Below are 53,940 nucleotides of genomic sequence, written 5' to 3'. Positions count from 1 at the left end.
GGTTCCGCTTCACCATGCCGACGCCGCAGCGCCTGGCTGAGGTGTTCGGCGCCCATGGCATCGGCGACGGCACGGCGGTGGTGCTCTATGCCGCCGACAGCCCGCAATGGGCGACCCGGTTCTGGTGGATGCTGCGGGTTGCGGGCTTCGACAACGCCGCCGTTCTGGATGGCGGGCTGAAGAAATGGCGGGAAGAGGGTCGGCCGGTGGAGAGCGGCTCGGTGACCCTGCCGGCGGCCACCCTGACCCCGCACCCGCGCCCGGACCTGGTGGCGGGCCGCGACGAGGTGCTGGCGGCGGTCGGCGATCCCGGCGTGTGCATCGTCAACGCCCTGTCGCACGCGCAGCACAAGGGCGAGGGGGTGCATTACGGCCGGGCCGGGCGGATCGCCGGCTCGACGAACGTGCCGTCGTCGACGCTGCTCGACCCGCAGACCAACGCATTTCGACCGGCGTCCGAGATCGAGGCGGCCCTGCGTGCGGCGGGGGCGATGGAGGCGGGGCGGGTGGTGCCCTATTGCGGCGGCGGCATCGCGGCCTCGGTCACCGCCTACTGGCTGACCCGTCTGGGCCGGGCGAACGTGGCGCTGTACGACGCGTCCCTGTCCGAATGGGTGACCGACGAGAGCCTGCCGATGGAGGTGGGGTAGGGGGCCACAACCTTCTCCAAACCGTCATCCCGAACTTGTTTCGGGACCTCCCGGCGGATGATCGAGGTGAGGTCCCGAAACAAGTTCGGGATGACGGGTTTGGAGGGGTCGAAGGGCCGCGGCCCGCGCCTTAGCCCCGGTCCAGCCGCTTCTTCATGTGGTACAGCACGGTGCCGATCGGCCGGTCCTCCAGTGTTCCGTAGACCGCGTAGCCGATGCGTTCGTAGAACGGCCGCGCGTCCACGGTGCGCAGATAGGCGATCACCGCCCCGTGCCGGCGGGCGAAGTCCTCCAGCCGGGTCATCAGGTCGCGGGCGAGGCCGAGGCGGCGGTGGGTCTCCTCGATCCAGAGCTGCTCGACTTCCAGCCCGTTCCAGTACACGTTGCCCTGGACACCGCCGATCACCGTGCCGTCCGCCGTCCGGGCGAAGAGCGCCGCCGACACGTCCTCGGACTCGTCGGGCAGGCCCGGCAGCCGGGACTGCACATATCGCCACATCCCGGCCTTCACCGTGGCCAGGTCGGCCGCCGCAGGCGTGGTGGTCAGCTCGAACTGGAAATCGGGCATGGCGCGGGTGGGGTCGTTGACAGGGCGGATGGCAGCCTATATACACCCGCGCTCGCTGTTCGAGCATCATTCAGACGACGTGACGGAGGCTTCCCGTGAAGCGCACTTATCAACCGAGCGTTCTCGTCCGCAAGCGCCGCCACGGCTTTCGCTCCCGCATGGCTACGGTCGGCGGTCGCAACGTGATCCGCGCCCGTCGGGCAAAAGGCCGCAAGCGCCTGTCCGCGTAGACCCTTCTACGGTCTACGCCCGCAGGGCTGGAGAATGACGGCATGCGCGCGTCGGGCTCCGCCAAACTAGACGTATTGCCGGCCAGGAAGGATTTCCTGGCCGCTGCGCGTGCGCGCAAGGTGGTCGCACCCGGCCTCGTTCTGCAGATGCGGGCGCGGGAGGATGGCGATGCACCGGCGCGCGTCGGCTATACAGCCAGCAAGAAGGTCGGCAATGCCGTCAAGCGGAACCGGGCGCGCCGCCGGCTGCGGGCCGCGGTGAACGACGTCCTCGCCGCCCGCGCCCTGCAGGGTCACGATTACGTGCTCATCGCCCGCGCGGCGACCGTCGGACGGCCCTACGACGATCTCCTGGCCGATCTCGCAGGCGCCCTCGACCGCATCGAAAAGAAGGGGCGATGATGGCACCCGGTCCGATCCGCAGGCTCGCGCGGACCGCCGCCCTGGCCCCGGTCTATCTCTACCGATACGCGCTTTCGCCGTTTTTCGCCGGGTCCTGTCGCTATGCGCCGAGCTGCTCGGCCTACGCGGTGGAGGCGGTTCAGACACACGGGGTCTTGCGCGGCGGCGTCCTAGCCCTTAGACGCTTCGCAAGATGCCAACCCTGGGGAGGCGCCGGCTACGATCCGGTGCCGCCGCTCGCTGCGAGCGACCCCCGGACCATGACCGCCTATCCGGCGGACTCGACCCGCGCCCGCACCGCCCGCGCCAGTACCGACGGAAGCGTTCTATGAGCGACCAGAAGAATATGATCATCGCGATCGCCCTCTCCGTGGTGATCCTGATCGGTTTCCAGTTCCTCGCCGCGGAGTTCGGGTGGACCCCGACCGCTCCGTCGCAGCAGGCGGTCGAGCAGGGCGCGGACCCGACGCCGGGCTTCGACACCGATACCCCCAGGCCCTCGACCGACCAGACGACAGCGCCGACCCCCGGTTCCGCGCCGGCGATCGCGGCCAGCGGCGAGGCGGATCGCACGGCGGCCCTGGCGGCGACCCCGCGCATCGAGATCAACACCCCCACCATCGACGGCTCGATCTCGCTGGTGGGCGCCCGCATCGACGACGTCGTGCTGGACGACTATCTGGTCACGCTGGATCCGGCGAGCGGCCCGATCCACCTGCTGGAGCCGACCAATTACGTGCGGCCGTACTACGCCGAGTTCGGCTGGGTCGCGGCCCCCGGCGCCAATCTGGAGCTGCCGGGCCCGAAGACCCAGTGGGAGACCGACGCGACCGAACTGACCCCCGGGTCGCCGATCACGCTCACCTGGACCAGCCCCCAGGGCCTGACCTTCAAGCGCACCATCGGCGTCGACGACGGCTACATGTTCACCATCACCGACACGGTGACCAACGGCTCCGACGCGGCGCAGGAACTGTTCCCCTACGGCCTGATCAGCCGCGGCGGCCTGCCGAAGACCACGGGCTTCTACATCCTGCATGAAGGCCCGCTCGGCGTGTTCAACGAGACCCTCAAGGAGGTCGACTACAGCGAGCTTCAGGAGGACGGCGACCAGGACGCGAAGTCGCCGGGCGGCTGGATCGGCATCACCGACAAGTACTGGCTGGCGGCCCTGGTGCCGGATCAGAAGGCCGAGTGGAACTACAAGTTCCGCCACTCCATCCGCAACCAGAACGACCGCTTCCAGGTCGACTATCTCGGCGGCGCCACCGCCATCGCCGCGGGCGGCGAGGTCACCAACACCTCGCATTTCTTCGCCGGCGCCAAGCGTCTCGACCTGCTGGACAAGTACGAGGAGCAGATCGGCGCGCCGAGCTTCGACCTCGCCATCGATTTCGGCTGGTTCTACTTCCTGACCAAGCCGTTCTTCATCGTGCTGACCTGGCTGCACGGCATCCTGGGCAATTTCGGCCTGGCGATCCTGGCGCTGACCGTGGTCATCAAGCTGATCTTCTTCCCGCTGGCCAACAAGTCCTACAAGTCCATGGCCAAGATGAAGGAGCTGACGCCGAAGCTGCAGGAGATGCGCGAGAAATACGGCGACGACCGCCAGCGTCTCAACGAGGAGATGATGGCGATGTACAAGCGGGAGAAGGTCAATCCCGCCGCCGGCTGCCTGCCGATCCTGGTGCAGATCCCGGTGTTCTTCTCGCTCTACAAGGTGTTGTTCGTCAGCATCGAGATGCGGCACTCGCCGTTCTACGGCTGGATCCGTGACCTGTCGGCGCCCGACCCGACAACGGTCTTCAACCTGTTCGGCCTGATCCCCTGGGATCCGCCGGCCATGCTCATGATCGGCGCCTGGCCGATCCTGATGGGCCTGACCATGTACCTGCAGCAGCGCCTCAACCCGCAGCCGGCCGACCCGGTGCAGGCCAAGGTGTTCATGTTCCTGCCGCTGCTCTTCACCTTCCTGCTCTCCAGCTTCGCCGCCGGACTGGTGATCTACTGGACCTGGAACAACCTGCTGTCGATCCTGCAGCAGTGGGTGATCATGAAGCGCATGGGCGTGAAGAACACCCTGTCGTGAACGATCCGGCAAACCCCGACGCTCCGTCCCAGGCGGAGCTGGAAGCGGCCCGGATCCTGTTCGCCCAGGAATGCGGGTTCGTCGCCGCGTCTGCGACGATTCCGCAGCTGCCGCCGGAAACCCTGCCGGAAGTCGCCTTCGTCGGCCGCTCGAACGTGGGCAAGTCGAGCCTGGTCAACGCGCTGACCGGCCGCAAGACCCTGGCCCGGACGTCGAACACCCCGGGCCGGACCCAGGAGGTCATCTTCTTCGACCTGGGCGGCCGGCTGATGCTGGTCGATCTGCCGGGCTACGGCTATGCCAAGGTCTCCAAGGCCAAACAGGCGATCTGGACCGACACGCTCTTCGCCTATCTGCGCGGCCGGCCGACCCTGCAGCGGGTCAGCATGCTGATCGACGGCCGCCACGGGCTGAAGGAGCTCGATGTCGAGGCGATGGACATGCTGGACCGGGCGGCCCTGTCCTATCAGGTGGTGCTGACCAAGGCCGACAAGGTGAAGCCGGCCGAGCTGGCGGCGATGATCGACAAGACCTCCGCCGCTCTGAAACGCCATCCGGCCGCCCATCCGACCGTGGTGGCGACCAGCAGCGAGACGGGCGACGGCATCCCCGCCCTGCGCGCCGAACTGGCCCGCTTCGCCAATCCGAGCTGATCCCGCCTCTTCGTCATCCCGAACTCGTTTCGGGACCTCAAACTGCATTCCCGCCCGCAGGTCCCGAAACCAGTTCGGGATGACGACGGGGATGAAGGAGAGCCCCCCGATCCCCGCCCCGATCACGGGGGTACTTTGCCTGACGGGCGCAGCGCTCTATAACCGCAGGCCGGTTTTCTCGTGCCCGGTTGTCCAGTGGAGGGAAGGAGCGCCATGACCAGCAAGCCGATCGACCTTAAGCGGCGGGCCGAATGGCTGTCGAAGGCGGGCATTCTGACCGAGGCGCTTCCCTACATGCGCCGATACTCAGGCAAGACCGTCGTCATCAAGTACGGCGGCCATGCCATGGGCGACGACGACCTGGCGCTCAAGTTCGCGGCCGACATGGTGCTGCTGCAGCAGGTCGGCATGAACCCGGTCGTGGTGCATGGCGGCGGCCCGCAGATCGGCAAGATGCTGGAACGGCTCGCCATCAAGAGCGAATTCATCGACGGGCTCCGCGTGACCGATCAGGCGACGGTGGAAATCGTCGAGATGGTGCTGTCCGGCGCGATCAACAAAGGCATCGTCGCCGCCATCAACCAGGCCGGCGGCCGGGCCATCGGCCTGTCGGGCAAGGATGGCGGGCTGATTCGGGCGGAGAAGCTGCGGCGCACCAAGGTCGATCCCGACAGCAACATCGAGAAGGTGCTCGATCTCGGCTTCGTCGGCGAGCCGACCAAGGTCGACGGCTCGCTGCTGCGGTCGCTGGTCTCCCAGGACCTGATCCCGGTGGTGGCGCCGATCGGCCTCGGTCCCGAGGGCGAGACCTACAACATCAATGCCGACACCGCCGCCGGCGCTGTGGCGGCGGCCGTCGACGCCAGCCGCTTCATGCTGCTGACCGACGTGGAGGGCGTGCTGGACAAGGACCGCCGTCTCATCCCGGAACTGACCGTGTCCCAGGCGCGCGAGCTGATCGCCGACGGCACGATCTCCGGCGGCATGATCCCGAAGATCGAGACCTGCATTGAGGCGGTCGAGGGCGGCGCCGAGGGCGCCGTGATCATCGACGGCCGGGTGCAGCACGGCGTCCTGCTGGAGCTGTTCACCAGCCACGGCATGGGCACCTGGATCCGGCGCGGCTGATCCGATCTCCTCGGACGGCGGTCAGGCGTTCTGGCCGCCGTCGAACATCCCGAGCTGCCAGAGCATGTCCTCTTCGCTCAGCGGATAGCTGCCGCGCACGCCGCGCAGCATGTCGCGCTCGGCGATATAGGCGAGGCGGAGCTGGAGCTGCTCGGCGAAGGACATGCTGAGCCCGGCCTTCCAGGACAGGGCGATCACCGCCTTGGCACTCCCCGAATTCAGGATCGAGTGGACGATCGGCTCCTTGTAGCCGGTGCGCACCGCCAGGCTCGAGATCACCTTGGCGCGGCGGCCGGAGGCCACGGCCTGGACCAGATCGTCCTCCGACAATCCGGTGCCCTGCGGGCTGGTGCCGACGGTCTCCTCGAGCCGCTGGGCCATGACGGTCTGCAGGTGCTTGGAGGTCTCCGGATCGAGGTCGGAGCGGCGGGCGAGCTGCTCCACCAGGGCGCTGGCGACGAACTCCGACAGACGGCCGATCTGCCGGCCGGCGAGCTTCGGCCGCGCGACCAGCGGGGCGTGCCAGCTCGGCTTCTGCGGCGCCCCTTCGATCAGCCGGTCCAGGGTTTCCTCCCGGATCTGGGCGGACTCGTTGCCCAGCAGCACGGCGATGGCCGCATCGTCGCCGCTGGTGGCGATCGCGTCGGTGACTTTGGAGGAGACGCCCTGGCGCCGGGAGATGGCGCTGACCGACCCGGTGTGCGACGGCGCGCTGATGACGTCCACCAGGAACTCGTCGCTCAGCAGGCTGGAATGCTCGAGCACCGGGCCCGCGACCTCGATGGCCGCGTCGCGTGCCAGGACCTGGATCACGCCGGTGATCACCTCGGGCGGGGCGCTGTCCACGTCCTTGATGGATTCCGCCAGCCGGGCGCGCACCTTCACGGCGGCGTCGAGGGCCAGGGCCTCCAGCACGTTGATGGTGAGCTGCCGTTGGGGGCCGCGGCGTTCGTCAACCACGTCGGGCGCGAGAACCCCAATCTTCTCCGCCACGGCGCAGCGCACGCCCTCGTCGTCGTCCTGGGCCAGAAAGTCGTCGGCCTGACGCGGCGTGTTGATGTTCGCCGCCACCACCCGGCGGACCGCCCGGTCGGAATCCTCGGCCAGGAAAAACAGAAGCTCCGGCGGCACGTCGAGGCGGGCGGCCAAGGCGCAGCGTTCCGGCACGGAGCCGGTGCGCGCGATTTCCATCGACTGGGCGAGGGTCTGCTTGTCGGCGGTCTTGTCGTCGGAGCGGCGGCGCGGTGTCGGCTTGGTCACGGTTCCTCACCCAGGCGTTTCGATGGTGGTTTCGGCATCGGCGTCGGGAGCGATCCGGTACCAGCCCTTACCGCCATGCTTGATTTCGTACATGACCGCGTCCGCCCGTTCGATCAGATGCTCGCGGCTTTCGCCGGAGCCCGGCCGATAGACGGCCATGCCGATGGACAGGCCGACAGGATAGTCCGGCGATCCGGAATACTGCAGCAGTTCCTTGCCGGTCTCCAGGATCCACTCGGCGCGGGCCGGCGCCTCCGCGACCGACACCCCGTCCAGCCACAGCGCGAATTCGTCGCCGCCGAGCCGGGCGATCAGGTCCCCCGGCTGGGCCTGGCGCTTGAGGATGTCGGAGAGATGGACGAGCGCCTGGTCGCCCACCTGGTGACCCTTGGTGTCGTTGACCTTCTTGAAGTTGTCCAGGTCGACATAGGTCAGGGTTCCGGGCACGCCGCCGCCGGCGGACAGCCGGCGGGTGATCGCGTCGTCGAAGGCGCGTCGGTTCAGCAGGCCTGTCATCGCGTCGGTGGTCGACAGCCGCTCCAGATGCTGGTGGGCGGCGGCCTGGTGCAGGGCGATGCCGAGCTGGTCGGAGAGGTCGGCGATGAGCTGGGCGTCGTCGTCGCTCCAGTCGGCGGTCTCTCCCGCGCGCCACAGCAGCACGGCGCCGTTGATCTCGTGGTGGTGAGACAGGCGGTGAGCCAGAACCGCGCCGATATCGTAGGCCTCCACCGCCGGCTCGCGGCTGTTGGTGATGCGCTCGCGCATCTCCTCGAAAATCGCGTCCGGGACCGGCGTGCCGACCGCGGCGGCCAGGGACATGCCGGTGCCGGGCAGGATGCGGTAGACCGAGCAGCCGTCGGCGTTGCCGCCGCGGAACACCGCCTCGGCGGCGAGCGACAGCATCCGGTCGGGATCGGTCTCGTCGCGGATCGCGCGCATGATGTGGGCGGTCAGGCGCTGGCGGGCGCCGACCCGGGCGAGTTCCATGTCCCGCATCCGGTCGTCGGTCACGTCGCGGCAGACCCCGCGCGCACCGGCCCAGCTTCCGTCCGCGGCGAAGAGCGGGGCGGCGGCGGTCTCCAGCCGGGCCTCGCCGCCGTCGGGCCGGCGGAAGGTGATCTCCATCTCCTGGCGCGCCTCGCGTGTCCGGAACGGGCTGTCGACGGTCACGCCCGGCGGGGTGACCAGAAACGCATCCGCCCGCCGTCCGATCAGGTCCGCCGCCGACCAGCCGATGCCGCCATGGGGGGACACGAAGGCGAAGCGCCCCTCGGCGTCGGTCTCCCAGGCCAGGTCGGCGGAGATTTCCACCAGATCGCGGTAGCGCTGGCGCGAGTCGACCAGGGCGGAGCGCAGGTTGCGGTCGACGGAGACGTCGCGGCCGATCAGCAGCACCGCGCCGTCCTCGCCCACCGGCAGGGCCGAGAAGCTGGTGGCGCCGGGGGCGGTCCCCGGGACGTCGCGCAGTTCGATCACGGCGGAGATCCCGCGCCCGGCATGGCGGGCCTCGGCGATCAGCGAGGCGATGTCGCTCAATTCGGGGAGGCGCCGCGCGAGGTCGGCGCCGGCCATGTTCCGGGCCTGAACCTTGTCGTCCTGGCCGACCAGGATCGCGGGGCCGTCGGCGAGGGCGAACGGGCCGGTCGACACCATTCTGGCGACCAGCACCTCGTCCTGCGCAGCACCGGCAGTTTCGCCCGGAACGCTCATTCGCCCACCCTACCCGATCACCGCCTGATCCGCATTCGATTGAGTTATCGTCATGGCAGCGGGGACGCCGCAGGTCCAGTGCATTTGTGGCAAATCGACGCTGACCCGTCGACCCTCACCCGCAGGCTGGTGCTCGGCGAGACGGTGACGGGCACGGGCATGGTGGGTATTGTCCTGGCCAGCGTGGGGGTGGCGGTCTCCAGCGGGGTGCTCGGTGCCCTGCGGCGGCGCGCTCCCTGATCCCGACCCGATGCCCAGGACGCCGCATGCTCGCCAAGACCATCGACTGCTGGATCTTCGATCTCGACAACACCCTGTATCCGGCGCGCTCCAACCTGTTCGTCCAGGTCTCCGCCCGGATGACCGAGTTCATCAAGGACCGCTTCGATCTGGAGCACGAGCCGGCCCGCGAACTGCAGCGCGATCTGTTCCGCCGCCACGGCACCACCCTGCGCGGGCTGATGACCGAGCACGGGGTCGATCCGGCGCCTTTCCTAGACTACGTGCACGACATCGACGTCAGCATCATCGACCCGGCGCCGGAACTGGACGACCTGCTGACCCGCCTGCCGGGCCGCAAGGTGATCTACACCAACGGGTCGGTCGGCCATTTCGAGCGGGTGGCCAAGCGCCTGGGCGTCGACCGCCATTTCGACCACGTCTACGACATCGTCGCCTCCGACTATTCGCCGAAGCCGGACCCGGTGCCCTACGACAAGCTGATCAGGCTTCTCGACATCGACCCGACGCGTACTGCGATGGTCGAGGACATGGCCAAGAACCTGAAGCCGGCGGCAGATCTCGGCATGACCACGGTCTGGCTGAAGAGCGATTTCGACTGGGCGACCGACGGCGCCGACCAGCCCCATGTGCACCATGTGGCCGAGGATGTGATCAGCTTCCTGCGCGCCGTGGTCGACGGCGAATTGGAGTCGTGACGCGCACCGCGTTGACAGCCCTCCGGCCCCCCGCCATTGTGCCGCAGACCTGCGGATTTCCGACCTTTCGACATGAGCCGAGACCCCATGACCTCTGATCTTCAAACCGTCATCGACGCCGCCTGGGAAAACCGAGACAGCATCACCGTCTCCACCAAAGGCGAGGTGCGCGACGCCGTCGAGGCGGCGCTGGAAGGGCTGGACAACGGCTCGATCCGGACCGCCCAGCCCGAGGGCAATCACCAGTGGAAGGTCAACCAGTGGGCCAAGAAGGCGGTCCTGCTGTCCTTCCGGCTGAACGACATGGTGGTCGTCCCCGGCGGTCCCGAGGATCCGGAGCGCGGCCCGTCCGTGTGGTGGGACAAGGTCCCGTCCAAGTTCGCCGGCTGGAACGAGAACCGGTTCCGCGAGGCCGGCTTCCGCGCCGTGCCGAACTGCGTCGTGCGCCGCTCGGCCTATATCGCGCCGGGCGTCGTGCTGATGCCGAGCTTCGTGAACCTGGGCGCCTATGTGGACAAGGGCACCATGGTGGACACCTGGGCCACCGTCGGCTCCTGCGCCCAGATCGGCAAGAACGTGCACCTGTCCGGCGGTGTCGGCATCGGCGGCGTCCTTGAGCCGCTGCAGGCCGATCCGGTGATCATCGAGGATAACTGCTTCATCGGCGCGCGCAGCGAGGTCGTCGAAGGCGTGATCGTCGAGGAGGGTGCGGTGCTCTCCATGGGCGTGTTCATCTCCAAGTCGACCCGCATCATCAACCGGGAGACCGGCGAGATTCATATCGGCCGGGTGCCGGCGTTCTCGGTCGTGGTGCCGGGCTCCATGCCGGGCAAGCCGCTGCCGGACGGCACGCCGGGCCCGTCCCTGTCCTGTGCGGTGATCGTCAAGACGGTCGACGCCCAGACCCGGTCGAAGACCTCGATCAACGAGCTGCTGCGCGACTGATCGCGAGGAGATCGAGATGTCGGCGTCCCCCCAAGCCGGCTCGGCGTCCGCCGGCTCTGCGTCGTCGGCGCGCCTCGACCCGGTCGAGGTCGCCGCGGACCTGATCCGCTGCCCCAGCGTTACCCCGGAAGAGGGCGGTGCCCTCGACCTGCTGCAGTCCCTGCTGGAGCCGATGGGCTTCGCCTGCCATCGGCTGCGGTTCGAGGCGGAGGGGACCCCGGCGATCGACAATCTCTACGCGCGCCGCGGCACCGAGGCGCCGCACCTCTGCTTCGCCGGCCATACCGACGTGGTGCCGGTCGGCGATATGGGCGCCTGGACCAAGGGGCCGTTCGACGGGACAATTGCCGACGACCGGCTCTGGGGCCGGGGGGCGGCCGACATGAAGGGCGGCATCGCCGCCTTCGTCGCCGCGGTCGACCGTTACCTGTCCTCCAGCGCGGGCAAGGGCTCGATCAGCCTGCTGATCACCGGCGACGAGGAAGGCCCCGCCGTCAACGGCACCACCAAGGTGCTGGACTGGATGGAGGCCAACGGCGAGATCCCCGACATGTGCATCGTGGGCGAGCCGACCAATCCGAGCGCCATGGGCGACATGATGAAGATCGGCCGGCGCGGCTCCTTCACCGGCCACATCACGGTGCATGGGACCCAGGGGCACGTCGCCTATCCGCATCTGGCCGAGAACCCGGTCCACAACCTGATCCGACTGCTGGAGCCCTTCGCCCACGGCACCCTGGACGAGGGCACGGCGCATTTCCCGCCGACCACCCTGTCGGTGACCACCATCGATGTCGGCAACCCGGCGACCAACGTCATCCCGGCGGAGGCGCGCGCCACCTTCAACGTGCGCTTCAACGACGCCCATTCCGCGGAGTCGCTGGAGAAGATGTTCCGGGGCAGCTTCGACCAGAAGGGCGTGCGCTACGAGATGACGACGGAATGCTCGGGCGAGAGTTTCGTCACCGAACCCGGGGCGCTCTCGGATCTGATCTCGGACGCCACCTTCGCCGTGACCGGCCGCCGCCCGGAGCTCAGCACCACCGGCGGCACCTCTGACGCCCGCTTCATCAAGCGGCTCTGCCCGGTGGTGGAGTTCGGGCTGGTCGGCCAGACCATGCACAAGGTCGACGAGCATGTGGCCGTCGCCGATATCCGCACGCTCACCGATATCTACGCGGACGTGCTGAACCGCGCGCTGGGTCGTTAGGGTCATGGCCTTGCCGCCGATCCCCAGCCAGTCGGAGATCGCGGCCTCCGTCTATGGAACCTGGCGCCTGCTGCTGGGCGACAAGGGCGGTCTGAGCTATTTCGGGGCGGGTGAGGGCGCCTTCTGGCGGTCCTGCTGGGTCCTGGCGGCGGTGCTGCCGCTGAACCTGCTGATCTTCCTCATCCAGTCGGCGGCCGTCGACGCACCGCTGTCCTTCGGGCAGTTGGTCATGGTCGGGCTCACGGTGGTGATCGCCTGGTACGGCTACGCCCTGGCCGCCCATTACGTGCTGCCGTCGCTCGACCGGTCGGAGCGCTACTACGACTACATGATCCCGGAATTCTGGTCGTCCCTGCCCACCGTTGTGGTCCAGTTCGTCTGCATCGGCCTGGAGACCGCGGACATGCTGCCCGGGTCCCTCGGCAAGATCCTGACGGTCGGATCCTTCGGCGCGGCGCTGTGGCTGCGGGCTCAGATCCTGCGGCTGTCGCTGGACATCACCTATGGCGCGGCCGTGGGCCTGGTGATCGGCAGCCTGGTGTTCAACGCGGTGCTGGCGGCGATCCTGATCCCGGGGTGACGGCCTCGCTCACTCCAACCTCTCATTTACACTTTCACACTCCCCGGACTTGTTCCGGGGTGAGACCAGATCTCTCGCGCCCATCAGGAGGACGCCTCGCCCCGGAACAAGTCCGGGGAGTGTGAGAAGGGAACGGAGAAGGTTCTGTTCTGTTACCCCGGCAGCTTGCCGGTCAGCACGTAGCGCAGGATGTCGACCACCTGCTCCGGCGTCTCTGCCACCGCCAGGGCGGCGCCGTCGACCTCCTTCAGGGCGTGGGTGTGCTCCGGGGCGTGCAGCACCACCAGCGGCGTGCCGAGGGCCGCCGCGTAGCCGGCGTCGAAGGCCGCGTTCCACTGCTTGTACTTCTCGCCGAAGCGCACGACGACAACGTCGGCCTGCTCGATCAGGGTGCGGGTGCGGATCGCATTCAGCTTGGCGCCCTTGTGGTCCTTCCAGAATCCCTTCTCCTCCGCGCCGAGGATCGCCACGCCGCAATCGTCGCTGGCGTCGTGGTCGGTGACCGGGGCGGAAAACTCGACATCCAGGCCGGCGGCCCGCGCGCCCTTCTCGATGACGTCGCGCCAGTCGGTATGGATCTCGCCGGACAGATAGACGGACAGGGTCACAATGGCCTCCTCACGGTGATTGGGATCGCCCCAGGGCTTAGCACATCCGGCCCGGGAGGTCAGGGTCGCGGGCCGGCCATGGCCTGGACCCGGGGGTAGTAGAGGTACAAGGTCACCGCCCGCGCCCCCATGAAGGCGACATAGGCGCCCCACAGCCCGTCATTGCCGAACAGGTCGACCAGCGGCAGGCCGGCGGCGACGAAGGCGATCAGCGAGGCGATCATGGCGTTGCGCATCTCCGCCGTGCGGGTGGCGCCGATGAAGATGCCGTCGAGCTGAAAGGCCCAGATGGAGGCGAGCGGCAGCAGGATCGCCCAGATCAGATGGGCGTCGGCTTCCCGGCGCACGCTGTCGATCCCCGTCAGCAGCTCAATGATCAGCCCGCCGAACAGCGTATAGATCGCCGCCGCGACGACGGCCACCGCCAGGGCGCAGACCGTGCCGGCGCGGGCGGCGATGTCGAGCCGGAGCCGGTCGCGGGCGCCGATCGCCTTGCCGACGATGGCCTCGGTCGCCTGGGCGAAGCCGTCCATGGCATAGGCCGAGAGGGTCTGGAACACCATGAGCACGGCGTTGGCGGCCAGCGCCACCTCGCCGAGGGCGGCGGAGCGGTCCATGAAGAAGGCGGTGCCGGTCAGCACACAGACGGTGCGGATGAAGATGTCCCGGTTGACCGCCACCATGGCCTTGATCGGGGTCAGGCTGAAGATCCGGTCGCGCTCGAAGCGCCCGCCGATCTGGCGCAGCAGCCGTCGGGCCAGGACCAGGGCGACGACCAGACCGGCGGTCTGGCCGAGCACGGCCGCCCAGGCCACGCCTTCCACATCCAGGCCGGCGCCGAAGACCAGGACGACGGAGAGCAGGATGTTGATGCCGTTGATCACCACCTGCTGGATCAGGCCGTAGCGGGTGTTCTGCAGGCCGAGGAACCAGCCGAGCAGGGCGATGTTGGCCAGGGCCGGGACGGCGGCCAGGATCCGGATCTCGAAATAGTCCCGGGCATGGCTCTGGACCGCGGTGCTGCCTTCCAGCAGGGACAGGCCTGCCGTGCCGATGGGGCCCCTGAACAGGGTGAGCAGCCCGCCGAAGACGGCCGCCAGGATGAGCGCCCGGGCGAGCACCGCCCGGACCTCGTCCACCGCCTGGGCCCCGTGCGCCTGGGAGGCGAGGCCGGTCGTGCCCATGCGCAGGAAGCCGAAGGCCCAGTAGACATAGGTGAATATCAGCGTCCCCAGCGCCACGCCGCCGAGATAGGCCGGGTCGTCCAGATGGCCGATGACTCCGGTGGAGACGGCGCCGACCAGCGGCACGGTAAGGTTGGAAAGAATCAACGGCCAGGCGAGTGACCAGATCGAAACCAGATCGGTGCGTCGAAGGAAGGGGGACGAGGACAAAATCACCATCGGCCAGGCTGGGGCGGGCCCGCCAATCTAGGCCAGACACCCCCTCGGCTCACCCAAAATCGCCGGACGGAGGTGAACAACAAGTGTTTGAAAATGCCCCAAAAACGAGTGAAGGCCTGGAGACGGATCTCCAGGCCTTCCGTTACTCGCTATCCGAACCGGGCATCAGGTGGGGAGAGGGGGACGTGCCCCGATCCGAAAGCACTTCTAACTTAGGCGTTGTTTCTGTAATGTGCAATAGAAATTTTTGTTTCAGATCGAAAGGCAGAAGGCATGAAACGGAGAGTGTTCACACGTCGCCGTCATGCCGAGATCGTGGCCCGCAGACGGCTTCGGATCGCGACATGGCTGGGTGCACCCCTGGCCCTGGCGGCGCTGGGGTGGGAAATGCTCGCAGGCGGCGGAATGCCTATGCTCGGACCGCTTGCAGCCGGCGTCGTGGCGCTGGCCTATGCGGTCGCGCTGGTCCGGATCCACGACCTGACGGGGGAGTGGACGTTCTTCTAGGACGGGGATTTCGGCGACTTTAAGGTTTTAAAGTCTTAAGCTTGTGTCGGTTGCGGCGCGCCAATTGGTTGAGCGCCTCGACGGCGACGGAGAAACCGATGGCCGCGTAGAGGTAGCCGCGCGGGATGTGGAAATGGAGTCCGTCGGCCACCAGCGCCACGCCGATCAGCATCAGGAACGACAGCGCCAGCATCTTCGAGGTCGGATGCTTGTGGATGAAGTCCGCGATGAACCCGGATGCGGCCATCATCACGCCGATCGACACCACCACCGCGGCGATCATCACCTCGATATGCTCGACCATGCCGATGGCGGTCAGGATGGAATCGACGCTGAACACCATGTCGAGCGCCATGATCTGGACGATCACGCTGGTGAAGCCCGCCGAGACGGTGGCCTTGGGGCCCTGATCCTCCTCGTCGCCCTCGACGGTCTTGTGGATCTCCAGCGTGGCCTTCGCGAGCAGGAAGGCGCCGCCGACCATCAGGATCAGATCGCGCCAGGACAGGTCCATGTCCTGGAACGTGAAGGCCACCGCCGTCAGCCCGATCACCCAGGTGATGGCGAAGAGCAGAGCGATGCGCATCACCAGGGCGCCGGCCAGTCCGATCGTGCGGCCCATGGCCCGCTGCTGCTCCGGCAGCCGGTTGGCGATGATCGAGACGAACACGACGTTGTCGATGCCGAGCACGATCTCCATCAGGGTCAGGGTGAGGAAGCTGGCCCAGACGGTGGGATCGGCAAGAAGGTCCATTATCACGCTCAACCTGTTGGAGTACGCCAGGGGAAGTCCTGGCCGTAGGAACGCTCGAAGGCCGAGAGGGTTTGAGAATGGGCGAGGGTCAGGTCGATATCGTCCTTGCCGTCCATCAGGCACTCCTTGACGAACGGGTCGATCTCGAAGCCGACGGTCTCCGGATCGTTGGCCAGCCGCACGGTCTGGCTGGCGAGATCGACGGTCAGCGGCGCCGACGGGTCGGCCTCGGCCATTTCCCAGATCTTCTCGATCGCTTCGATCGGCAGCTCGACCGGCAGCAGACCGTTCTTGGCGCAGTTGGAGCGGAAGATGTCGCCGAAGCTGGCGGCGATGATGCAGCGGAAGCCGGCATCGGCGAGGGCGTAGACCGCACCCTCCCGGCTCGAGCCGCCGCCGAAATTGCGGTCGGCGACCAGGATCTCCGCCCCCTGGTATTGCGGCTGGTTCAGCGGGAAATCCTCCCGCATGGAGCCGTCCTCGTTCCGGCGCAGGTCGTGGAACAGGTAGTTGTCGTAGCCGTCCGAGCGCGGCTTGCGCAGGAAGCGGCCGGGCTGGAGCTGGTCGGTGTCCACATTGGCGAGCCGCAGGGGCACGACGGTGGCGGCGAGCTTGCCGAACGGTTCCATGGTCTAGCCCTCCGCCAGCTTGCGCACGTCGGTGATGGTGCCGGTGACGGCGGCCGCGGCCGCCATGGCCGGGCTCATCAGGTGGGTGCGCGATCCGGGGCCCTGGCGGCCGCGGAAATTGCGGTTGGTGGTCGACGCGCAACGCTCGCCCGGCGGCACCATGTCGCCGTTGGTCGCCGCGCACATGGAGCAGCCGGATTCCAGCCACTCCGCGCCGGCGCCGGTGAAGATCCGGTCCAGGCCCTCCTGCTCGGCCTGGTGCTTCACCATGGTGGAGCCGGGCACGATCATGGTCGGCACCTTCGTGCTGCGGTCCTTCAGGATGGCGGCTGCCGCCCGCAAATCCTCGATGCGGGCGTTGGTGCAGGAGCCGATGAAGACCCGGTCCACCCGCAGCCCGTCCAGCGGCGCGCCGGGGGTCAGGCCCATGTAATCGACCGCCTTCTCGAAGGTGGCCCGGCGCCCCTCATTGGCCTCGCCCGCCGGATCCGGCACGGCGGCGGTGACCGGCAGGGCATGTTCCGGCGACGTACCCCAGGTCACGGTCGGCGCGATCTCGTCGGCATGCAGGGTGACTTCGCGGTCGAAGACGGCACCCTCGTCGGTCTTCAGGCTCCGCCAGAAGGCGACGGCCGCGTCCCAGTCCTTGCCCGTCGGCATGTAGCGCCGGCCCTTGAGCCAGGCGATCGTGGTCTCGTCCGGCGCGATCATGCCGGCGCGGCCGCCGGCCTCGATCGACATGTTGCAGACGGTCATGCGCGCTTCCATCGACAGGCCGCGGATCGCCGCGCCGGCATATTCGATGACATGGCCGGCGGCCCCGTCGGCGCCGATCTTGGCGATGACGGACAGGATCAGGTCTTTCGCGGTGACATGCTTGCCCAGGGTGCCGTCGACGGTGATGCGCATGGTGCGCGGCCGCTTCTGCCACAGGGTCTGGGTGGCGAGCACATGGCTCACCTCCGACGCCCCGATGCCGAAGGCCAGCGCCCCGAAGGCGCCATGGGTGGAGGTGTGGCTGTCGCCGCAGACCAGCACGATGCCGGGCTGGGTGAGGCCGAGCTCGGGGCCGACCACATGGACGATGCCCTGCTCGGGGTCGCCCAGGCCGAACTGGCGGATGCCGTTGGTCCGGCTGTGCTCGTCCAGCAGCCGGATCATGGTGGCGATCTCCGGCTCGTCCGGGCCGGCCTCGCGGTTGCGCGTCGGCACGTAATGGTCGGCGATGGAGAAGGTGAGGTCGGGGCGGCGCACCTTGCGGCCGCTCATCGCCAGCTTCTCGAAGGCGTGGAACGAGCCTTCATGGCACAGGTGGCGGTCGATCCACAGCAGCGCCTGCCCGTCGTCGCGGGCGGTGACGGTGTGGGAACGCCAGATTTTTTCGAAGAGAGTGAGCTGCTCGGTCATGGCCTGGAGATTAGCCGGAAGCGGGGGGAGGGCAAGGGGGTGATGGAGGTATCGATGTGGTGAGGGGCTCGGACCCGTACCAACCCAATGCCCGTCATCCCGAACTCGTTTCGGGACCTCACTTTGGTCATCTGCTGGCGAGGTCCCGAAGCGAGTTCGGGATGACGGATGGGAAGATGGGGGCGAGCGTCATCCCTTCACCACCATCGAAATCCCCGCCACCACCAGGTCCACCCGACCCGCGCGCTCGGCAACCCTTTGGTGCAGGCGGCCAGCGTGGTCGCGGAAGTCGCGGGCCATCTTGTGCTCCGGCACGATGCCGAAGCCGACCTCGTTGGAAACCAGGATCGACGGACCCGTCGGCGCCGAACACCAGGCCAGTAGGTCGGCCGTCGCCGCGTCCAGGTCCCGGTCGTGCACCATCAGATTGGTCAGCCAGGTGGTCAGGCACTCCACCAGCACAACGCGCCCCGGACGGGCCTCGCGGACCAGCGTCCCGGCGAGGTCCAGCGGCTCCTCCACCGTCAGCCAGCCATCCGCCGCCCGGTCTTCCCGGTGGCGGACGATGCGCTCGGCCATCTCCGCGTCCATCGCCTCGGCGGTGGCGAGATAGACGACCTCGAGCCCGCTCTCCCGGGCGAGCGCCTCGGCCCGGCGCGACTTGCCGGACCGGGCACCGCCCAGGATCAGGGTGAGGGACGTCACAGGGCCGCCGCGGTGCCAAGCAGGGCGGTGGATTCATGGGCGAACATGCCGCCATTGCCATGGGCGAGGCCGATGGTGGCGCCCTCGATCTGCCGTTCGCCGCATTCGCCGCGCAGCTGCCGCACCGCCTCGATGGTGGTGAAGATGCCGAGCATGCCCGGATGGGTGCAGGACAGCCCGCCGCCATAGGTGTTGAACGGCAGCGCGCCGCCCGGCCGCAGCCGCCCGTCGCCGACGAAGGCTCCGCCCTCGCCCTTGGGACAGAAGCCCAGATCCTCCAGCAGCATGACGGCGTTGATGGTGAAGGCGTCGTAGACCTGCACCACGTCCACATCGGCCGGGGAGAGGCCGGCCATCTTGAACGCCTCGCGCCCGCTCTGGACGGCCGAGGTGGTGGTGAGCGACGGCATCATCGAATACTGGCGGTGGGTATGCCCGCCGGCACAGCCGAGCAGGTGGACGGGCGCCTTCTTCAGATCCTTGGCGCGGTCGGCCCTTGTCATGACGATGGCGCCGCCGCCGTCGGTCACCAGGCAGCAGTCGCGCACGGTCAGCGGGTCGCAGACCATGCGGGAGCCGAGCACGTCGTCCACGCTCAGCGGATCGCGCATGAACGCTTCCTCGTTCATCCCGGCCCACATCCGCGCGGCGACGGCGACCTCGGCGAGTTGTTCGCGGGTGGTGCCGTAGTCGTGCATGTGCCGGGCCGCCGACATGGCGTAGCCGGCGATCGGCGCGCGCAGGCCATAGGGCTTCTCGTAGGGCAGGTTCTCCGCCCCGGACGGCGAATGCAGCTTGCCGGACGCGGTGCGCTGGTTCGAGCCGTAGACGATGAGCGCCACGTCGCACAGCCCGTTCTCCAGGGCCAGGGCGGCGTGCAGCATCTGGATCACCGCCGAGGAGCCGCCGACGATGGTGGCCTCGGAGAAGCGCGGCTGGATGCCGAGATATTCGCCGTAGGTCAGGGCCGGGAACACCGAATGCATGGAGACGGCGAACAGTCCGTCCACGTCCTTCAACGTCAGTCCGGCATCGGCCAGGGCGGCGCGGGCGGCGTCGGCGGCGATCTCCATGTGGCTGAAGCCGGGGGCCTCGCCCAGATGGGCGGTGGCGGCGCCGATGATGGCGGTCTTGCCGCGCAGGGACCAGGTCATGCCGAAGCTCCCTTTTCCGGATCGAACACCACGACTTTCTGGCCGTCCTGCTCGGCGAGACGGGCGGCGACCGGCATGCCGATGGAAACCGCGGTCGGGTCCACGCCCTCCACCCGGCTCATCATCCGTACGCCCTCGTCCAGGTCGACGAGGCAGACATTATAGTCGCCGCCGCTCTCCGGCCGGCGCCGGATGACGGTGGTGGAATGGACGGTCCCCTTGCCGCTGGGCGCGACCCAGGCGAGATCCTCGCCGCCGCAGGACGGGCACATGACGCGCGGCTGGAAGATATGCGTGTCGCAGGAACCGCAGCGCTGAATGCGCCAGTCCCCGGCCTCCAGATAGGCGAAATAGGTGGCGTCGGGTCCGCCCGGGGCGGGCTTGGCGTCGGGCATTCGGGGTCCTCCGGTGTGTTGGTTTTTTCTCTGATTGTTTCGTCTCCCCGGCCTTGTGCCGGGGCCCAGGGTGGGTGCCGCTGGAGCGTCGGGCGATGTGTCTCCAAAGCTCCAGCAAGCGTCCGTCTCGGTCCCGGCGCAAGGCCGGGAAGACGTATCAAGAAATTCGGGCCGTCACACCACGCGACCCTGCGCCCGCGCGCGGGGATCGCCGACGGCGACCGCCATGCCGTCGGCACCGACCGAGATCGTCTGGCAGACCGCCATCATCGGGTCGCGCACCGGCTGCACCGACAGCGACAGGCCTAGATCGCGGGCGACCGCGCGGGCGGTGTCGGCGATGTCCGGGTCGCACATCATCGAGTCCTCCTCGGCATGCACCCGTGCCTCGCGCACCGCCTTTTCCAGCGGAATGTCCCGGCCCAGATGGTGGAACAGGATCTGCATCAGCGCGGTGACGATGCGGGTCGCGCCCGACGCGCCGATCGCCATGGCGGCTCGGTTACCCTCGAACAGCAGCGTCGGCATCATCGACGACGCCGGCCGCTTGCCGCCGACCACCGAATTGGCGCTGCCCTCCCAGGCGTGGAACAGGCGCATCTGGTTGTTCAGCAGGATGCCGGTCCCCGGCACCACCACGGCGGAGTGGTTGTTGTTGGAGAAGGTGATGCAGGCGGCGTTGCCGATCGCATCCATGGCGCAGAGGCTGGTGGTCTCCGTGCTCTCGCCACCGGGCGCGATGGGCGACGGCACGAAGGCCGGATCTCCGAGGCCCCGGCGCCGCGCGTTGAACATCGCCAGCATGGCCTCGGCCAGCGCCTTGGTGCGGCCGTACTCGTCGTCGGGCACCCCGGCGGCATCGAGCGCGGCGAGGCCCTTGGCCACCATGAACCCGGTCGACGGCGGCCCCATGGTCGCGATCCTACGGCCTCGGTACATGCCGCCGGCGGCCGGTCGGCGCACGACATGGTAGCTGGCGAGGTCGTCGGCCGTGAGGAAGCCGCCATGGGCCTCCATCTCGGCGATGATCTTGGCGCCCAGCTCGCCCTCATAGAAGACGCGCGGCCCTTCGTCGGCGATCAGCTCGAGACTGTCGCCGTATTCCGACATGTCCATGCGGTCGCCGGACTCGAACAGGCTGCCGTCCTGCTTGAGCAGCATCGCCGCGGTGGCCGGCATGTAGGACAGCATGTCCTTGCTGCGGGACATGCGCAGGGCGGCCTTCGGCGCGACATTGAAGCCCTCATGGGCGATGCGGATCGCCGGCGCCATCACCGACTTCAGCGGCATGCGCCCGAAGGTGTCCAGCACCCGGCACAGGCCGGCGGCGGCGCCGGGGACCGCGACCGAGCGGTGGCCGATCTCGTTGGCCTTGTCCTTGACCAGCACGGTGTAGTCGCCCAGCGGATTGGCCGCCTGGAACAGCTCGTATTTGGCGGTGACCGGGGCGGTGCCCATGAAGTCGAAGGTGGTCGTCGTCTTGGTCCGCGCGTGGTGCACGGTCATGAACCCGCCGGCGCCGAGGCCGCTGTCCAGCGGCTCGACCACGCCCATGGCGAAGGCGGTGGCGATCACCGCGTCGATGGCGTTGCCGCCGCGCTCCAGGATCTCCACGCCGGCCTCGGCCGCGTCCGGGTTGCCGCAGGCCACGGCGCCCAGCTTCATGGGCCCGCGTTCGAAGCCGACCCAATCGGCGTTCGGGTCAAAACCGTCAGGCATGCGGAGATCCTCCAGAAATGGGCAGCGTCCGGCAGCGGGGAGTGGTGCGCGGAGCCGGCAAAGGCTAGAGCAAATCACGTTCGGATGGAAACATCCGAACGTGTGAATTTGCTCTATCTTTAGGTATTTAGAGTACGATTCACGGATCAGATCTGGCCGATCTGATCCGATCGTGCTCTAGACAAAGCGGCCCGTGATACACAAGCTCCCTTCCGCCGTGCCTGCCCGGGGCGCCCATCCGCCCCCTCCGTTCTGCAAACTCCACTCGAGGTTCATCGTGAGCGAAACGCCGACCGTTCTGCTGACCGGCAAGAACTCGATCCGTCGCGCCGACTTCCTGGCCGAGCACACCCAGTCCGACCTGCGCTTCATCTGCTGCGACAAGGACGAGGAGCCCGAGCGCCTGCAGGAACTGCTGCAGGACGCGGATATCATCGTGGGCGGCGGAGGCGGCCTGACATTCCCGGAGACCAACCGGCTGAAGCTCTACCAGATTCCGTTCACCGGCTATGACTGGATCACCCCGCCGGAACTGCCCAAGGGCGTGATCTTCTGCAACACCCATGAGCACGAGACCACCATCGCCGAGCACATCCTGGCCGGCATGCTGGAGTTCCAGACCGGGCTGATGCGCGACACCCATCCGATGATGGTGGAGAAATCCTATAACGGCCGCTCGATCTCCGCCGGCCCGATGCACCGCGAGATGCGCGGCTGCACGGTCGGGATCGTCGGCTACGGCCATATCGGCCGCGAGGTCGCCCGGCGCTGCAAGGCGTTCGACATGACAGTGCTGGCGGTCAGCCGCACGGTCCGCGACGAGGGCGAGCTGGTCGATCAGTACTGGACGGTGGACGACGGGCTCGACCGGCTCTGCGCGGAGAGCGATTTCATCATCGTCTGCGCGCCGCTGGACGACGTGACCCGCGGCATGATCGGCGCTGCCCAGTTCAAAGCGATGAAGCCGGACGCGGTGATCTGCAATGTCGGCCGCGGCGAGGTGATCGACGAGGCCGCCCTGTACGAGGCGCTGTCGTCCAAGCGGATCCGCGGCGGGATCATCGACGTCTGGTACGTCTACCCGTCGAAGGAGGACCCGAACCCCTGGCCGTCCAAGTTCCCGTTCCAGAAGCTGGATAACGTGATCCTGTCGCCGCACAACTCGGCCTGGACCGAGCCGATGACCACCCGGCGCTGGATGTTCGTGGCCAAGCAGCTCGACCGCTTCGTGAAGGGCGAGCCGCTGGAGAACATCTGCTTCGAGGGGGAGGGGTAGACCACTTCCGTTTCCCCAAACTGTCATCCCGAACTTGTTTCGGGACCTTATCTCGGACATTGGCCCCTGAGGTCCCGAAACAAGTTCGGGATGACGGGTGTGGGCGTATAGGGCTTACCCCCACACCGCCTTGCGGATCAGGTTGGCGCCCATCAGGGCCATGACGATGAACACCGCCTGGCGGAACCGCGCCTGAGGCAGGTGGCCGCGGATCCGGGTGCCGATCGCCATGGCCGCCAGGGCCGCCACCAGCGCCACCGCCGACAGCGGCAGGGTCTCCACCGTGATGCCGCCATTGGCCCAGATCGCCACGACCCAGACCAGGCCGGTCAGGAAGAACGACAGTCCCACCCCCTGCACATACTCGTCGCGGGTCAGTTCCAGGCTGGCGAGATAGACCGCGATCACGATCCCCTGGCTGCCGGTCATCCCGCCGATGATCCCCGAGAACAGCCCGACCGGCACCGACAGGGCGAACTCACGGCGGCGCGGGATGGTCGGAATGCCGCCCAGCATCTGCATGCCGGCATTGGCGATCAGCAGGCAGCCGAGCGCCACCTGCATCCATTTCGGGTCGACCGAGAACAGGATCTCCGTTCCGATCCACAGCCCGGCCGCCGCCGCGGCGTTCAGCAGCCCGAAGCGTTTCGCCAGAGTGCCGACCGCGCCGACCTGGACGATCTGCCAGAGATTGGAGATCAGCAGCGGGATGATCAGGATGCCGATGGCGGTCCGCAGGCTGACGACGTTGGCCAGGATCGCCATGACGATGGTCGGCAGGCCGAGGCCGACGATGCCCTTGACCCCACCTCCGACAGCAAAGGCGAAGGCGACGAGCAGCGCGAGCGACAGCTCGGGAAGCGGGAGATCGGGCATGATGTATCCGGCGCCGAGAAGTCAGGCGCCGGCCTTTTCCATAAGAAACCAGGTGAGGTCGTCGGCCGGGAAGGCCGGATCGCGGTGGTACTGGAAACCGTAGTCCACCAGGCGCAGGTCGGGGAAGCGGTCCATCATCTCGCCGGCGAAATCGCGCTTGAACAGCCGGTCCTGATGGCCGCGATACGGGATCGCCGTGGGGCTGGGGTTGTAGTACTCCGACAGCAGGATCAGCCGCGAGGAGGCGGCGTAGAGGTTGTCGTACACCGTCGGCAGGGCGTCCGGGTTGATGTGGATGAGCACGCCGGAGCAGAAGGCGAGCTCGCTCACCGCGACCGGGTGCTTCTCCAGGATCGAGCCGTGATGCACCGTCAGGTCGGGCAGGGTGCGCAGCACCTCCACCGCCTTGGCGTTGATCTCGATGGCGGACAGGGCGATCTGCGGCAGCAGGTGGCGCAGGGCGACCAGGTTGATGCCGACATTCGGGCCGAACTCCACCGCCGAGGCGACCCCGCCGGCCCGCTTCAGGACGTTGGAGAACAGATGGGTGCGCGAGGCCAGCAGCGCCGCCCCCTGGTTGCGGTCGACATAGTCGTCGCCGAACGCCCCGCTCCAGAACGCCTCCTGTTCGGTGCGCCAGCTCGTCGTCATGTCGATCCTCCCGCGATCCTGTCTTCGTAGCGTCGCTGCTTCTGGGCGACGCCGGCGTTCAGTGTGCGCCATTCCGGATGCGCGTCCAGCAGCGCGATCACGTCGCGCCAGCCGAAGGCCGGATTGTCCGGGGTCAGCGCCTCGAGGATCCGCACCAGCAGCTCGTAGTCGGACCGCTCGTCCAGGGTCCAGCGATTGGCGCCGAGATTCACCGGCGACGTATAGCTGGCGATGCGGAACCGCTCCGGCTGACGGTAGAGGAACGGCGTCACGTGCTCGCGGTCGTAGGTGTCGTCCGCCTCTTCGTTGGCGATGCGCAGGGCGGCCATGGACACGACCTCGACATCCAGGCCGATCGGCCAGGTGCGCGGGAAGCTGTTGGTGGCGTAGTCCACCGGCGGCTCGCTGTCTCGGAACACCCCGACCACCGCGTCGAGCAGCGCCGGGTCGGTGAGCGGGCAGTCGCCGGTCAGCCGCACGGCGATGTCGGCGCCCACGCTTTCGGCCGCCTGCACGAACCGGTCGAGCACGTCCGGCTCGGAGCCGCGGAACACCGCCACCCCCTCGACTTCGGCGAGGGCGACGACCGGGTCGTCCTCGGCGTTGGCGGTGGTGGCGATGCAGACGGTGTCCACGCTCGCCGCCCGCCGCACCCGGTCGATCTGGTGGGCCAGCATCGGGCGTCCGGCCGCGGGCATCAGGACCTTGCCCGGCAGGCGGGTGGAGGTCATGCGGGCCTGGATCACGGCGGCAATCGTCACGTAGGTCTCCCGGGGCGTCTCCAAAGGGCGACTGACGGTAGCATGTGGCCGTCGCCCCGGCGCCGGATAACGGCTAGTCTGGGTTCATGAGCGACCGACCCGCCATCACCCTGCGCCCCGCCACCGCCGACGATTCCGAGGATCTGCTGGCCTGGCGCAACGATCCGCTGACCCGCGCGAATTCCCGCAGCGGCGAGCCGGTGACCCATGAGGCGCACGCGGCCTGGATGTCGCGGGTAGCGGCGGATGCGAATCGGCATGTCTGGATCGCCCTGGAGGGCGAGGCGAAGGTGGGAAGCACGTCGGCACTGCTGCACGAGGACGGGTCGGTCGAGATCTCCCTCACCGTTGCGCCCGAAGAGCGCGGCCGGCGTCTGGCGTCTGTGCTGGTGACGGGGGCGGTCGCGGAGGTGAAGGCCCTGTGGCCGGACGCGCGGATCCGCTCGGAGATCAAGGAAGGCAACACGGCCAGCCGAAAGGCCTTCGAGGCCTGCGGGTTCGAGCAGGTGGAGGAGCGTGACGGGCTGCTGCACTACGACCTGAAATCCTGAGGGCGGACAAGCCCGGCGATCAGCGCGGCGACCCGATCCGCGCCCCGGCCGTCGCTGCGCTCCCGCGCGTTCTGCGCCAGGACCTGTCGCCGGGCCGGGTCCCGCGCCACGGCGGCGACGGTGCGGGCCAGGGCGGCCGTGTCCAGGCGGTCCAGCGGTCCGATGTCGATGGCCGCACCCTGCCGGGCGAGGGCCGCGGCGGGGCCGGTCTCGCTCTCGTTCTGGGCGCCGACGATCATCGGCACGCCCAGGCAGGCCATCTCCAGCACGGTCGACCCGGCCGCCGACACCGCCAGATCGACGGAGGCGAGCAGGTCCGCCATGTCGCGCACGTCATGGCGGATCTCGACCCGCGCCGGCAGGAGTGCGGCCTGCCGCTCCAGATCGTGCAGCGCGGGGTTGGCCGCCCCGACGACCAGGATCACCTCAGGCTCGCCGGCGAGCTCCGCTGCGGCCTCGGCGACCGCACCCAGGACCAGGGCGCTGTAGCCTTTGGGATCCGCACCGCCCATCAGGACGAGCACGCGCCTGACGGTCTCCGGTATCGCGCGGAGGCCGGTGCCGGCGTCGCGGAACTCGCGGCGCAGCAGCCCGTAGGTCGGCCCGAGGCACAGCCGGGCCTCGGTCTTGCCGGAATACAGGGCGGCGTCCGCGTGCAGGTTCTGGTTCACCACCACCGCGCCGGGATAGGCCGACCGATGACCCATGTCGTCGATGGTGGCGAGCGGCAGTCCCGCCGCGGCGATCGCGGCGAGGTCCCCGTCCGCAATCTCCAGCCCGTCGGCCACCACGGCGGCCGCATCGTCCACCAGCTCCTCTGCCGGCCATCGGTCGTGCAGCACCACCTCCGCCCCTGCATCGTGATAGCGTTCGGCGATCGCGGGGGGCACGGCGGTGCAGGCCAATCGGGCGGTGCCGCCGAAGCCGATCCAGCTCTGGGCGAGCGCCAGGCAGCGCATCACGTGGCCCATGCCGATCCGGCTGTCGGCATCGGCGCGGATCACCAGCCGCTCGCCCTTCAGGGAGGCGGAGGTCGGTGCTGCTTCATTTGCGGCGGTGGGAAGAGTATCGTCTGGCGGCCGAATCACTGGAACTGCCCGGTCGGAGGACCTGCTGGATGAAAGGCGAGTTTAGCATAGCCGGACGGCCGATCGGTCCCGACCACCCGCCCTATATCGTCGCGGAGATGTCGGGGAACCACAACGGGGACATCGACCGCGCTTTCCGCATCCTGGAGGCGGCCAAGGCTGCCGGGGCCGACGCGGTGAAGCTGCAGACCTATACCGCCGACACCATCACGCTCGACCATGACGGGCCCGAGTTCCTGATCCAGGGCGGGCTGTGGGACGGCCGCCGGCTGCACGAGCTGTACGAGGAGGCGCATACCCCCTGGGAGTGGCATGGGCCGATTTTCGACAAGGCGCGGGAACTGGGGATCACCGTGTTCTCCACCCCGTTCGATCCGACGGCCATCGACCTGCTGGAGAGCCTGGGCGCGCCGGCCTACAAGGTCGCCTCCCAGGAACTGGTGGACCTGCCCCTGATCCGCCGGGTCGCGGCGACCGGCAAGCCGATGATCATGTCGACCGGCATGGGCAGCCTGGAGGAGATCCGCGAGGCGGTCGAGGCCGCGCGCGGGGCGGGGGCGGAGCAGATCGTCGTCCTGCACTGCGTCAGCGCCTATCCCGCCCCGGCGGAGGAGAGCAACCTGCGCACCATCGCCGATCTGGCCGACAAGCTCGGCGTGGTCACCGGACTGTCGGACCACACCATGGATACCACCATCGCCACGCTCTCCGTCGCCATGGGCGCCTGCCTGATCGAGAAGCACGTCACCCTCTCCCGCGCCGAGGGCGGGGTGGACAGCGCCTTCTCTCTGGAGCCGGACGAGTTGGCCCGGCTGGTGCGCGACACCCGCATGGCCCATGCCGCCCTCGGCGCGCCCGCCTACCGCCCCACCAAATCGGAGGAGGCGGGGCTCAAGTTCCGGCGCTCGCTCTATGTGGTGGAAGACGTACCGGCGGGTGCGGCATTCACCGCTCAGAACATCCGCTCGATCCGCCCCAATCTCGGCCTCGCGCCGAAGCATTACGACACCGTGCTCGGCCGTCGGGCGACCCGCGACCTGAAGCGCGGGGAGCCGCTGGCCGCCGCGATGGTCGAAGGCGGCATCGACGCCTGACATGCCCACGCCGACAGAAATTCTGGAGCGCGCCACCGCCCTGCACCTGGCCGGACGGGTGCAGGAGGCGATCCCGCTCTACGCCCATCTGCTGCAGGCGAACCCGACCCATGCGGATCTGCTGTACCGGTTCGGCATGGCCCTGCACCAGAGCGGCCGGGCCGAGGCCGCCGAACAGGCGCTCCGGCGTGCGGTCGAGCACGGCCCGGGGGAGGCCTCGTACTGGCACGCGCTTGGCGTGGTGCTGCACGGGTTGCAGCGCCATGCCGACGCGGTCACCGCCTACGAGGCCGCGCTTGCCCGCAACCCGCTGCTCCCCGATACCCTGGCCTCGCTCGGAGGCATCCTCGCGACCGGGCCGCGCCGGGACGAAGGGGTCGCGATGCTGCGCCGGTCGGCGGTGCTGGTGCCGCAAAGCGACGAGAGCTGGACGCGCTGGGCCAACCATCTGCAGGCCGTCTCCGAGCTGAAGGCCTGCGCGACCGCCCGCCACCGGGCGCTGACGGCCGCACCGACCCGGCCCGACCGCTGGGTGTCCCACGCCCTTGGGCTGATGGACATCGAGCAGGGCGACGCTGCCATGCGTGCGTTCCGGGCGGCGGCTGTGATCGCCCCGGGCGGGCACGAGGCCTATAACCACCTGGCCTGGCTGCAGGTCGGCCGGCTGATGATCGCCGAGGCCCGCACTGGATTCATTCGAGCCCGCACATTACGGCCGGACCTGGCCTCGGCCTATGCCGGCCTGTCGGAGGCGGCCTTCACTGCCGGTGAGGCCGAAGATGCGGTCCGCTGGATGCGTCAGGCGCTGAAAGTCTCGCCGGGGGAGGCCCATTACCGCTTCCGTCTCGGCATCCAGCTCCTGTCGATCGGCGAGATGGCCGAGGGTTGGGAGGGCTACAGCTACATGCGGCGCAAGCCGAGCGCCGTGCGCCGCGATCCGTCGATCCCGCTGTGGGACGGCACGCCGAACAAGGACATCACCCTGCTGATCGCCGCCGATCAGGGGGTGGGGGACGAGCTGCTGCATGCCTGCGCCATCGCCGATGCGGCCCGCGATGTCGGCCGGATCGTCATCGAATGCGACCAGCGGATCGTCGCCCTGATGCGGCGCAGTTTCCCCGACGCCTATGTGCACGCCTATCACCGGGTCGGGGACCGCAACACGCCGGAGCATCTCTACGACTGGGTGCCCGACGACTGGCGCCCGGATGCCTTCGCCGACGGCGCGCTGCTGCTCTCGCGCTATCGCGGGACGATCGCGCAGGCGGATGCGGCGGCGGTCCCCTGGCTGAAGGCCGACCCGGCCCGGGTGGCGGAGATGCGGGGGAGGCTGGCCGCCCTCGGCGACGGCCCGAAGATCGGCATCGCCTGGCGTAGCCGCCGGCTGACCACCTTCCGCCTGCCGCATTATCCGGGCATCGGACCCTTCGAGGAGGTGCTGAGGGTCGACGGCGCCCGCTTCGTTTCCCTGCAGTACGGGCTGGGGTGGCGCGCGGAACTGGAGAGCAACGGGGCCGATGTCGCCGTCATCGACGGCCTCGACACCACCGACGATATCGACGGCGTCTTCGCTCTGGTGGAGGCGCTGGATCTGGTCATCTGCCCGTCCAGCACGGTCGGCTGGATCTCCGCCGCCTTGGGCAAGCCGGTCTGGCTGCTCTACAACGCGCCGGTCTTCCTGGAATACGGCACCGACCGCTTTCCCGGCTTCCCCACCGTCCGCTGCTTCCGCAAGACCCAGGTCCAGCCCTGGCGGCCGCTGATGGCGGAGGTCGGGCGGGAGCTGTGCGCCTATCTGGCTCAGGACTGAGTGGGGGAGGGCGGCGCCGTGGGCTTCTTACCGCGCAGGGTCTCTCGATAGGTGATGTAGAGGCCGCTGGAGACGATGATTCCGCCGCCGACGAAGGTCCAGATGTCCGGGAACGTGCCGAACACGAAGTAGCTCACGATGATCGCCATCACGAGCTGGCCGTAGTTGAAGGGGGCCAGGACCGACGCCTCGCCGTACTGGAAGGCGCGGATCACGAAGTAGTGGCCGAGCCCGCCGATGAAGCCGAGCAGGGCGAACAGCCCGGCATCGAGCCACGAAACCGGCGTCACCCAATAGAACGGCAGGGCGATGGAGGAGATCACCGCGCCGACCACGGCGATGTAGGTGATCGACGTCTCCGGCGAATCGGCGGCGGAGAACTTGCGGGTGTAGATCTGGTAGGTCGCGTAGCAGAGCGCCGTGCCGAGGACCAGGAACATGGCCCAGTGGGTCTCGCCGCCGCCCGGCCGGATGATGATCAGCGCGCCGGCGAAGCCGACCGCAACCGCCGTCCAGCGCCGGACGCCGACGATCTCGCCGAGGAACGGGGCGGCCAGCGCGGTGACGATCAGCGGCGAGGTGAAGTTGATGGCGCTCGCCACCGGCACCTCGATGAAGCGCAGGGCGGTGAAGAAGCACGCCGTGGCCAGGAACATCAGCAGCGACCGGATGAAGTGGATCCCCGGCTTGCTCGCCCGGAACAAAGACAGCCCCTGGCGCGGCATGAACATCAGGATCACGAAGACCAGATGCCCGGTATAGCGTGCCCAGACCACCTGCACTGTGTGGTACTCGCCGGACAGGAACTTGGCCGCGACGTTCATGAACGGCAGCAGGTTGATCGCCAGCAGCATGAACAGCACCGCCCGCATGGTGTCCTGGGACGGGTTCCGGACGGGGGCGGCGGCTGTGGTGGGAGGTACACTCGACATGCCGGCACCATAGTGCGGCGGCGCTCGCGGACACATCCCCTTATCCGGATCTTCCGCGATGCCCAGACGGCAGCTATCGTCCCCGCGGATTTCAAACGGGAGGCACATATGGGAGCCCAAGCTCTGCGGTTCGACACGCCGGACGGACCGGTCGAGGTCGACGTCACCAACTGCGTCGTCGCCGGCTGGACCGGCCGCGACCAGGCGGCGATCGACCACCACATCGAGGAACTGGCCGAGATCGGCGTGCCGGGGCCGAGCACGGTGCCGCTGTACTACCGCTGCGCGGTCGAGCAGCTCACCCAGTCGGACCGGGTGCAGGTGCTGGGCGGCGACAGCTCCGGCGAGGTCGAGCCGGTGCTGGTGGCGACCGACAAGGGGTTGTTCCTGACCGTCGGCTCCGACCATACGGACCGCAAGGTGGAGACCTATTCCATCGCCGTCTCCAAGCAGATGTGCCCGAAGGTTCTGGGCACCACGGCCTGGGCGGTCTCGCTGGACGACGATCTGGACGCCCTGGTGCTGGAAGCCAAGGCGACGATCAAGGGCAAGGAAGAGACCTACCAGACCGGCACCCTCGCCCTGATCCGGCCGCTGAAGGACCTGGTGGACGGCTATGGCGGCCTGAAGCCGGGCACGGTCATGCTCTGCGGCACCGTGCCGGTGACCGGCGGCATCCGCCCGGCCGACCGGCTGGCGATCTCCATCACCGACCCGGCGCGCGGCCGCAGCCTCGCCCATGCCTACGACATCGAAACCCTGCCCGTGGTGAGCTGACCCATGACCTTCGTGCCGAAAACCCCGATCGCCGAGATCCTCACCGCCCTCGAGACCGGCCAGACCACCGCCGCCGCCCTGCTGGACACCGCCCTTGAGCGGGCGAAGGATCCATCCGGAGAGGGGGCCCGCGTCTTCACCGCCCTGATGGAGGACAGCGCCCGCGCCGAGGCCACGGCCAGCGACGGTCTGCGCAAGGCCGGCGTGCCGGCCCGTCCGCTGGAAGGCCTGCCGATCTCGGTCAAGGACCTGTTCGACGTGAAGGGCGCCGTCACCACCGCCGGCTCCAAGGTGCTGGCGACCGAACCGCCGGCCGAGGCCGACGCTCCGGTCGTCGCCCGGCTGCGCGCCGCCGGCGCGGTCATCGTCGGCCGCACCAACATGACCGAGTTCGCCTATTCCGGCCTTGGCATCAACCCGCATTACGGCACCCCGGCCAATCCGTGGGACCGGGCGTCGAAGCGCATTCCCGGCGGCTCCTCCTCCGGTGCTGCGGTCGGCGTGGCCGACGGCATGGCGACGGTCGGTCTCGGCACCGATACCGGCGGTTCCGTGCGGATCCCGTCGAGCCTCTGCGGCCTCGCCGGCTTCAAACCGACCCAGAGCCGGGTGCCGATCGCCGGCGCGGTGCCGCTGTCGACCAGCCTGGACAGCATCGGCCCGCTGGCGCCGACCCTGGACTGCTGCGTGCGGGTGCATCAGGTCCTGGCCGGCGAGACGCCGCACGCCATCCCGGCCCTGCCGGTGAAGGGGCTGCGTCTGGCGGTGCCGCAGGATTTCGTGCTCGACGATCTGGACGAGGCGACGGCGGCGGCGTTCCAGGCGGCCCTGACCCGGATCTCCGAGGCCGGCGCGACCATCGTCGATCTCTCGCTGCCGGAACTGCTCGAGTTGCCCGTGGTCAACGCCAAGGGCGGCTTCACCGCGCCGGAAAGCTACGCCCTGCACGAGCGGCACATCCTGCGCGATCCGGACGCCTTCGACCCGCGCGTCATCTCCCGCATGCGCCGGGCCAGCGAGCAGTCGGCGGCGGAGTACTACGCCCTGGTCAACGCCCGGGCCGACATCCGGGCGCGGGTTTCGGCCAAGACCTCGGCCTTCGACGCGGTGCTGATGCCGACCACGCCGCGCATCGCCCCGCCGATCGCCGACCTGCTGCCGGACGATGCGGTCTATGGGGCCGTGAACATGGCCATGCTGCGCAACTGCTCGGTCGGCAATTTCCTCGACCGCTGTGCCGCCACCATCCCCGTGCACGCGGCGGGAACCGCTCCGGTGGGGCTCATGATCATGGGAGAAACCCTCGCGGACGACCGGACATTGGCCATATCCCTCGGTTTGGAGACCTTATTCGCGTAAAGGGCTTCTGGTAACTTTCAGTCAAAACTTCAAGGGGTTGAGAGTTCATTGTTGCGCGCCTAACTGGGAGGGGTACGCTTTTGGTTCCGGGACGCAGACCTGCCCCCGGAGACGTCGAAAGGAGGATCGTATGACAGCGACTGATCGGATCCACTCCCTGCGCGCACGGCATGCCTCGCTCGAGGAGAAATTGGATAATGAGTCCGGGCGACCGTTACCGGACGATGTCGCGATACATGACCTGAAACGTCAGAAGCTGGCCATCAAGGACGAGATAGAGCGTCTGCAGCGCCATTAGCCTGCGGGCGCCGGCATCGTCGCCAGCGAACCGAACGCAGTTTCCTTTCAATCGTGCCGGTCCGGCCGTCGATCACGGAGCGTACGGACCGGCACTGCGGGCCCGCCTTTCCACCGAAAGGCGGGCTTTCTAATGGGCGGGTGAGGGAGGACGTGCGGCTGCCACTATGCCCGTTCTTCTCACGCCCCGGACCTGTTCCGGGTCAACGCCTCGGCTAGGACGGGCGCTTCCCTTTGAAGCTCCATCACGTGGATCGGATTGCCCCGGAACAGGTCCGGGGAGTGCGCGTATGGCATGACGGAGTTGGGATAAGGGGCGTTCCCCGTCTTGCCCCGGGCGTCCTCCCGGAGGACAGTGGCTCCCCCCGTTCGTCACCCGGAGCATCCGCCATGACCACCCCGCCGCCCGCCCGTGTCGGAGATCCGGCCGGCGCGATCGATACCCCCGCTCTGGTGATCGACCTCGACGCCTTCGAGCGCAATCTCGACCGGATGGCCGCCTTCGCCAAGGAAACCGGCGTGCGCATCCGCCCCCACGCCAAGACCCACAAGTCGCCGATGATCGCCCGCCTGCAGATGGAGCGCGGCGCGGTCGGCCAGTGCTGCCAGAAGGTCGGCGAGGCCGAGGTGCTGGTGGATGGCGGCATCGACGACGTGCTGGTCTCCAACCAGGTGGTCGGCGCGGCAAAGGTCGCCCGCCTCGCCGCCCTGGCCAGGCGCGCCCGCATCGGTGTCTGCGCCGACGATCCGCAGCAGGTGGAGGCCTATGCGGCGGCGGCCCGGGCCTTCGGCACGACGCTCTATGTGCTGGTGGAGATCGATGTCGGCATGGCGCGCTGCGGCGTCGCTCCCGGCGCCCCGGCGGTCGACCTGGCCCGGCGGATCGCCGAGGCGGAGGGTCTCGTGTTCGACGGCATCCAGGCCTATCACGGCTCGGCCCAGCACATCCGCGGCTATCTGGAACGCAAGGCCGCCGTCGCCCAGGCGTCGGAAGCGGTGTCCGCGACGGTCGATGCGCTCGCCGCGGCCGGCCTGGAGTGCCGGACCATCGGCGGGGCGGGCTCCGGCACCTTCCGGTTCGAGACCGGCACCGGCCTGTGGAACGAACTGCAGCCAGGCTCCTACTGCCTGATGGATGCCGATTACGGCCGCAACCTGAAGGACGACGGCTCCGAGGGCCTGGAATTCGAGAACGCCCTGTTCATCGCCGCCTCGGTGATGAGCGCGGTCGTGCCCGGCCGGGCGGTGGTCGATGCCGGCCTCAAGGCCTCCTCGGTGGACAGTGGTCTGCCGGTCGTCTGGCAGCGCAAGGACACCACCTACGTCTCCGCCTCCGACGAGCACGGCAAGCTCTCGCTCGGGACGGGCGCTCCGGCCACGAAGCTCGGCGACCGGGTCTGGCTGGTGCCCGGACACGTGGATCCGACGGTCAACCTGTACGACTGGTATGTGGGCGTGCGCGGCGGGCTGGAGAGCGGACACGTCGAATGCCTGTGGCCGGTCGCGGCCCGGGGAGCCCTCTCCTGACCGCGTCCGCGTTGACAGCCGTCCCGCAACGCGCCAAATCCTGGACATGGACACCATGACCCCCGCCTCGCAAGACGCCGCGCCCGAGCGCCCGATCGACGAGGAGCAGGAAGAGCTCATCGACGAGTTCGCCTTCTTCGACGACTGGATGCAGCGCTACGAGTACCTGATCGATCTCGGCCGCAAGCTGCCGCCGCTGGACGAGGCCTATAAGCGCGACGAGTTCAAGCTGAAGGGCTGCCAGAGCCAGGTCTGGCTGGTCGGCGAAAAGCGGGGCGACCGGCTGGTGTTCCACGCGATCAGCGATGCGGCCATCGTCTCCGGCATCATCGCGCTGCTGCTGCGAGTCTATTCCAACCGCACGCCGCAGGAGATCGTCGCCACCGAGCCCGACTTCATCCCAGCCATCGGCCTCGACTCGCACCTGTCGCCGACCCGCAAGAACGGGCTCGGCGCCATGCTGAAGGCGATCAAGGAGCGCGCGACGGCCGAGCTCGACGCGGCGTAGGCGGCGATGGCGGCCCAGCCTCCGGCCCCGACCTCTCCCTCCCTGGACAGCGTCTACCAGGACCGGCTGCTGGACCTGGCCGAGACCATCGCCCGCGACGGGTATGTGGTGGCCGCACCCGATGCCGAGACCGGGGCGGTGAGCCGCGCCTGCGGCAGCCGGGTCACGATCCAGGTACGCTTCGACGGCGATACGGTGGCCGAGTACGGCCAGCGCGTGGAAGCCTGCGCGCTCGGCTCCGCCGCCGCCTCGGCGGTGGGCGGGGCGGTGGTCGGCGCGTCGGTCGCCGAAGTGCGCGCGGCGGCGACGGCCCTGGAGAACATGCTGAAGCGGGACGGCCCGGCGCCCGGCGGCCGGTTCGAGGCGCTCTCCGCCCTGCTGCCGGCGAAGGCCTTCACCAACCGCCACGCCTCCATCCTGCTGACCTTCCGGGCCCTGGAGAAGGCGTTCAAGGCGACGGGGCGATAGCCGTCGCAAGTCCCGGCCCTTCGACACGCCCCACCCCGGATCAAGTCCGGGCCGGGGCCGCTCAGGTCGAGATCTTTTCTGTCTCATTCAAATTTCATCGTCATCCCGGTGAACAGCGGGCTTGACCCGGGGTTCGACCGGGACCTGGACAAAACGGCACGGGGTCCCGGCCCGCTCCCGGATCAGGTCCGGGAGCGTCCGGGATGACGACTGTTTGGAAATGGAAAGGCCTCGCCCTGAGCAGCACCCCACGGGGTGCGGGTCGAAGGGCCGGCGCTCGATGGGACGTGTCGCCAGGGTGGATTTCCCGCATGATGCGCCTTCCCATAGCCCGGCCCCGACACCCTTGGGCCGGTTCTCGCACATGAAGGACATGCCTTGAGCGACGCACGGCGGACCCGGCTGCTGGACGGGCCGATCCTGAAGACACTCGCCACCCTCGCGGTCCCCAACATCGCCGCCTCCTTCCTGCAATCGGGGATGAGCGTGGTGGAGGGGGCCTATCTCGGCCGGCTCGGCACGGTGGAGCTGGCCGGGGTGGCCCTGGTGTTCCCGCTGCTGATGCTGACCAACATGCTGTCCGGCGGCGCCATCGGCGGGGTGGTGGCCGGGGCCACCGCCCGCGCGCTCGGCGCCGGCGACGATGCGCGGGCCCAGGAGATCCTGCGGAGCGCGGTGCTGATCGCCCTGGCCCTGGCCACGGTCATGGCGCTGGCGATCCTCTGCTTCGGCCGCTCGCTCTACGCCCTGCTGGGCGGCGAGGGCGCGGTGCTGGAGGCCGCCGACCTCTACGGCGACCGGCTGGCCGCCGGGATCTTCACCCTGTGGCTGTTCAACGTGCTGGCCAGCCTGCTGCGCGGGTCCGGCGACACGATCCGGCCGGCGATCGCGCTCGGCTGCGTGCTGATCCTGCATGCCGGGATCGCCTGGGTGCTGATCTTCCCGCTGGGCCTCGGCATCGCCGGGGCGGGGCTGGCCATGCCGCTCGCCTATCTGTTCGGAACTCTCGGCCTGTCTGCCTGGCTGCTGGGCGGCCGGGCGGCGGTGCTGGTGACGCCGGGACCGGTATCAGCGCCGGTGCTGGTCCCGCTGCTGCGCCAGGGCACCCTGGCGGCGACCCAGTCGGCCCTGACCATCTCCATGGCGCTGATCGTCACCGCGATCATCGGCCGGCTCGGCACCCACTGGCTCGCCGGCTACGGCATCGGGGCGCGGCTGGAGCTGCTGATGATCCCGGTGATCTTCGGGGTCGGCGGCGCGCTGATCGCCATGGTCGGGGTGAATGTCGGCGCCGGCCGGCGGCAGCGGGCGATCCGCATCGCCTGGACCGGCGGCGCGATGGCGGCCTGCATCGTCGGCACCATCGGCCTGGTCGGCTCGGTGCAGCCGGATCTCTGGGGACGGCTGTTCACCCAGGATCCCGAGACCTTGCTGGCGGTCGGCACCTATCTGGGGATCGTCGGGCCTTGCTACGCCTTCTTCGGCCTGGGGCTCTGCCTGTATTTCGCCAGCCAAGGGCTCGGCTCGATGGTCTGGCCGGTGATCGGCACGTTCCTGCGGCTGCTGATCGTGGTGGCCGGCGGCGCGGCCCTGGTGATGACCGACGCCGCCACCCCGCAGGCGGTCTTCGCCGTGGTGGCGGGGGCGATGGCGTTCTACGGGCTGTTCATCGTGGCGGCCCTGAGGCTGGGGCCGTGGCGCTCCTAAATTGTTCACCGTCATCCCGGACGAGCCCGGACCGGATCCGGGATCGGGCCGGGACCCCGCCCGTTCGACCGCAATTGGGTCCCGGGCAACCCCCGGATCAAGTCCGGGGCTTCCCGGGATGACGATGAAGAATTGTTGGGTCCACTACCGCCGCAGCTTGATCAGCAGCATGAGCGGAAGCACCGCGAAGGATGTCAGGGTGAAGGCGTAGAACGAGTTCAGGTACCCGATCATCGCCGCCTGCCGGGCGATCTCGCTGGACAGGCCGGCCAGCGCGCCCGTGCTGTCGAGTTCCCAGACCCGGAACAGGGAATCCTGGAACTGCAGCGCCTCGTTGGTCGGCCGGGCATGGGCGGTCATCTCCGCGTAGTTCACCCGCGCCCCGTTCAGGGCGATGGAGATGGCGATGGAGATGTAGATCGAGCTGCCGAAATTCCGCACCAGGTGGAAGATCGCCGTGGCCTCTGACGTCTTCTCGCGCGGCAGGGTGTTGAAGCTGACGATCGTCAGCGGGACCCACACCAGCCCGACGCCCAGCCCCTGCAGCGCGCTGGTCCACAGCACGTCGAAGGTGGTCAGGTTAATGCTGAACTGGGACATGTACCAGCCGGCGATGCCCTGCAGGGCGAAGCCGATGGCGAGGGTGGGGCGCGGGTCGAGCTTGCTGCCCCAGAACATGAAGAAGAACCCGACCAGGGTGCCCACGCCGCGCGCGCCGAGGATCACCCCGATGATCGAATCCGGATAGCCCCGCACCCCCTGGAGCAGGGCGGGCAGCAGGGTCATCGGCGTGAAGTTCAGCATCCCGAAGACGAAGACCAGCAGCAGGCCGATGGCGTAGTTGCGGTCGAGCAGCAGCTTGGGATCGAGGAACGGCCGCTCCGCCGTCAGGGAATGGGCGATGAACAGGTAGAGCATCAGGGCCGCGACCGCGCCGCAGAGCAGGATCGTCGAGCTGTCGAACCAGTCCAGCCGCTCGCCCTGATCCAGCATGAACTGGAAGGCGGCGATGAACAGGGCGAGGGTCAGGAACCCGGTCCAGTCGAGATAGCTGGAGCCCGCCTTGGAGCGGTCCTGGATGTAGACCACCACCCCGGCCAGGGCGGCGAGGCCGCAGGGCACGATCATGAAGAACACCCAGCGCCAGTTGTAAACCTCCGACAGGTAGCCGCCGACGGTCGGCGCCAGCACCGGCCCCAGCACCACGCCCATGCCGAAGATCGCCATGGCCGAGCCCTGCTGGTGCTTGGGGTAGCTGTCCATGACGATGGCCTGGCTCAGCGGCACCAGCGGCGCGCCGAACGCGCCCTGGAAGATGCGAGCGACCACCAGCAGTTCCAGGGTCGGCGCCAGCCCGCAGGCCAGCGAGGCCAGGGTGAAGCCGCTGACCCCCCAGATCAGGATCGTGCGCCGCGAGAACCGGGCGGCGAGCCAGCCGGTCATCGGCGTGGCGACGGCGGTGGCGATGATGTTGAAGGTCACCACCAGGGCGATCTGGTCGGTGGTCGCCGACAGCGCGCCCTGCATCTGCGGCAGCGACACGTTGGCGATGGTCACCGTCATCGCGTACAGCGCGGTCACCATGGTCAGCGTCGTCAGGATCAGCGCCCGGGTCAGCGCGTCCGGACGCGCGGCCTCGGCTGGTTGATCGATCGGCTCGGCGGTCATGGGACCAGCTTATCGGCTGCCCGCCGCAATAACGAGAGGTGCTGCGTCATCGGGTGCCGTGAGGTGATGCACAGCGCCGTCAAATCACGCTAATCTCTGCCGCCCGCCAGACCAGGAGACCCGTACATGGCCGACGCCGATCCCGCGCAGAGTGTTGCGAAGCCCTTCATTCGTGCCATGCCGCCCGCCGGCCAGCCGCCGATCCAGCGGGATTCCAAGTCGGGAATCGACCCGTCCAAGATCCGGCGCATGAACCTGAACGAATCGCCCTTCCCGCCCTCGCCCAAGGCGATCGCGGCGATGCAGGAGGCGGCGACCCGGGTGAACTACTATCCCGACCCGCTCTGGCGCGATCTGACCTCGGCGCTGGCGGAGCATACCGGCCATCCCAAGGAGCGGATCGTGCTGGCCAACGGCTCCGACGAGCTGATCGTCGCCGCCGGCCGCATCGTGCTGTCGCCGGGCGACGAGGTGCTGGTGCCGGTGCCGTCCTTCCCGAGCTACAACAAGGCCGCCGCGGTGAACGGTGCCACCCTGGTCGCGGTGAAGGTGCGCCAGGACGGTTCGGCCGATACCGAGGGCATGCTGGCCGCGGTCACCGACAAGACCCGCATCGTCTTCCTCGCCACCCCGAACAACCCGACCGGCGGCATCCTGACCACCGAGGAGGTGGTGTCCTTCGCCAAGGCCCTGCCGCCGACCACCCTGCTGGTGCTGGACGAGGCGTATTACGAATACGGGATCCATGGCGGCGGCTCGGACCATCTGGCGGCCATGGCCGAGGTGACCAACGTGCCGTGGGTCGCCTTCCGCACCTTCTCCAAGGCCTACGGCCTCGCCGGCATGCGGGTCGGCTACGCGCTGTGCGGGTCGGACGAGGTGGCCGGCTGGTTCCAGAAGGTCCGCAGCACCTTCAACGTGAACGCGGTGGCCCAGGCCGGCGCGCTGGCGGCTTTGGGCGACCAGGCGCATATGAAGTCGATCGTGGAGCGCACCTTCGTGGAGCGCCAGCGGCTGGAGGCGGGGCTTGCCAGGCTCGGCTGCGAGTCGTTTCCGAGCGTGGGCAACTACCTGTCCTCCAAGACCCCGAAGCCGGCCGCCGAGGTGGTCGCCGAGCTTGAGAAGCGCGGCATCATGATCGGCCGCCTGATGGTGCCGGGCTACGAGGGCTACATCCGCATCACCACCGGCCGGGCCGAGGACACCGACGCCCTGCTGGCGGAGCTGGAAGAGGTTGTTGACGGACAGTAGGTTCTAGAGAAACCCGTTACAAACCGTTATCCGGCGTGACAACTCGTGACAGGCGCAGGGTTCTGCGGAAAACGGGGCGGGTGTCACCCCCGGGCGGCCGCGGCGGGTTCTGGAGTAAATTCGGCGATTTCGCGCCTGATCGCGCCGGACAGGCGGTATTTAAGCGGTCGGCGCATAAACGTTCAAGCGGCGTTTAAATGGCGGACAACCGCCCGTTTCAGGGTGTCTGTCGTTACCGGCCCGGCCGGCGAGAGGGCGTTGGAACTCTTGCATTTCGACCGGCGCAGCGAACTCATGCAAGAGTTCGCTGGAGAGGCGCGGAGAGCCGCCGTTTTCCTGTCGGAACGCGGAGTAGGCGGCGACACCAAACATTTGCACTTTTTCGGTCACTGAAAGCGCGCCGCTTCATCCAGGAGGCGGTCCGCTGTTCGATCAAGGGCGAGCTTGGCGGCCGGGCAATTGATCCCGCCGACACCCAATCGTTTGGCGTTCAATTCGGCCCCCACCATGACGCTGTCTTTTGATCGTTGATGGCTAGTTAGTGCCTGCGGCTTACCGCGGAGCGCGTCGACAATACGCTGCTCAACCGCCTGCGCTTGGCTCGGATCGCAGAGCCGCACGCCGGCAAGATGCGGGGTGATCTGGACTGTGAGCCAAAAGGCAGCACTCGCGGCCTCGGCGGGCGTGTAGCTGTACGACCCACTGAGGACTGATCTCGCCCTGTCCACGGCGACACCAAAGCCGGACAGCAGTGCCTCTTGATCCAGCGGCGTCGAACTCAGAGAGGAAACCCAGCGCGACCTTACGACGGCGCCGGCGCGCAGTTGATCGACAACCCGTGCAGCCCGTTTTCCGGAAAGCACCTCTTCGGCAGGCCAACTGATCGCGCCTGCATCATCGATACGTACAGCAGCCACCGACCCGGGTTTGTGTGGCCCGCCCCCTACGGCAATCGAAGTCGAGCCATTACCCGCAAGCGTCACCACCATGTCGCCGCGCCGCGATCCCTGCAGGGTTGCCCGAACTGAGCAGTTCGTTTCGTCGGTGAACGCGTCTCGACGGCATGTAATCACCCATTGCCCCAGATCCCGGCGGGGTGGCCGTTCGCCATGGGACCACTCGGAGAAGAAAACGTCGTCGTTTGGGCCGGCGAGGGTCGGGCTAGAGGATAAGAGGGACAGCAGCCCTACTGCCCCGGCGACGAGTGCTTTTCCGATCATCATTAACCCCTGTTTCACTCTAGCTACAAACCCCGTTCATCTTTTGATGGCGGGCCGGGGCTTGGAGGGCGCCGTTGCAGCGGCGACCTCGTCCCTAACTGCGGAGGACAGGAGCGTAAGGTCCTCGACCGTCATTTCGTGGCGGAAGGCGACCGTGCGCAGCTGTTCCTTGAAGAGCGGCGAGGGCGTCCAACCGACCGCCGCCAGCGCCTCATCGACAGCCGCGTAAGCAGCGCGAATGCGGACACCGACGTCCTTGACCCGCTGCTCCATGCGACGGTCGGCCCCCCTATCGTCGAAGGCCGTGCGCAGATAAAGATCGGCCTCGGCGCGCTGAGCGCCCGAAGCACCGCCGCCGCGAGCGAGCGACTGTAGCTCCACATAGATCGGCCAGAGCGCATCATCGTGGCCGAGCGCGTCAGCCGAGACCGGCAGATCCACATGCTCCATCAAGGTTTCGCGGATCTCCAGAAGCCGTCGATCGATCTCGTCCTCGGGCAGCACCTGTGGATTGGAAGAGCGCATCTCCCCGCGGCCCGTCGCCAGCCACTCGATGGAAACACCGGCGGCGTCGGCTATAGCGGCAGCCTTGTCGATGCTCGGGGCGCTCCCTTTCAGGTACTGCCGGATTGAGGCTTCTCCGATTTCACATCGGCGAGAGAACGAGCTGACCGACTCGTCGCCGATGGCGATCGCTAATCGATTCGCGAAGGGCGCGTCAGGCATAGCGGCCGCTTTCTTGCCGGCCCGGAAGCCAACAAATTCGTAGAAAACTACGGTCATCGTATTTTTCTACTTGCTTGTATCGTATCATTATACGAGCCTTCACAAACGTTCACTCAAAGTCCCGAACAAAGCCGGCCCTGCCAGGCCGGCCACACGACAGGAGAAGCCCATGGCGAACCGCCGTGCCGCGGACAAGGATCCGATGGAGATCCGGTTCCTCTTGAACCGCAAGGGCCTGACCTTCGCGGATGTCGACCGGATGTACGGTCTGCCGAAGTCAGTCGCGCGAGTCACCGCCCGCTGCCCCAATCCGAAAGGCGAGTTGGCGATCGCGGAATGCCTCGGCATGTCGCCGCGCGAGATCTGGCCCAGCCGTTACGACCCGAGCACGGGAGAGCGCCTGAAGCCTCAACCCGGCTCGCACTATACGGATCGCCCGAAGTTTCGTCAGCAACACCAGCAGAAGGTGGCCTGACATGAGCATCATCAAGAAGCTCGTCGCGTTCTTGAGCCCCGCCCCTCGTCCGACCTCGATCGCCAGCAGCTTCAGCGACCAGAAGGCGGCCCAGGATCATGTGGCGGCAAGGCGAGCGTATCTCGAAAGATCTCGCCGACTCGCTCAAGCGTCATCCGGTGGAAATCCATCGCCAGGCTCTGCTGAGCCGGCGAACGGTCGAGGTCGCCCTGGCGATCGAGGGCGTCGGTGAATCCAGCCATGCGCTCCAGCACCCGCTCCGCGTCCTCCGGCGCTAGTGCTCCGCCGCGCACCAGCTCCGCCATCAACACCCCGAAGGCCATGCACCAGGTTGTGGCCGCCTCTAGCGCCAGGTCGTCGTTGATATCCATGTCCTCATCTCCTGCATCCGTTGGTCGTATGTCGATAGTCCACGATCCCGTCTTGCTAGACAGCGTCAAAACGGGGGGGGTGTCGTGACGGTGGCCGGCACAGAACAGATCCACAGGATCCCGCTCGACCAAATCGACGTCGTCGACCGGCTGCGGGTGGTCGACCCCGCTCATGTCGCCGCGATCGCCGAAAGCATCCGCGACATCGGGCAGAGCCAGCCCATCGAGGTCCGCAAGGCGCCCGGAAGCGAGAAGTTGCTCCGCGATCGATACATCCTGGTGTCCGGCGCGCACCGCATCGAGGCGGTGCGCGACCTCGGGTACCTCGATATCGAGGCCCGTATCGTGGTCGCGACCGATACTGAGGCCCGGCTGCGCGAGATCGACGAGAACCTGGCGCGCCACGATCTGAACCCGCTGGACCGGGCAGCCTCCTATGCCCTGCGCAAGGAGTATTACGAGAAGCTGTATCCAGGAGCGGTTCAGGGCGCGGCCGGCCTGCAAGCCATTGAAAAAGGCCAAACTGCAAAAATTGCAGTTTGGTCGTCGGTCCTCTCCTTCGCCGCCGCGACCGCTCGGTCGACCGGCCGCGCCGAGCGCACGGTCTGGCGCGCCGTTCAGATGTACGACCGCCTGGCGCCAGCAGTCCGCGCCCGCATCGCCGGTACATCGATCGCCCGCCAGGAGGGTGAGCTGTTCCGGCTCTCCAGGCTGACGGCCGAGGAGCAGGCGCAGGCGGTCGATCTGATGTTGACCGAAGGTGGCCCGCGCAAGGTCGCGGATGCGGCCGCCGCCATCCGAGGCCAGCGCGACAATCAGCCCGATGCCGACAAATCCAGCCGCGCCGCCGAGCGCGAAGTCACCCGCCTTGCCACCTGGCTGCGCCGGGCGCCCAAGCGGGTCCGCAACATGTTCTTCGCGCTCATCCGTGACGAGTTCGTCGCGTGGCTGGCCGAGCGCGACCAACCGGAGGAAGACGCATGAGCGACAACGCACGCGATCCCAATTCCGCCACACCCGCACAGAAGCGCGCCGAACTTCTCTCGACGTTCTTCTTGGGCGACCGCCGGCCCGGCAGCGTGCCGGCCGACCCCGCCATCTACAACGGCGCGAGCGGGAGAGACACCTTCCTGGCATGGGCGGACGCCCAAGGGTGGAGTGGTCGCGACTGGGACGAGCTCCTGCTGACCGTTCTGCTCAACCGGGGCCGCCTAGAGGGGCCGTTCACCGTAACCGTCAAGCTCGAGGATCGCGGCGGGCTCACCGAAGAGCGGGCGTCCGCTCTCTTGCGCTCTGTCTACGGCCTCAGCCGCTAGGTCCCGGCATGTTGCGGATCCCCTCCAGAGCGGCATCGACCGACTCGCCGAGGTCCTCGGCGTCGCTGAGGTGTGAGCGGAGAACCTCGATCTCCGCGAGCAAGGCTTCCTTGTCCAGGACGCCTGACCGCACAAGGACGCGAATAGCGGCTGTCGACATCAAGAAGTTCGAGATCAGCAATCCATCGTCAGTGGCCATCGTTCTCTCCATCGGTTGTGTTGCAACTCCGATGGTAGAGCGCGGCCGGGCGCGCGTCACGGTTGTGATGCGTAGCCCGGCCGCCGCTCCTGGGGGGGGTATGGCTGACCGCGATCCTCGTCAGCTGGTGACCGCCCCTTCGCAATGGCTCGACGGGGCGCCGTTCGCTGTCGACCTCACCGACCAGGGCCTGCAGTACGTCATCCCCGGCTGCGAGCGCCTGGATGGCGAGGCCACAACGACCCCGCAACAGCTCCTTAAATGGCTGCGGAGGGCGCGCACATGATCGACCTCCGTGATCGCCATCAGCTTATCCGCCACCGCCGAACCGGCGGCTATCCGGTCATCCTCGCCGATCCCAACTGGCCCTTCGACACGCACAGCGAAAAGGGCCAGGGCAAGAGCCCCAGCCGCCACTACGACACCATGCCGATCGGCGAGATCTGCAGCGTCGACGTCAGCCTTCTGGCAGCCAAGGACGCCGTTCTCTTCCTGTGGGCAACCTGGCCGCACATGCCGGTCTGGACGCGGGTGATCGAGGCCTGGGGCTTCGAGTATGCCGGCCTCGCCTGGGAGTGGCGGAAGTTCAATCCGGAGACCGGCAAGTATGCATTCGGCCCCGGTTACGGCACCCGCAAGAACCTGGAACCCTGCCTGCTCTGCACCCGCGGCAACCCTCAGCTTCGCAAGCCGACCGCCTTTTTCGGCGACGTCGAGATACCCGAGGGCGCGCACAGCGTCCGGGACTTCATCGACTGGTGGCCCCAGGACGAGATCCGCTCTCCTCGCCGCGGCCATAGCCAGAAACCGCCCAGCCAGTACGAGCGCATCGAGACGATGTTCGGCGGCCCCTATCTGGAGCTGTTCGCGCGCAACACGCGGCCGGGCTGGAAGTCCCTCGGCGACGAGGTCGCCAAATTCGGTGAGGTCGGATGATGGCGAAGGCCCGGCGCGATCCGCTGACGCTGGACCTGCTCTCCTGGCAGCCCAAACAACCCATGTCGCCGGTTGTTCCGACTCCGGCGCGCGCGGCCGAGCCGGAAGGGTGGCGCCTTGCAGAGCGGATCAGTCTGTCCGTGGCAGCCGCGCTCCGGGATTCCGACATGCCGCGCGACGAGGTGGCGCGCCGCATGTCGGAGTTCCTGGGCGAGGACGTATCGGCCCACATGCTCAACGCCTACGCCAGCCAGGCCCGCGACGATCACAACATTTCGTTCGCCCGGCTCGTCGCCCTCTCCCATGCGCTTGGGCGGCTCGATTTGCTCGACACCGGAGCGCGGCTGCTCGGTGGCGCGGTAGTCGACCAACGCTATCTGCCGGCCATCGAGGAGATGATCCTGATCGACGAGATCGAGGAGCGCGAACAGCGGCGCAAGCAACTCCGTCCGAGATGGAGGGGCCGCTGATGCGCGTCGAGTGGTTCACCGCCGCCGAACTGGCCGAGATGAAGTTGCGCGGACTTCCGCGCAAGCAGAAGGGTTCGAACCCCTATGCCGGCATACATCGCCTCGCCAAAGCCGAGGGCTGGGCCGATGCCCGCACTGTTTCCGGAGAGCCCCTGGCGAGGCGCCGTAAGGGTCGCGGCGGCGGCTTCGAATACCACTACACCGTTCTGCCGACCCTCGCCCAGGTCGCCCTTCTGGCGCGCGAGGTCCGCGAACGGGCGGCCGAGGCGGATGCGCAGCGCGCCGAGCCCGGCCGCGCCGAGATCTGGAGGCACTTCGAAGCCGCAACCGCGAAGTCGAAGGACCGGGCGCGCCGCAACCTCGCCATCCTGGCCGCGGTGCTGGATCTGGAGCGCGGGGGCGCCAATCGCTCGGCCGCCGTCGCCCAGGCCGCCGTCGATAACAAGGTCGCCATCAGCGCCATCTGGAACTGGTTCGAGGCGGTGGCGGGCAAAGACCGCGCCGACTGGTTGGCCTGGCTCACACCCCGCTACTCGCGGAGCGGCAAGCCGGCCTCCGAGATCCATCCCGACGCCTGGGATTTCTTCCTCGCCGATTACCTGCGCCTCAGCAAGCCGAGCGTCGCCGAATGCTGGCAACGCCTGCAGGACGCCGCGCGCGACCACGGCTGGGTGCTGCCAGGCACTCCGAAGACCCTGTCCCGCAAGCTCAAGCGCGAGATCGACCCCGAAGTCATCACACTCAGGAGGGAAGGTATGGAAGAGTTCAACCGGAAATACCCAGCACAGCGCCGGGACCGCTCGGATCTGCGCGCCCTGGAGGCGCTCAACTACGACGGTCACAAGATCGACCTGTTCGTGGAGTGGCCCGGCGGCGAGATCGGCCGCGCATTCCTGTTGGGGTTCCAGGACCTGTCGAGCAACAAGATCCTTTCTTGGCGGCTCGACACCACCGAGAACGCCACCGGCTTCCGCCTGGCCTTCGGCGACGTCATCGAGAATTGGGGCATCCCCGACACCGTCTTCTCGGACAACACGATGGCAGCCGCAGCCAAGGCCAATACCGGCGGCGCCAAATACCGCAACCGCTACAAGCCGCGCGACGACGACTTCCTGGGGCTGTTCCCGGCGCTCGGTATCGACCTGCGGTTCACCAAACCGGGCCACGGGCAGTCCAAGCCGATCGAGCGCGCCTTCGGTGAGTTGTCTCGCTACATCTCCAAGGCCCCGGAGTTCGAGGGCGCCTATACCGGCAACAGTCCGACGAACAAGCCGGCAAACTACGGCGCGCGCGCCGTGCGGATGATCGACCTGCTGCGGGTCTGCGAGCGCGAGATCAACCGCTACAACGCCCGCACCGACCGCAACAGTCTGGTCGCCCAGGGCCGCTCCTTCGACGATGTGTTCAACGAGAGCTACGAGCGCGACCTGATCCGCAAGGTCGCCCCCGAGGACGAAGCGATCCGTCGCCTCTGGCTGCTGTCGGTGGTCGGCCTTACCTGTCGCCAGCCGGACGGTGTGCTGCACCTCTACGGCAACCGTTATTACGACCCTGCCCTGGCCCGCTATATCGGCCGCAAGGTCGCGGTCCGCTACGACCCGGACCGACTCGGCAAGCACATCCATGTCTATGACCTGGACGGCACCTACATCACCGCCGCCGGCTGCATCGCCGACAGCGGCTTCATGGATGAGTCGGAAGCGAAGAAGCACGCCCGAGCCAGGAAGGCCCGGCTGCGCGCAACCCGTGAGCTGGCCGACGCGCAGATCGTCCTGAATGAGCGCGACGTGGCACGGATGCTGCCGACGCCCGACGCCCCGGTGAAACCGGAAGCCAGGGTCGTCAAACCGCAGCGGTTCAGTGCTGCCGCCACGAAGCCGCAGCCGGCCCGGCTGCCCGAAAGCGACCCCAACGCACTCCCCGATGAGTTCGTGAACAACGTGATGGCCATGAAGGCCATCCGTGATCGCACCCGTCTGTGACGGGCCGTGAGTGACCGGCGGGCGCGGGAACGCCCACCGGTCGATAACAGTGGAGGTAGGAAGACATGAACCTTATCAGCACACATACAGCCCTGGAAAGCGTCGACGACGGCGACCTTCGCCAGCGCGCCCGGTCCGTCATGGAGGCTGAGCGCCTGTCGCAGGCCGCCGCCGCAAAGGAGATCGGCGTATCCGGCGGTGCCCTCAACCAGTGGCTACAGGGCAAATACAAGGGCGATAACGACGGCTTTGACCGGGCGGTAGAGCAGTGGCTGTCCGCCCGTAGTCGCCGCCAGGAAGCCGCCCTGCGGATCCCTTCATCGCCTCCGTTCTTCAATGGGCCGACGGCGCGCGACATCGTGGTGACGCTCGCAATCGCCCATGCCGACGGCGACATCGTGACGATCACTGGCGTGCCGGGAGTCGGCAAAACGGAGTCCGCCAAACACTACCGGGACAACAACCGGTCGGTGTGGCTCGCCACCATGGCCCCGCACTGCTCGTCCGTCGTGCCGGCCTTGCAGGAGATCGCCGAGGCGGTGGGCATCAAGGACATGTCGTTCACCGGCGCCCGGCCCTTGTATAGGGCGATCCTTCGTAAAACCGCCGAGACAGGCGGCCTGCTGATCGTGGATGAGGCGCAGCACCTCAACGTCAAGTGCTTCGACGAAATCCGCAGCATCCATGACGCCACAGGCATCGGGATCGCGTTTCTGGGCAACGAGACGGTCGCCGGCCGAATGACGGGCGGCGGCAGGACCGGCGAGCACGCCCAGGTCTACAGCCGCGTTGGCGGGCGCCGGTACATACCGCGCCCGACCGCCGGCGACGTTCGAGCACAGGCCGAAGCATGGGGTGTGACCAGCCCGGAATGCATCGCCTACGTCGAGGAGGTGGCGGCAAAGCCCGGCGCATTGCGCCTGGTCAACAAGGTGGTCCGCCGCGCCGTGATGCACGCGGGCGGCGTGGAGCTGATGGGGCTCCAGCACCTGAAGGCCGCCTGGGCAAACCTGGGAGGTGGCCAATGATTGCCGAAAAGATCGAAGGCGTGATCGAGCGCTGGTTCACGGTGATGCAGGAGACCGGCGTCTTCCCGCACCAACTCTTCATGCAGGGCATCGACGAACTGCACGACGCGGCCCGCATGGCGCGGCGCCTCGAAGCCAAGCCGGTACCGCGGCGCCAGCGTGTCGTGGCGTCGACCGACCCCAGCGACCCCGTCGTCGATCTCGCCTCCTTCCGGGGGCGAGCCAAACAGCCGACATCGGGAGCCGGTCTATGAGCGCCGTGGTGGAAACCGCCCCGCTGTACCCGGGCGAGGGCGCGCGCATCAGCTGGGTCGAAGGCAAAGGCACGACTGCGGTTCGGATCGACGCCGTCGTCTCGAAGATCCGCGCCAGCGGGCACATGCAGGTCTGCCGTCTGGACTTCTTCGACGGAACCTCGGTGACCGCCGTCATGGATGCCAACCCCGACAGCGGCGTGATCTCGATGACATTCGAGACCGCCGATGGCGAGCCGCACCTGGTCGCGCTGGAGGCCGACCATGGCTAAGCGCCGCGGCCTGGTCTGGCTGATCCGCCAACAACTGCGGTGGTGGCTGCTCGGCAGCCTCCATCGCTCCCGCTTCACCGACACACAGATCTGAGGAGCCTGATATGAGCGATCAACTCACTCTGCCCGTTTCCGGCCGCGAAATCCCGGCTGGCTACGTCGAGGACGCCAAGGGGAGGTTCGTCACCGAAGCGAGCATCCGCCCGGTCCAGCAGCTCGAAGATCAGATGGTCCGGAAGGTCCTGGGCTACGCGGTCGAGCTGCACAACCAGATCCAGCGCTTCAAGGGCCACGTGTTCGCCGACACCGGGTCTTACATGAGCCTCGCGGAGGAGGAGTACGGCGCCACGAAACGAGGCGCGAAGGGACGCGGCAACGTCACCTTCATGACCTTCGACGGTCTGATGAAGGTGCAGATCGCGGTCGCCGACCGCCTCAGCTTCGGACCGGAGCTGCAGGTGGCGCGTGCGCTCTTCGACGAGTGCATTTCCGACTGGACCGAGGACGCCCGCGACGAGCTGCGCACGCTGGTCGATCAGGCCTTCCAGGCCGACAAGGAAGGTCAGGTGAGCCGCGACGCCGTCTTCCGACTGCTGCGCCTGGAGTTCGACGACGCTCGGTGGAAACGCGGCCAGGAGGCGATCCGGGACAGCATCCGAGTGATCGGCTCCAAGAGCTACGCCCGCTTCTACATTCGCAACGACCAGGCCGATGGGTGGCGCGCCGTGCCGATCGACCTGGCCGCGGTATGAGGAGGCGACCATGGGCGCGCTCGCAAACCGCCACGCCCGACCCGCCGCCGACGATCTGATCCAGGTCGAGATCTACGAGGCATCCCGCCCGGCTGAGGTCCCGGTGGTGCACGTCGATCTCTGGTATGGCCGCCGGGACCTGTGGGTCTACCGCGCGGCCGGTGGTGAGGTCCGCACCGTGACCCCCGTGCGGGGCCTGCCGACGCCGCTGCCCGACGCCGAGTGGCTCGGCTGGCCTCCAATCGGCGAGTTCCTCGCCGGCCAGGGAGTCTGACATGGACCGCGTCTGCCCCGTCCGCGGCTGCGGCGCACCGCTCCGAAAGGGCCACGCCATGTGTCGCGAGTGCTGGCACCGGACGTCGACATTCCATCGACGGAATGTCAGCCAGCGTTGGCGGCAGGTTCAGAGCAGCCCGATCGACGAGCGGCTTCAGGCCGTCAACCGTTATCGCGGCGCCCTGGCGCTGGCGGTATCGGACAGCGAGACGCGGCGATGACCCGGCCGCTCGACGACGCGCTGCTGGGCTTTTGGTCTGCCACGATGCAGCTGCTGCCGCATCAGCCGAAAGCCCTGCAGGAGAACGTCCGCCGGGCAGCGACGGCGGTCACCCAAGCCGCCCGCGAGGCCGCCGAGCGGCCGGCCGGCGATCCGACCACCGAGCTGCGCGAGGCCCTGGAGCGCGCATCCGCCCAGCTCGGATGGTCGGACGTCATGGTGATCGTGAACGCCACCGGCCGGCGCTGTTCCGGCCCTGCCAAGAGAGCCGCCGAATGACCGCTACCGCCACCCGCACCGACGACAAGGCTGCTCGCCGGCCGCGCATGCAAAAGGTCCAGATCGCCAAGAGAGACCTGGGCCTCGACGACGAAACTTATCGCGCGCTCCTCCGCCGGATGTTCGGTGTCGAGAGCAGCACTGCGCTGAACCTCCGCCAGCTCGACGAGCTGCTCGACCATTTCAAGGCCCAGGGCTTCAAGCCTGCCAAGGCCGCCGCCCCGGCCCGCGCCGGCAGCAGGCGCCTGGCCACGAACAAGTATGCCCGCAAGGTCCGGGCGCTCTGGATTTCCCTCTATCACCTGGGCGTGGTTCGCGACCCAGCGGAGGCCGCCCTGGTCACCTACGTTCGGCGAGTAACCGGCGGCCGAGGCCGTGGGCTTGAGGCCCTCGAATGGCTGAAGGGCGAGGAAGCCTTTAAGGCGATCGAGGCGCTGAAGGCCTGGGCAGCGCGTGACGGTGGCGTGGATTGGAGCACGGACGGCCTCGGAGCCTGGGCGCCCTACCTGCCGATCGACGCGCACGAGCGCTTTGCCGTGGTGTCGGCGCAGTGGCGACGCCTGCGGGATCTCGACGCCGTCAGCGACCCCCAGGAGACGCGCTGGTGGAACGTCGCGATCGCCGCCACCGACAAGACGCGTCCCGATCTCTACGAACCGGAGGACTGGTTCCGGGTTACCGAATGGTTTGGCCGGACGCTGCGTGAAGCCTTGGCGGCCAGGTCATGACCCGGCGCATCCCAAACCGTTGGATTCTGCCGATCGTCTGCGAGATCTGGGGTGTGGACGCCGCCGAAGTCAGGGGACCTGCCCGGCAGCGGAAGTTCACCGAGCCGCGGCAGGTCGCCTTCTGGCTGAGCGCCCAGCATGGCGAAAACTCCCTGATGGCGATCGGCCGGTTCTACGGCCGCGACCACACGACCGTTTGGCACGGAGTCCAAAGGGTGACAGCCCGTCTCGGAAGGGACCACGGCTTCGACCACCGAGTACAGACGGCGGTGCAGCGCGTGGTGGCGATGCGGCCGATCGACGATCCGGACTATCAAATCGGCTGGCCAGTTCCGGTGCTGGTCGAGGCCGGCTTCCAGTACCTGGGCGGGGAGGTTCAGAGTTGACCTTTGCCGCCAACGTCCGTCCAGAACCACTTTGTGTAGTTCTCAGAGACCCAATGGATGATCCGCGGCACAGCATCCGCTGCACCAGCTTCGTCGCCCGTTTTCTCGATGTAGACCTTCCGGGCGGCCAAGAAAGCGGGGTGGTCAAGATCACCTGCCTGGCGCCGCTCTCGATAGGCGATGGCAACCGCCCTGTAGAGGTCCGGATCGACCGGTCTAGGCCCCATGAGAAAGTCTCGCTCGATGAACGTCGCCGGCGGAGCCTACCATGACCGCGCCGGCGCTCCCGCTACCTCAATTGCTCGCGGAGCTGGCCGAGGCTCATGGTCTCGGGGCCGCTCTGTCGCTCGCGCGGGAAGCAGGGGGGACAATCGTTTTCCTGCCAGAGAAGCCCACCCCGTTGCTGACACGCCGGTTCGGGGACCAGGTCGCAACCTGGTTGGTCTCGACTTACGGCACCGGTCCGGTTGCCATACCGCTTGGCCCCTACGCCCGCGATCGCGTGCGTGCCGAGAAATTGCGGCAGGCGATTATCAACGGAGAGGGCAGTGCGTCCGATCTCGCCCGGCGTTTCGGCATTGCCGCACGCACGGTGAAACGGCATCGTGCGAAAGCTCGAGAGCAGGATGACGATCTTCCGCTTCTTGCCGGCCTCTCCCAAGATCAGGACTAGAGAACGGCCATGGTGACAGGTGTCACCATGGGTTTGTGACCGAGCATCGGTCACGCTTCGAACGTGAGCGGGGCATAGCCCCGCGCCCTACGTTCGAGGAACCGCGATGTCCTTAGCCCTGCCCGATCCGAAGTCGTCCGTCATCCCGGACTGGCAATGGAAGAACTTCACGCCCGACGAGTTGCGGTGCAAGTACACCGGTCTGCTGGTCGTGGTTCCGGACTTCATGGACAAGCTGCAGACGCTCCGTGAGATCCTGGGCTTTCCGTTCATCATCAGCTCGGGCTACCGCCACCGCACGCATCCGGCCGAGCGCAACAAGGCGCAGCCGGGGACGCATGCCTACGGCCGGGCCGTAGACATCCAGGTCTACGGCGTCCGGGCTCTGGCGATCGTCGAGCAGGCGCGCGCCTTCGGCTTCACCGGCATCGGCGTGTCCCAGCCCAATGGCAGCGACGGACCGCGCTTCGTGCACCTCGACGACATGACCGCGGCCGAGGGCTACCACGCCCCGCGCCCGGCGCTCTGGACCTACTGAGGAGACCGAGCAGTGAACGACGTGAAGAAGCACTGGATCCCGGAACGCAAGTTCCTCGCCGCCGGGCTGTCCGGCATCGCCACCTGGCTGCTGACGCTGGTCCTGGCCGCCGTCGGCGTGGATGTCCCCACCGAGATCCAGACGGCCGCGGTCGGCCTGGTCATGGGAGCGGTGCACTATTTCGTGCCGCCGGCCGCCCTGGACATCCTGCGGCGCATCGACAGCGACCTGAAGTCGACCTTCAAGGTACCCGGCGACGCGGTGACGAAGGTGGCGCTGATGTTCCTGCTGCTGGGCGGGCTCGCCTTCGGCGGACCGGTCGCCTGCGGCACCTACGCGGTCTACAAGGCCGAGGCCGCTACGCCCGCCCAGGCGGTCTACGCCGTCCAGTCGGACTACAACGCCGCCCTATCCTCGGCGGCCGAGCTGATCGAGAGCGGGCTGATCAGCGAGGACCAGGTGCAGACCATCCGGCGCCTGGACAACGCGGCCTACGAGGCGCTGAAGCGCGCCCAGGTCGCGGTGCGCCGAGGGCACGATCCGACCGTGGAGGCGGCCGTGTCCCTCGCCCGCTCGGCCGTCGCCGAGCTTGCC

General features: G+C 68.0%; 64 protein-coding genes (2 of these 64 cut by a window edge). 42 read left to right on the top strand and 22 right to left on the bottom strand.

The window, feature by feature from the left end; all coding sequences use genetic code 11:
* Positions 1-650 carry the 3' portion of a sulfurtransferase gene (locus T8K17_RS02185; protein WP_322332869.1) on the top strand. It extends 229 nt beyond the left edge of the window, so only the last 650 of its 879 coding nucleotides appear in the window; its start codon lies beyond the left edge, outside the window; the stop codon is at positions 648-650.
* Positions 651-780: 130 nt separating this feature from the next.
* Here T8K17_RS02185 and T8K17_RS02180 read toward each other — a convergent pair whose 3' ends face one another.
* Positions 781-1,218: a GNAT family N-acetyltransferase gene (locus T8K17_RS02180; protein WP_322332868.1), complete on the bottom strand. Its 438-nt coding sequence runs from the start codon at positions 1,216-1,218 to the stop codon at positions 781-783.
* 95 nt (positions 1,219-1,313) lie between these two features.
* Here T8K17_RS02180 and rpmH point away from each other — a divergent pair, with 95 nt between their 5' ends.
* From rpmH to argB, 6 genes are all read left to right on the top strand, one after another.
* A complete protein-coding gene (gene rpmH / locus T8K17_RS02175; protein WP_028795650.1) occupies positions 1,314-1,448 on the top strand; it encodes a 50S ribosomal protein L34 in 135 nt (44 codons plus the stop codon).
* Between the two features lie 42 nt (positions 1,449-1,490).
* Positions 1,491-1,850 (top strand): ribonuclease P protein component, encoded by a 360-nt coding sequence (rnpA, locus tag T8K17_RS02170; protein ID WP_322332867.1) that lies wholly within the window; start codon positions 1,491-1,493, stop codon positions 1,848-1,850.
* Positions 1,847-2,182 carry a membrane protein insertion efficiency factor YidD gene (gene yidD / locus T8K17_RS02165; protein WP_322332866.1) on the top strand — a complete coding sequence of 112 codons (336 nt, stop codon included), beginning with the start codon at positions 1,847-1,849 and terminating at the stop codon, positions 2,180-2,182. Before rnpA ends, yidD begins: the two co-directional genes overlap by 4 nt.
* A complete protein-coding gene (gene yidC / locus T8K17_RS02160) occupies positions 2,179-3,939 on the top strand; it encodes a membrane protein insertase YidC (protein ID WP_322332865.1) in 1,761 nt (586 codons plus the stop codon). The genes yidD and yidC overlap by 4 nt, the downstream gene beginning before the upstream one ends.
* Positions 3,936-4,592: a ribosome biogenesis GTP-binding protein YihA/YsxC gene (gene yihA / locus T8K17_RS02155; RefSeq protein WP_322332864.1), complete on the top strand. Its 657-nt coding sequence runs from the start codon at positions 3,936-3,938 to the stop codon at positions 4,590-4,592. The genes yidC and yihA overlap by 4 nt, the downstream gene beginning before the upstream one ends.
* Positions 4,593-4,805: 213 nt before the next feature.
* Complete coding sequence (argB, locus tag T8K17_RS02150) at positions 4,806-5,720, top strand: acetylglutamate kinase (RefSeq protein ID WP_322332863.1); 915 nt, start codon at positions 4,806-4,808, stop codon at positions 5,718-5,720.
* A 21-nt stretch (positions 5,721-5,741) separates the two neighbouring features.
* On the opposite strand, the gene T8K17_RS02145 is transcribed toward argB, so the two are convergent.
* Complete coding sequence (locus T8K17_RS02145; RefSeq protein WP_322332862.1) at positions 5,742-6,980, bottom strand: DUF2336 domain-containing protein; 1,239 nt, start codon at positions 6,978-6,980, stop codon at positions 5,742-5,744.
* A 6-nt stretch (positions 6,981-6,986) separates the two neighbouring features.
* A complete protein-coding gene (locus tag T8K17_RS02140) occupies positions 6,987-8,690 on the bottom strand; it encodes a diguanylate cyclase domain-containing protein (RefSeq protein WP_322332861.1) in 1,704 nt (567 codons plus the stop codon).
* Between the two features lie 78 nt (positions 8,691-8,768).
* On the opposite strand from T8K17_RS02140, the gene T8K17_RS02135 reads away from it, so the two are divergent.
* The 5 genes from T8K17_RS02135 to T8K17_RS02115 all read left to right on the top strand — a co-directional run bounded on the left by T8K17_RS02135 (position 8,769) and on the right by T8K17_RS02115 (position 12,363).
* Complete coding sequence (locus tag T8K17_RS02135) at positions 8,769-8,930, top strand: hypothetical protein (RefSeq protein WP_322332860.1); 162 nt, start codon at positions 8,769-8,771, stop codon at positions 8,928-8,930.
* Between the two features lie 26 nt (positions 8,931-8,956).
* Positions 8,957-9,628, top strand: coding sequence for a pyrimidine 5'-nucleotidase (locus T8K17_RS02130; RefSeq protein WP_322332859.1), 672 nt, complete (start codon positions 8,957-8,959; stop codon positions 9,626-9,628).
* Between the two features lie 87 nt (positions 9,629-9,715).
* On the top strand, positions 9,716-10,573 hold the full coding sequence (gene dapD, locus T8K17_RS02125; protein WP_322332858.1) for a 2,3,4,5-tetrahydropyridine-2,6-dicarboxylate N-succinyltransferase: 858 nt from the start codon (positions 9,716-9,718) through the stop codon (positions 10,571-10,573).
* 16 nt (positions 10,574-10,589) lie between these two features.
* Complete coding sequence (dapE, locus tag T8K17_RS02120) at positions 10,590-11,783, top strand: succinyl-diaminopimelate desuccinylase (RefSeq protein WP_322332857.1); 1,194 nt, start codon at positions 10,590-10,592, stop codon at positions 11,781-11,783.
* A 4-nt stretch (positions 11,784-11,787) separates the two neighbouring features.
* Positions 11,788-12,363, top strand: coding sequence for a hypothetical protein (locus tag T8K17_RS02115; protein WP_322332856.1), 576 nt, complete (start codon positions 11,788-11,790; stop codon positions 12,361-12,363).
* 152 nt (positions 12,364-12,515) lie between these two features.
* On the opposite strand, the gene T8K17_RS02110 is transcribed toward T8K17_RS02115, so the two are convergent.
* The 9 genes from T8K17_RS02110 to T8K17_RS02070 form a co-directional block, all read right to left on the bottom strand.
* The gene (locus T8K17_RS02110) at positions 12,516-12,971 is read right to left on the bottom strand and encodes a YtoQ family protein (RefSeq protein ID WP_322332855.1); all 456 of its coding nucleotides are present in this window, start codon (positions 12,969-12,971) and stop codon (positions 12,516-12,518) included.
* Positions 12,972-13,030: 59 nt separating this feature from the next.
* Positions 13,031-14,365, bottom strand: coding sequence for an MATE family efflux transporter (locus tag T8K17_RS02105; protein ID WP_322332854.1), 1,335 nt, complete (start codon positions 14,363-14,365; stop codon positions 13,031-13,033).
* A 535-nt stretch (positions 14,366-14,900) separates the two neighbouring features.
* Positions 14,901-15,635, bottom strand: a complete 735-nt coding sequence (locus T8K17_RS02100) for a TerC family protein (protein WP_322332853.1) — start codon at positions 15,633-15,635, stop codon at positions 14,901-14,903.
* A gap of 8 nt (positions 15,636-15,643) precedes the next feature.
* Positions 15,644-16,264 carry a 3-isopropylmalate dehydratase small subunit gene (gene leuD, locus T8K17_RS02095; protein WP_322332852.1) on the bottom strand — a complete coding sequence of 207 codons (621 nt, stop codon included), beginning with the start codon at positions 16,262-16,264 and terminating at the stop codon, positions 15,644-15,646.
* A 3-nt stretch (positions 16,265-16,267) separates the two neighbouring features.
* Complete coding sequence (gene leuC, locus T8K17_RS02090; protein ID WP_322332851.1) at positions 16,268-17,671, bottom strand: 3-isopropylmalate dehydratase large subunit; 1,404 nt, start codon at positions 17,669-17,671, stop codon at positions 16,268-16,270.
* A 189-nt stretch (positions 17,672-17,860) separates the two neighbouring features.
* The gene (cobU, locus tag T8K17_RS02085; protein WP_322332850.1) at positions 17,861-18,376 is read right to left on the bottom strand and encodes a bifunctional adenosylcobinamide kinase/adenosylcobinamide-phosphate guanylyltransferase; all 516 of its coding nucleotides are present in this window, start codon (positions 18,374-18,376) and stop codon (positions 17,861-17,863) included.
* Positions 18,373-19,530, bottom strand: coding sequence for an acetyl-CoA acetyltransferase (locus T8K17_RS02080; protein ID WP_322332849.1), 1,158 nt, complete (start codon positions 19,528-19,530; stop codon positions 18,373-18,375). Before T8K17_RS02080 ends, cobU begins: the two co-directional genes overlap by 4 nt.
* A complete protein-coding gene (locus T8K17_RS02075; RefSeq protein WP_322332848.1) occupies positions 19,527-19,925 on the bottom strand; it encodes a Zn-ribbon domain-containing OB-fold protein in 399 nt (132 codons plus the stop codon). Before T8K17_RS02075 ends, T8K17_RS02080 begins: the two co-directional genes overlap by 4 nt.
* Before the next feature lie 174 nt (positions 19,926-20,099).
* A complete protein-coding gene (locus T8K17_RS02070; protein ID WP_322332847.1) occupies positions 20,100-21,644 on the bottom strand; it encodes a gamma-glutamyltransferase family protein in 1,545 nt (514 codons plus the stop codon).
* A 277-nt stretch (positions 21,645-21,921) separates the two neighbouring features.
* Here T8K17_RS02070 and T8K17_RS02065 point away from each other — a divergent pair, with 277 nt between their 5' ends.
* The gene (locus tag T8K17_RS02065; RefSeq protein ID WP_322332846.1) at positions 21,922-22,920 is read left to right on the top strand and encodes a 2-hydroxyacid dehydrogenase; all 999 of its coding nucleotides are present in this window, start codon (positions 21,922-21,924) and stop codon (positions 22,918-22,920) included.
* 114 nt (positions 22,921-23,034) lie between these two features.
* On the opposite strand, the gene T8K17_RS02060 is transcribed toward T8K17_RS02065, so the two are convergent.
* From T8K17_RS02060 to T8K17_RS02050, 3 genes are read right to left on the bottom strand one after another with little or no spacing between them, the layout of a single operon-like run.
* Positions 23,035-23,796: a sulfite exporter TauE/SafE family protein gene (locus tag T8K17_RS02060; protein ID WP_322332845.1), complete on the bottom strand. Its 762-nt coding sequence runs from the start codon at positions 23,794-23,796 to the stop codon at positions 23,035-23,037.
* A 21-nt stretch (positions 23,797-23,817) separates the two neighbouring features.
* Complete coding sequence (locus T8K17_RS02055) at positions 23,818-24,447, bottom strand: pseudaminic acid biosynthesis-associated methylase (protein WP_322332844.1); 630 nt, start codon at positions 24,445-24,447, stop codon at positions 23,818-23,820.
* On the bottom strand, positions 24,444-25,208 hold the full coding sequence (locus tag T8K17_RS02050) for a glycosyltransferase family protein (RefSeq protein WP_322332843.1): 765 nt from the start codon (positions 25,206-25,208) through the stop codon (positions 24,444-24,446). The genes T8K17_RS02055 and T8K17_RS02050 overlap by 4 nt, the downstream gene beginning before the upstream one ends.
* Before the next feature lie 86 nt (positions 25,209-25,294).
* Here T8K17_RS02050 and T8K17_RS02045 point away from each other — a divergent pair, with 86 nt between their 5' ends.
* Positions 25,295-25,759 carry a GNAT family N-acetyltransferase gene (locus T8K17_RS02045; protein ID WP_322332842.1) on the top strand — a complete coding sequence of 155 codons (465 nt, stop codon included), beginning with the start codon at positions 25,295-25,297 and terminating at the stop codon, positions 25,757-25,759.
* Here the strand turns inward: T8K17_RS02045 and pseG are convergent.
* Positions 25,741-26,847, bottom strand: a complete 1,107-nt coding sequence (gene pseG, locus T8K17_RS02040) for a UDP-2,4-diacetamido-2,4,6-trideoxy-beta-L-altropyranose hydrolase (protein WP_322332841.1) — start codon at positions 26,845-26,847, stop codon at positions 25,741-25,743. The genes T8K17_RS02045 and pseG overlap by 19 nt on opposite strands.
* Positions 26,848-26,876: 29 nt before the next feature.
* On the opposite strand from pseG, the gene pseI reads away from it, so the two are divergent.
* Positions 26,877-27,941 (top strand): pseudaminic acid synthase, encoded by a 1,065-nt coding sequence (gene pseI, locus T8K17_RS02035; protein WP_322332840.1) that lies wholly within the window; start codon positions 26,877-26,879, stop codon positions 27,939-27,941.
* A gap of 1 nt (position 27,942) precedes the next feature.
* The gene (locus tag T8K17_RS02030) at positions 27,943-29,751 is read left to right on the top strand and encodes a tetratricopeptide repeat protein (RefSeq protein WP_322332839.1); all 1,809 of its coding nucleotides are present in this window, start codon (positions 27,943-27,945) and stop codon (positions 29,749-29,751) included.
* On the opposite strand, the gene T8K17_RS02025 is transcribed toward T8K17_RS02030, so the two are convergent.
* A complete protein-coding gene (locus T8K17_RS02025; RefSeq protein ID WP_322332838.1) occupies positions 29,742-30,683 on the bottom strand; it encodes a DMT family transporter in 942 nt (313 codons plus the stop codon). The genes T8K17_RS02030 and T8K17_RS02025 overlap by 10 nt on opposite strands.
* A 108-nt stretch (positions 30,684-30,791) precedes the next feature.
* On the opposite strand from T8K17_RS02025, the gene T8K17_RS02020 reads away from it, so the two are divergent.
* From T8K17_RS02020 to T8K17_RS01990, 7 genes are all read left to right on the top strand, one after another.
* Positions 30,792-31,460, top strand: a complete 669-nt coding sequence (locus T8K17_RS02020) for a DUF2848 domain-containing protein (protein WP_322332837.1) — start codon at positions 30,792-30,794, stop codon at positions 31,458-31,460.
* A 3-nt stretch (positions 31,461-31,463) separates the two neighbouring features.
* The gene (locus T8K17_RS02015; RefSeq protein ID WP_322332836.1) at positions 31,464-32,819 is read left to right on the top strand and encodes an amidase; all 1,356 of its coding nucleotides are present in this window, start codon (positions 31,464-31,466) and stop codon (positions 32,817-32,819) included.
* A gap of 130 nt (positions 32,820-32,949) precedes the next feature.
* Complete coding sequence (locus tag T8K17_RS02010) at positions 32,950-33,117, top strand: YdcH family protein (RefSeq protein WP_322332835.1); 168 nt, start codon at positions 32,950-32,952, stop codon at positions 33,115-33,117.
* Positions 33,118-33,506: 389 nt separating this feature from the next.
* Positions 33,507-34,643: a DSD1 family PLP-dependent enzyme gene (locus tag T8K17_RS02005; protein ID WP_322332834.1), complete on the top strand. Its 1,137-nt coding sequence runs from the start codon at positions 33,507-33,509 to the stop codon at positions 34,641-34,643.
* Positions 34,644-34,698: 55 nt separating this feature from the next.
* A complete protein-coding gene (locus T8K17_RS02000; protein WP_322332833.1) occupies positions 34,699-35,151 on the top strand; it encodes a SufE family protein in 453 nt (150 codons plus the stop codon).
* Between the two features lie 6 nt (positions 35,152-35,157).
* Positions 35,158-35,619 (top strand): iron-sulfur cluster assembly scaffold protein, encoded by a 462-nt coding sequence (locus T8K17_RS01995; protein ID WP_322332832.1) that lies wholly within the window; start codon positions 35,158-35,160, stop codon positions 35,617-35,619.
* 378 nt (positions 35,620-35,997) lie between these two features.
* Positions 35,998-37,326 (top strand): MATE family efflux transporter, encoded by a 1,329-nt coding sequence (locus T8K17_RS01990; RefSeq protein ID WP_322332831.1) that lies wholly within the window; start codon positions 35,998-36,000, stop codon positions 37,324-37,326.
* 144 nt (positions 37,327-37,470) lie between these two features.
* On the opposite strand, the gene T8K17_RS01985 is transcribed toward T8K17_RS01990, so the two are convergent.
* Positions 37,471-38,994, bottom strand: a complete 1,524-nt coding sequence (locus T8K17_RS01985; protein ID WP_322332830.1) for a DHA2 family efflux MFS transporter permease subunit — start codon at positions 38,992-38,994, stop codon at positions 37,471-37,473.
* A 126-nt stretch (positions 38,995-39,120) separates the two neighbouring features.
* On the opposite strand from T8K17_RS01985, the gene hisC reads away from it, so the two are divergent.
* Positions 39,121-40,245 (top strand): histidinol-phosphate transaminase, encoded by a 1,125-nt coding sequence (hisC, locus tag T8K17_RS01980; RefSeq protein ID WP_322332829.1) that lies wholly within the window; start codon positions 39,121-39,123, stop codon positions 40,243-40,245.
* 386 nt (positions 40,246-40,631) lie between these two features.
* On the opposite strand, the gene T8K17_RS01975 is transcribed toward hisC, so the two are convergent.
* Positions 40,632-41,234, bottom strand: a complete 603-nt coding sequence (locus T8K17_RS01975; RefSeq protein WP_322332828.1) for a hypothetical protein — start codon at positions 41,232-41,234, stop codon at positions 40,632-40,634.
* 267 nt (positions 41,235-41,501) lie between these two features.
* Positions 41,502-42,248, bottom strand: coding sequence for a helix-turn-helix domain-containing protein (locus T8K17_RS01970; RefSeq protein ID WP_322332827.1), 747 nt, complete (start codon positions 42,246-42,248; stop codon positions 41,502-41,504).
* 112 nt (positions 42,249-42,360) lie between these two features.
* On the opposite strand from T8K17_RS01970, the gene T8K17_RS01965 reads away from it, so the two are divergent.
* Positions 42,361-42,666, top strand: a complete 306-nt coding sequence (locus tag T8K17_RS01965) for a helix-turn-helix domain-containing protein (protein ID WP_322332826.1) — start codon at positions 42,361-42,363, stop codon at positions 42,664-42,666.
* 71 nt (positions 42,667-42,737) lie between these two features.
* Here T8K17_RS01965 and T8K17_RS01960 read toward each other — a convergent pair whose 3' ends face one another.
* Positions 42,738-43,037 carry a hypothetical protein gene (locus tag T8K17_RS01960; RefSeq protein ID WP_322332825.1) on the bottom strand — a complete coding sequence of 100 codons (300 nt, stop codon included), beginning with the start codon at positions 43,035-43,037 and terminating at the stop codon, positions 42,738-42,740.
* Positions 43,038-43,121: 84 nt separating this feature from the next.
* On the opposite strand from T8K17_RS01960, the gene T8K17_RS01955 reads away from it, so the two are divergent.
* Both T8K17_RS01955 and T8K17_RS01950 read left to right on the top strand, forming a co-directional pair.
* Positions 43,122-44,021 carry a ParB N-terminal domain-containing protein gene (locus tag T8K17_RS01955; RefSeq protein ID WP_322331182.1) on the top strand — a complete coding sequence of 300 codons (900 nt, stop codon included), beginning with the start codon at positions 43,122-43,124 and terminating at the stop codon, positions 44,019-44,021.
* Positions 44,018-44,353: a hypothetical protein gene (locus tag T8K17_RS01950; RefSeq protein ID WP_322331183.1), complete on the top strand. Its 336-nt coding sequence runs from the start codon at positions 44,018-44,020 to the stop codon at positions 44,351-44,353. The genes T8K17_RS01955 and T8K17_RS01950 overlap by 4 nt, the downstream gene beginning before the upstream one ends.
* Here T8K17_RS01950 and T8K17_RS01945 read toward each other — a convergent pair.
* Positions 44,343-44,552, bottom strand: coding sequence for a hypothetical protein (locus T8K17_RS01945; protein ID WP_322331184.1), 210 nt, complete (start codon positions 44,550-44,552; stop codon positions 44,343-44,345). The two genes, T8K17_RS01950 and T8K17_RS01945, sit on opposite strands and share 11 nt — an antisense overlap.
* Before the next feature lie 100 nt (positions 44,553-44,652).
* On the opposite strand from T8K17_RS01945, the gene T8K17_RS01940 reads away from it, so the two are divergent.
* The 15 genes from T8K17_RS01940 to T8K17_RS01870 all read left to right on the top strand — a co-directional run.
* Entirely contained in the window at positions 44,653-44,838 is a 186-nt protein-coding gene (locus T8K17_RS01940) for a hypothetical protein (protein WP_322331185.1), read from the top strand.
* Positions 44,835-45,488 carry an MT-A70 family methyltransferase gene (locus T8K17_RS01935; protein WP_322332824.1) on the top strand — a complete coding sequence of 218 codons (654 nt, stop codon included), beginning with the start codon at positions 44,835-44,837 and terminating at the stop codon, positions 45,486-45,488. The genes T8K17_RS01940 and T8K17_RS01935 overlap by 4 nt, the downstream gene beginning before the upstream one ends.
* Complete coding sequence (locus tag T8K17_RS01930) at positions 45,488-45,958, top strand: DNA transposition protein (protein WP_322332823.1); 471 nt, start codon at positions 45,488-45,490, stop codon at positions 45,956-45,958. The genes T8K17_RS01935 and T8K17_RS01930 overlap by 1 nt, the downstream gene beginning before the upstream one ends.
* On the top strand, positions 45,958-47,940 hold the full coding sequence (locus T8K17_RS01925; protein ID WP_322332822.1) for a transposase domain-containing protein: 1,983 nt from the start codon (positions 45,958-45,960) through the stop codon (positions 47,938-47,940). The genes T8K17_RS01930 and T8K17_RS01925 overlap by 1 nt, the downstream gene beginning before the upstream one ends.
* A 65-nt stretch (positions 47,941-48,005) precedes the next feature.
* On the top strand, positions 48,006-48,968 hold the full coding sequence (locus T8K17_RS01920) for an AAA family ATPase (protein WP_322331190.1): 963 nt from the start codon (positions 48,006-48,008) through the stop codon (positions 48,966-48,968).
* A complete protein-coding gene (locus tag T8K17_RS01915) occupies positions 48,965-49,222 on the top strand; it encodes a hypothetical protein (RefSeq protein WP_322331191.1) in 258 nt (85 codons plus the stop codon). Before T8K17_RS01920 ends, T8K17_RS01915 begins: the two co-directional genes overlap by 4 nt.
* Positions 49,219-49,494: a hypothetical protein gene (locus tag T8K17_RS01910; protein ID WP_322331192.1), complete on the top strand. Its 276-nt coding sequence runs from the start codon at positions 49,219-49,221 to the stop codon at positions 49,492-49,494. Before T8K17_RS01915 ends, T8K17_RS01910 begins: the two co-directional genes overlap by 4 nt.
* Positions 49,495-49,598: 104 nt before the next feature.
* On the top strand, positions 49,599-50,246 hold the full coding sequence (locus T8K17_RS01905; protein WP_322331193.1) for a DUF3164 family protein: 648 nt from the start codon (positions 49,599-49,601) through the stop codon (positions 50,244-50,246).
* Positions 50,247-50,256: 10 nt separating this feature from the next.
* Positions 50,257-50,520 carry a hypothetical protein gene (locus T8K17_RS01900; RefSeq protein WP_322331194.1) on the top strand — a complete coding sequence of 88 codons (264 nt, stop codon included), beginning with the start codon at positions 50,257-50,259 and terminating at the stop codon, positions 50,518-50,520.
* A 219-nt stretch (positions 50,521-50,739) separates the two neighbouring features.
* Positions 50,740-51,021: a hypothetical protein gene (locus T8K17_RS01895; protein ID WP_322331195.1), complete on the top strand. Its 282-nt coding sequence runs from the start codon at positions 50,740-50,742 to the stop codon at positions 51,019-51,021.
* Positions 51,018-51,749 (top strand): regulatory protein GemA, encoded by a 732-nt coding sequence (locus T8K17_RS01890; RefSeq protein WP_322331196.1) that lies wholly within the window; start codon positions 51,018-51,020, stop codon positions 51,747-51,749. The genes T8K17_RS01895 and T8K17_RS01890 overlap by 4 nt, the downstream gene beginning before the upstream one ends.
* A complete protein-coding gene (locus T8K17_RS01885; RefSeq protein WP_322331197.1) occupies positions 51,746-52,135 on the top strand; it encodes a helix-turn-helix domain-containing protein in 390 nt (129 codons plus the stop codon). The genes T8K17_RS01890 and T8K17_RS01885 overlap by 4 nt, the downstream gene beginning before the upstream one ends.
* 268 nt (positions 52,136-52,403) lie before the next feature.
* Complete coding sequence (locus T8K17_RS01880) at positions 52,404-52,808, top strand: hypothetical protein (RefSeq protein ID WP_322331198.1); 405 nt, start codon at positions 52,404-52,406, stop codon at positions 52,806-52,808.
* 106 nt (positions 52,809-52,914) lie between these two features.
* Complete coding sequence (locus T8K17_RS01875; RefSeq protein ID WP_322331199.1) at positions 52,915-53,346, top strand: D-Ala-D-Ala carboxypeptidase family metallohydrolase; 432 nt, start codon at positions 52,915-52,917, stop codon at positions 53,344-53,346.
* A gap of 12 nt (positions 53,347-53,358) precedes the next feature.
* On the top strand, positions 53,359-53,940 hold the 5' portion of the coding sequence (locus T8K17_RS01870; protein WP_322331200.1) for a hypothetical protein. It continues 33 nt past the right edge of the window; the window shows 582 of its 615 coding nt (coding positions 1-582); its start codon is at positions 53,359-53,361; the stop codon falls past the right edge of the window.

The organism is Thalassobaculum sp. OXR-137 (assembly GCF_034377285.1).
GTDB lineage: Bacteria > Pseudomonadota > Alphaproteobacteria > Thalassobaculales > Thalassobaculaceae > Thalassobaculum.
The sequence above is the reverse complement of the archived record's forward strand: the minus strand, read 5'-3'. Positions and strand labels throughout refer to the sequence as shown.

Bases quoted from the DNA above. Each gene is read 5' to 3' on its own strand.
- T8K17_RS02180 (WP_322332868.1), bottom strand. From the start codon at position 1,218: ATGCCCGATTTCCAGTTCGAGCTGACCACCACGCCTGCGGCGGCCGAC.
- T8K17_RS01895 (WP_322331195.1), top strand. From the start codon at position 50,740: ATGACCCGGCCGCTCGACGACGCGCTGCTGGGCTTTTGGTCTGCCACG.
- T8K17_RS01920 (WP_322331190.1), top strand. From the start codon at position 48,006: ATGAACCTTATCAGCACACATACAGCCCTGGAAAGCGTCGACGACGGC.
- T8K17_RS02025 (WP_322332838.1), bottom strand. From the start codon at position 30,683: ATGTCGAGTGTACCTCCCACCACAGCCGCCGCCCCCGTCCGGAACCCG.
- T8K17_RS02080 (WP_322332849.1), bottom strand. From the start codon at position 19,530: ATGACCTGGTCCCTGCGCGGCAAGACCGCCATCATCGGCGCCGCCACC.
- leuD (WP_322332852.1), bottom strand. From the start codon at position 16,264: ATGGAACCGTTCGGCAAGCTCGCCGCCACCGTCGTGCCCCTGCGGCTC.
- T8K17_RS01950 (WP_322331183.1), top strand. From the start codon at position 44,018: ATGAGCGACAACGCACGCGATCCCAATTCCGCCACACCCGCACAGAAG.
- T8K17_RS01940 (WP_322331185.1), top strand. From the start codon at position 44,653: ATGGCTGACCGCGATCCTCGTCAGCTGGTGACCGCCCCTTCGCAATGG.
- T8K17_RS02030 (WP_322332839.1), top strand. From the start codon at position 27,943: ATGCCCACGCCGACAGAAATTCTGGAGCGCGCCACCGCCCTGCACCTG.
- T8K17_RS01890 (WP_322331196.1), top strand. From the start codon at position 51,018: ATGACCGCTACCGCCACCCGCACCGACGACAAGGCTGCTCGCCGGCCG.
- T8K17_RS01905 (WP_322331193.1), top strand. From the start codon at position 49,599: ATGAGCGATCAACTCACTCTGCCCGTTTCCGGCCGCGAAATCCCGGCT.
- T8K17_RS01875 (WP_322331199.1), top strand. From the start codon at position 52,915: ATGTCCTTAGCCCTGCCCGATCCGAAGTCGTCCGTCATCCCGGACTGG.
- dapE (WP_322332857.1), top strand. From the start codon at position 10,590: ATGTCGGCGTCCCCCCAAGCCGGCTCGGCGTCCGCCGGCTCTGCGTCG.
- T8K17_RS02140 (WP_322332861.1), bottom strand. From the start codon at position 8,690: ATGAGCGTTCCGGGCGAAACTGCCGGTGCTGCGCAGGACGAGGTGCTG.
- rnpA (WP_322332867.1), top strand. From the start codon at position 1,491: ATGCGCGCGTCGGGCTCCGCCAAACTAGACGTATTGCCGGCCAGGAAG.
- yidC (WP_322332865.1), top strand. From the start codon at position 2,179: ATGAGCGACCAGAAGAATATGATCATCGCGATCGCCCTCTCCGTGGTG.
- T8K17_RS02015 (WP_322332836.1), top strand. From the start codon at position 31,464: ATGACCTTCGTGCCGAAAACCCCGATCGCCGAGATCCTCACCGCCCTC.
- T8K17_RS01885 (WP_322331197.1), top strand. From the start codon at position 51,746: ATGACCCGGCGCATCCCAAACCGTTGGATTCTGCCGATCGTCTGCGAG.
- argB (WP_322332863.1), top strand. From the start codon at position 4,806: ATGACCAGCAAGCCGATCGACCTTAAGCGGCGGGCCGAATGGCTGTCG.
- hisC (WP_322332829.1), top strand. From the start codon at position 39,121: ATGGCCGACGCCGATCCCGCGCAGAGTGTTGCGAAGCCCTTCATTCGT.
- T8K17_RS01965 (WP_322332826.1), top strand. From the start codon at position 42,361: ATGGCGAACCGCCGTGCCGCGGACAAGGATCCGATGGAGATCCGGTTC.
- T8K17_RS02045 (WP_322332842.1), top strand. From the start codon at position 25,295: ATGAGCGACCGACCCGCCATCACCCTGCGCCCCGCCACCGCCGACGAT.
- T8K17_RS02055 (WP_322332844.1), bottom strand. From the start codon at position 24,447: ATGACGACGAGCTGGCGCACCGAACAGGAGGCGTTCTGGAGCGGGGCG.
- T8K17_RS01995 (WP_322332832.1), top strand. From the start codon at position 35,158: ATGGCGGCCCAGCCTCCGGCCCCGACCTCTCCCTCCCTGGACAGCGTC.
- T8K17_RS02060 (WP_322332845.1), bottom strand. From the start codon at position 23,796: ATGCCCGATCTCCCGCTTCCCGAGCTGTCGCTCGCGCTGCTCGTCGCC.
- pseI (WP_322332840.1), top strand. From the start codon at position 26,877: ATGAAAGGCGAGTTTAGCATAGCCGGACGGCCGATCGGTCCCGACCAC.
- T8K17_RS01975 (WP_322332828.1), bottom strand. From the start codon at position 41,234: ATGGTGGTGACGCTTGCGGGTAATGGCTCGACTTCGATTGCCGTAGGG.
- T8K17_RS01935 (WP_322332824.1), top strand. From the start codon at position 44,835: ATGATCGACCTCCGTGATCGCCATCAGCTTATCCGCCACCGCCGAACC.
- T8K17_RS02070 (WP_322332847.1), bottom strand. From the start codon at position 21,644: ATGCCTGACGGTTTTGACCCGAACGCCGATTGGGTCGGCTTCGAACGC.
- T8K17_RS01880 (WP_322331198.1), top strand. From the start codon at position 52,404: ATGACCGCGCCGGCGCTCCCGCTACCTCAATTGCTCGCGGAGCTGGCC.
- T8K17_RS01925 (WP_322332822.1), top strand. From the start codon at position 45,958: ATGCGCGTCGAGTGGTTCACCGCCGCCGAACTGGCCGAGATGAAGTTG.
- T8K17_RS01945 (WP_322331184.1), bottom strand. From the start codon at position 44,552: ATGGCCACTGACGATGGATTGCTGATCTCGAACTTCTTGATGTCGACA.
- T8K17_RS02005 (WP_322332834.1), top strand. From the start codon at position 33,507: ATGACCACCCCGCCGCCCGCCCGTGTCGGAGATCCGGCCGGCGCGATC.
- T8K17_RS01960 (WP_322332825.1), bottom strand. From the start codon at position 43,037: ATGGATATCAACGACGACCTGGCGCTAGAGGCGGCCACAACCTGGTGC.
- T8K17_RS02010 (WP_322332835.1), top strand. From the start codon at position 32,950: ATGACAGCGACTGATCGGATCCACTCCCTGCGCGCACGGCATGCCTCG.
- T8K17_RS02130 (WP_322332859.1), top strand. From the start codon at position 8,957: ATGCTCGCCAAGACCATCGACTGCTGGATCTTCGATCTCGACAACACC.
- dapD (WP_322332858.1), top strand. From the start codon at position 9,716: ATGACCTCTGATCTTCAAACCGTCATCGACGCCGCCTGGGAAAACCGA.
- T8K17_RS02020 (WP_322332837.1), top strand. From the start codon at position 30,792: ATGGGAGCCCAAGCTCTGCGGTTCGACACGCCGGACGGACCGGTCGAG.
- T8K17_RS01930 (WP_322332823.1), top strand. From the start codon at position 45,488: ATGGCGAAGGCCCGGCGCGATCCGCTGACGCTGGACCTGCTCTCCTGG.
- T8K17_RS01910 (WP_322331192.1), top strand. From the start codon at position 49,219: ATGAGCGCCGTGGTGGAAACCGCCCCGCTGTACCCGGGCGAGGGCGCG.
- T8K17_RS01915 (WP_322331191.1), top strand. From the start codon at position 48,965: ATGATTGCCGAAAAGATCGAAGGCGTGATCGAGCGCTGGTTCACGGTG.
- yidD (WP_322332866.1), top strand. From the start codon at position 1,847: ATGATGGCACCCGGTCCGATCCGCAGGCTCGCGCGGACCGCCGCCCTG.
- leuC (WP_322332851.1), bottom strand. From the start codon at position 17,671: ATGACCGAGCAGCTCACTCTCTTCGAAAAAATCTGGCGTTCCCACACC.
- T8K17_RS01970 (WP_322332827.1), bottom strand. From the start codon at position 42,248: ATGACCGTAGTTTTCTACGAATTTGTTGGCTTCCGGGCCGGCAAGAAA.
- T8K17_RS02000 (WP_322332833.1), top strand. From the start codon at position 34,699: ATGACCCCCGCCTCGCAAGACGCCGCGCCCGAGCGCCCGATCGACGAG.
- T8K17_RS02100 (WP_322332853.1), bottom strand. From the start codon at position 15,635: ATGGACCTTCTTGCCGATCCCACCGTCTGGGCCAGCTTCCTCACCCTG.
- T8K17_RS01985 (WP_322332830.1), bottom strand. From the start codon at position 38,994: ATGACCGCCGAGCCGATCGATCAACCAGCCGAGGCCGCGCGTCCGGAC.
- T8K17_RS02075 (WP_322332848.1), bottom strand. From the start codon at position 19,925: ATGCCCGACGCCAAGCCCGCCCCGGGCGGACCCGACGCCACCTATTTC.
- T8K17_RS02115 (WP_322332856.1), top strand. From the start codon at position 11,788: ATGGCCTTGCCGCCGATCCCCAGCCAGTCGGAGATCGCGGCCTCCGTC.
- T8K17_RS01900 (WP_322331194.1), top strand. From the start codon at position 50,257: ATGGGCGCGCTCGCAAACCGCCACGCCCGACCCGCCGCCGACGATCTG.